Genomic DNA, 56,307 nt, shown 5'->3' with positions numbered 1-56,307 from the left:
CCCGGCCTCCTCGACCTCCTCGATGTGCGCCCACGCGGCGCGCGCCAGGTCGTGGGTCAGGCGCTCGATGTAGGCGCTGCCGCCCCACGGGTCGATGACCCGGGTCGTGCCGGACTCCTGCTGCAGGAAGAGCTGGGTGTTGCGGGCGATGCGCGCGCTGAAGTCGGTCGGGAGCGCGATCGCCTCGTCGAGGGCGTTGGTGTGCAACGACTGGGTATGCCCCTGGGTCGCGGCCATGGCCTCGACGCAGGTGCGGGTCACGTTGTTGTAGACGTCCTGCGCCGTCAGCGACCAGCCGGAGGTCTGGCTGTGCGTGCGCAGCGAGAGCGACTTCGGGTCCTGGGCGCCGAACCGCTGCACGAGCCGCGCCCACAGCAGCCGCGCCGCGCGCAGCTTGGCGACCTCCATCGCGAAGTTCATGCCGATGCCCCAGAAGAAGGACAGCCGCGGGGCGAAGGCGTCGACGTCGAGGCCGGCGGCCTGTCCGGCGCGGAGGTACTCCACCCCGTCCGCCAGGGTGTAGGCGAGCTCGAGGTCGGCCGTGGCCCCCGCCTCCTGGATGTGGTAGCCCGAGATGGAGATCGAGTTGAACCGCGGCATCCGCGCGCTGGTGAAGGCGAAGATGTCGGAGATGATCCGCATCGAGGGGCCCGGCGGGTAGATGTAGGTGTTGCGGACCATGAACTCCTTGAGGATGTCGTTCTGGATCGTCCCCGAGAGCTGCTCCGGCGCCACCCCCTGCTCTTCGGCGGCCACGACATACAGGGCCAGGACCGGCAGCACGGCACCGTTCATCGTCATCGAGACGGACATCTGGTCCAGCGGGATGCCGTCGAAGAGCTGGCGCATGTCGAGGATGGAGTCGATGGCCACCCCGGCCATGCCGACGTCACCCTCGACCCGCGGGTGGTCGGAGTCGTAGCCGCGGTGGGTGGCCAGGTCGAAGGCGACCGAGAGGCCCTTCTGCCCGGCCGCCAGGTTGCGGCGGTAGAACGCGTTGGACGCCTGCGCGGTCGAGAACCCGGCGTACTGCCGGATCGTCCACGGCTGGTTGACGTACATCGTCGGGTAGGGCCCGCGCAGGAACGGCGGCAGCCCCGGCCAGGTGTCGAGGAAGTCCAGCGGCGCCAGGTCGGTCTGGCCGTAGACCGGGGCGACGTCGATGTGCTCGGGGGTGTGCCACGGCTCGGGCAGGTCGGGGTATGCCGTGCCGCCCGGGTCGGAGGCGTCGCCAGCAACCACTGGCGGCGCTCGGTGGGGGTCGGGGGCAACCACTCGCGACGCTCGGTCGGGGTGGGGGTCGGGGTCGGGGGAGAGCGGGACCTGGCTGAAGTCGGGGATCGTCACCGGGCCACCCCCAGGGTGTCGAGCAGGTCGTCGAGGAAGGCGACCACGTCCATGCCGGCCCGTACCGCGCCGTCGACGAGGGACGCGTCGGGGTCGCCCAGCTCGCGCTCGGAGCCGGCGAGCAGCACCGTGCTCGCGCCGGCCCGCCTGAGCGCGCGGGCGAGGGCGGGGCCGTGCTCGGCGTACCGCTCGGCGCTGGAGGTGAGGACGGCGACCGGCGACCCCGTCTCGCGGAGGGCGGTCGCCAGGACCTCGGCGGTGTCAGCGGTCTGGGTGCCGGCGGTGTCAACGGTCTGCGTGCCGGCGGTGTCAGCGGTCTGCGTGTCGGCGTCCCCGTCGGGGAGCCCGGCGACCTCGACCAGCACGCCGCGGATGCCGCCCGCCGCGAGCAGGCTGGCGGTGAAGGTCTCGCGCGGCCCGAAGTCGCGTCGGGTGCCGATGCCGACGAGCAGGACCTGCGGGGGCTCGCCGTGCTCCTGCTCATGGGCGCGCGACCGGTCGCGCAGCGCCTCGAAGACCGCGGCGTCCCGCACCCTGGGCAGCCCGCCGGTGACCGGCGCCAGGCGCGGCACCCGGGCCAGCGGGGTCTCGTCGGTCGCGGGGAAGCTGCTGACCCCGGTGATGGGGGCGGTGCGGTCGGCGACGCGCCGGGCCCGCTCCTCCCGGCTCGCGGCGAGCAGGTCCTGCACGAGCGACGAGTGGTCCAGCGCCCGCACCAGGCCCCCTTCCGCCTCGACCCGCTGCACGAGCTCCCAGGCCCGGGCCGCGAGGTCGTCGGTGAGGGACTCGACGTAGCCCGAGCCCCCGGCCGGGTCGGTGACCCGCCCGATGCCCGCCTCCTCGGCCAGCACGACCTGGGCGTTGCGGGCGACCCGACGGGAGAAGGCGTCGGGGTAGCCGTGCACGTGGTCGAAGGGCAGCACGGTGACCGCCTCGGCGCCCCCGACCGCCGCGGCGAAGGTCGAGGTCGTGGCCCGCAGCATGTTGACCCAGGGGTCGTCGCGGGTGAGCATCCGCCACGAGGTGACCGCGTGCTGGCGGGCTCCTCGCTGCGCGGCCGGCACCCCGCACTCCTGCAGGACCCGGGACCACAGCACGCGCAGCGCCCGGAGCCGGGCGATGGTGAGGAACTGGTCGGCGCCCGCCGACACCCGGAAGTCCAGCTGGCCGGCCGCCTGCTCCGGCCCCACCCCGGCGGCCTCCAGGACCCGCAGGTGGGCGATGCCGGCGGCGACCGCGAGCCCCAGCTCGTCGACGTCGGAGCCGCCCGCGTCGTGGTAGACGCACGCGTCCACCGTGACGGCGCGCACCCCGGGATGGTCGGCCAGCACGTGGCGGGTGAGCTCGCCGACCCCGGCGACGTCGACGGGGGTGCCGGTCACCGCGGCGTGCGCCACCGGGTCGAGCCCGAGGTTGCTGCCGGGGGCGAGCGGCATACCTCGCTCGACGGAGACCGCCAGCAGCGCGCGGGCCGCGGTGCCCTGGTCGTCCTCGCTGGAGACGGCGACCGGCGCCAGGCCCAGCTCCACGCCGGAGAGCAGCCGGCCGAGGTCGGCCGGGGCGACCGCACCGGCGCCGACCCGCACCCACAGCGAGGTGACGCCGCGCTCGAGGTCGGTGAGCACCGCCTCCGCGCCGGCCGCGGTGTCCGGGTCGTCGTGCAGGGCGCGCACGTCCCACGCGCCGTCGCGGCGGACCGTGGTGCCCCGACGGAACGGGGCGACGCCGGGCTCGCCGAGGTCGCTCCCGGCCGGGGGGTAGAGCGGCTCGATCGTCAGCCCGTCGACGGTGCGGGTGCGCAGCGCGTCGAGGCACTGCTCGGCGGAGAGCTGCCGGTCCGCGGGGCGTCGCCGGTTGAGCACCCGGACGACCTGCTCCTCCCACTGCCCGCGGGTGGCCGCGGGGAAGGACGAGGCCAGCGCCAGCACCTCGGGCAGCGCGTCCACGACGTCCTCGGCCGGCTGGATGGTCTCCTCCATCGGTGGCGCTCTCCCTCGAGTGACGGACACGGCACCTGGATCGTAACGCCGCCGTGGCCCCGCCGGGCCGGGGGCCGACTACTGTGGAGGGACCGAAGGAGGCCCGATGTCACTCTCCCCCCACGGCTCCAGCGCCGTGGCCACCGGCTCCCTGCGCAAGGGCGTCCCGGTCATGCTGCTCGGCGGGATCCTCGCGTGGGTGGCCGGCCAGTCCTGGAGCGTGCAGCGCGGGTCCGGCGAGGTCTTCCAGGTCCTCATGGCCTACGGCAACCTCGCCGTCATGGCGGTCGCGGCCCAGCTCATCGCCGGGCCCCGGGGCCGCGGCTGGATGATGGCCACGGCCGGGGCGGTCGGGATGACGGTGCCGTGGTTCTTCGGCCTCGCCGTCGCGCAGCAGGGTCAGGGGGTGCTCGTGCCGACGCTCGTCGTGGCCGTCACGAGCTGGGCGATGACGTATGCCGTGGCGACGCTCACGCGGCGCACCCTCGGCAACCGGCACACCTGACGCCCACCTCCCCGGGGCAGGTGTCCCGAGGGGAGCGTCCCTTGTCCCCGAGGGAGCGTCCCTCAGCCCTGGGTCGAGAGCCACTCCCGCGCCACGTCGACCAGCCGGTCGTTGGCCTCGGTCTCGCCGATGGTGCACCGCACCCCGTCGCCGGCGAAGGGCCGCACCATGAGCCCGCGCGCCTGCGCCGCCTGGGCGAAGGCCACCGCGTCGTCGCCGAGCGGCAGCCAGCAGAAGTTGCCCTGCGCCTGGGGGACGTCCCAGCCCTGGTCGCGCAGCGCGGCGACCACCCGCTCGCGCTCGGCGACGAGCTCCTCCACCCGCGCGAGCAGCTCGTCGCGCGCCGCCAGGCTCGCGATCGCCGCCTGCTGCGCCAGGTCGGTCACACCGAAGGGGGTCGCCGCCTTGCGCAGCGCGGTCGCGATCTCGGGGTGCGCCACGGCATACCCCACCCGCAGCCCGGCCAGCCCGTAGGCCTTGGAGAAGGTGCGCAGCACGACGACGTTGGGCCGGTCGCGGGCGACCGCGAGCGCGTCCGGCACCGACTCCTCGGTGGTGAACTCGAGGTAGGCCTCGTCGATGACGACGAGCACGTCGTCGGGCACGCGGTCGAGGAAGGCATCCAGCTCGTCGGCGCGCACCGCCGGGCCCGTGGGGTTGTTGGGGGTGCACACGAGGACGAGCCGGGTCCGGTCGGTGATGGCGTCGGCCATCGCGTCCAGGTCGTGCCGGGCGTGCTCGTCCAGCGGGACCTGCACCGAGGCCGCGCCGGAGAGCGCCACGACGATCGGGTAGGCCTCGAAGCTGCGCCAGGCGTAGACGACCTCGTCGCCGGGGTCGCAGGTGATCGCGACGAGCTGGGTGAGGACGGCGACGCTGCCGGTGCCCGTGGCCACCTGCTCGACCGGCACCCCGAGGTCCGCGGCCAGCGCCTCGGTGAGCGCCACCACGCCCATGTCGGGGTAGCGGTTGACGCTCTGCGCGGCCTGCGAGATCGCGTCGAGCACCGAGGGCAGCGGCGGGTGCGGGTTCTCGTTGGAGGAGATCTTGTAGGCCGTGACCCCCTCGACCGGCGCCGGCGGCTTCCCGGGGACGTAGGCGGGCACGCCGCTCAGGGCGGACCGCAGACGGACGGGGCTGGGCTGCTCGGTCATGTCGTCAGCGTAACGACGCCGGTGCGTGGGATCATGCAGGTATGAAGCTCCTCGCCTCCGTCGTCGCCAACGGCGTCGCCCTGTGGGTCGCCTCCGCCCTCGTCTCCGGGATCGAGTTCGGCGGCCAGGGGGTGAGCCAGCTGCTCACCATCCTCGGCGTCGCGCTCGTCTTCGGCCTCGTCAACGCCGTCGTCCGGCCCCTGGTGCAGCTGCTCTCGCTGCCGCTCATCGTGCTCACCCTCGGGCTCTTCCTCATCGTCATCAACGCGCTCATGCTGCTGCTGACGTCCTGGCTCTCCGGTGTCCTCGGTCTCAACTTCAGCGTCGACGACCTCTTCTGGAGCGCGATCCTCGGGTCGATCATCATCTCGATCGTCTCGCTGTTCGTGAGCATGCTGCTCCCGGACGGGCGCGACCGCGCCTGACCCGCGGGCCCCGGTGGCCGCTGCCGGACGCGGCTGCCCGCGCCACCACCGCTGCCGCGACGTGCTCCGAGGTCAGGTTGACGTCTGCGGTAACGTTCCGGCCAGGTCAACGGCAGAAGGAGTTTTTGGGTGAGCGACGACGAGGTCGCGCCGGAGGGCGCCACCCCCACCAGCCACGAGCCGCCCGAGCGGGACATCACCGACGGCGGCCCGGACATGGTCCAGTTCCTCGCCGCGGACGGCACCCGGCTGGAGGTGACGCCGCAGACCGAGCCCTACGCGGCATACCTCGAGGACCTCGACGAGGACGACCTGCGCGGCCTGCTGCGCGACCTCATCCTCGTCCGCCGCGTCGACGCCGAGGGGTTCGCGCTGCAGCGCCAGGGCGAGCTCGGGCTGTGGCCCAGCCTGCTCGGCCAGGAGGCCGCCCAGGTCGGGGCGGGGCGGGCGATGCGGCCGCAGGACTACGCCTTCCCGGGCTACCGCGAGCACGGCGTGGCCTGGTGCAAGGGGGTGCCGCCGGAGAACCTGCTCGGCATGTTCCGGGGGGTCAACCACGGGGGCTGGGACTCCAACGACAACAACTTCCACCTCTACACCATCGTCATCGGCAACCAGATGCTGCACGCCGTCGGCTACGCCATGGGCGTGGACCGCGACGGGGCGGTCGGCACCGGGGACCCCGAGCGCGACACCGCGGTCATGGCGTTCACCGGTGACGGCGGCACCGCGCAGGGCGACTTCAACGAGTCGCTCGTCTTCGCCGCGGTGACCAACGCGCCGGTCGTGTTCTACGTCCAGAACAACCACTGGGCGATCTCCGAGCCCAACGACCGGCAGTTCACCATCCCGCCCTACCGCCGCGCCGACGGCTTCGGCTTCCCCGGCGTCCGGGTCGACGGCAACGACGTGCTCGCGAGCTACGCGGTGAGCCGCTACGCCCTCGACCGCGCGCGCAACGGCCAGGGGCCGACGCTCATCGAGGCGTTCACCTACCGGATGGGCGCGCACACGACCTCCGACGACCCGACCAAGTACCGCATCTCCGCCGAGGTCGACGCCTGGAAGGCGAAGGACCCGATCGACCGGATGACGGCATACCTGCGGGGCCGTGGCGTCGTCGACGACGCCTGGCTGGAGCGGACGCAGGAGGAGGCCGACGAGCTCGCCGCGCGGATCCGCAAGGCCTGCCAGACGATGCCCGACCCGCCGCACGAGGAGATGTTCGCGCACGTGTACGCCGAGCCGCACCGACTCATCGAGCGCGAGGCTCAGGCCTTCGCCGACTACCAGGCCGACTTCGAGGACTGAGGGGCAGCGATGAGCACGCAGAGCACGGCGACCCGGATGACGATCGCCAAGGCGCTCAACGCCGGGATGCGCGCGGCGATGGAGCGCGACCCCAAGGTCGTCCTCATGGGCGAGGACGTCGGCAAGCTGGGCGGGGTGTTCCGCATCACCGAGGGCCTGCAGAAGGACTTCGGTGAGGACCGGGTCGTCGACACCCCGCTGGCCGAGTCCGGGATCATGGGGGCCGCGGTCGGTATGGCGTTGCGCGGCTACCGCCCGGTCGTCGAGATCCAGTTCGACGGGTTCGTCTACCCCGCCTTCGACCAGATCGTCAGCCAGGTCGCCAAGATGCACAACCGCAGCCTGGGGGCGCTCAAGGTGCCGATGGTCATCCGCATCCCCTACGGCGGCGGCATCGGCGCGGTCGAGCACCACAGCGAGTCCAACGAGTCCTACTTCGCGCACACGGCCGGGCTGCGGGTGGTCACCTGCTCCGGCACCGAGGACGCCTACTGGATGATGCAGCAGGCGATCGCCAGCGACGACCCCGTCGTGTTCTACGAGCCCAAGCGCCGCTACCACGAGCGCGGGGTCCTCGACCTGGGCGAGGGGGGCGGCAGCTCGCTCGAGGACGCGCCGCACGCGCTGGAGGACGCCGTCGTCCGGGTGGAGGGCAGCGACGTCACCGTCCTCACCTACGGCCCGATGGTCAAGGTCGCGCACGCCGCGGCGCAGGCCGCCGAGCTCGAGGACGGCCCCTCGATCGAGGTCGTCGACCTGCGCTCGCTGTCGCCGCTGGACGTCGACGTCATCGAGGCGTCGGTGCGCAAGACCGGGCGGTGCGTCGCGCTGTCCGAGGCGCAGACCTTCGCCAGCATCACCTCCGAGCTGGCCGCGCACGTGCAGGAGCACTGCTTCTACCACCTCGAGGCGCCGGTCCTGCGGGTCGGCGGCTACAACATCCCCTACCCGCCGAGCCGGCACGAGGAGGTCTTCCTCCCCGACCTCGACCGCGTCCTGCACGCCGTCGAGACCGTGCTCGCCTACTGACCGCAGCCCGCCCGTCCCGACCACCCACGCCCAGACCAGCTCAGCCAGCCCACCCAGGAGGCGGCCCTCGTGCCCGAGTTCAAGCTCCCCGACCCCGGCGAAGGCCTCGTCGAGGCGACGATCATCCAGTGGAAGGTCGCCGAGGGCGACACCGTGAGGACCAACGACATCGTGGTCGAGGTGGAGACCGCGAAGTCGCTCGTGGAGCTGCCGATCCCGTGGGCCGGCACCGTCACCAAGATCCTGGCCGCCGAGGGTGACGAGGTCGAGGTCGGCACCCCGATCGTCGTCGTGGACGACGGCTCCGGCGAGGGCGGCGGGGGTGCCGCTGCCGCGGGCGGGGGCGCCGGCACCGACGTCGAGGACGTCACCGACGAGGCAGCCGCGGCCTCCGACGACCTGGTCCCCAGCCCGCCCGAGGACGGCGGGAGCAGCACCGGGAGCACCCGCGAGGCGATGCTCGTCGGCTACGGCGCCATCGAGGGGTCGACCACCCGCCGCAAGCGGCGCCGGGGGGCCTCCGGCGCCGAGGCGGAGGCGGCGTCCGCGCCCCAGCGCAAGGCCAAGGCCTCGCCCCCGGTGCGCAAGTACGCCAAGGACCGCGGCGTCGACATCAACGAGGTGGACGCCGCCGGGCCCACCGGCATCGTCCGGCGCTCCGACATCGACGCCTTCCTGGAGGGGGCCCCCGCAGGCGCGCCCGCGCCCCGCCCGACCCCACCGGGCGCCGCGAGTGGTTCCTCCTCGACCCCACCGGGCGCCGCGGGTGGTTCCTCCTCGACCCCACCGGGCGCCGCGGATGGTTCCCCCTCGACCGGGGCGACCGGTCGTGCGGGTGAGGCGGCCGGCGTCACCGGGCGGTCGGCATACCAGCGACCGGTGTTCGACCGCTCGGGTGAGCGCGAGGAGCGCACCGACGTCAAGGGCGTGCGCAAGATGACGGCGCAGGCGATGGTGGGCTCGGCGTTCACCGCGCCGCACGTCACCGAGTTCGTCACCGTCGACGTCACCCGGACGATGGAGCTCATCGACCGGCTCAAGGCGGACCGGGCGTTCCGGGACCTGCGGATCAACCCGCTGCTCGTGCTCGCCAAGGCGATGACCGTCGCGGTCCGGCGCAACCCGGGGATGAACGCCGTCTGGGACGAGGACGCGCAGCAGATCGTGCAGCGCAACTACGTCAACCTCGGCATCGCCGCCGCGACGCCGCGGGGCCTGGTCGTGCCCAACATCAAGGACGCCGACCTCATGGACCTGCGGCAGCTGGCCGAGGCGATGACCGACCTGGTGGCGACCGCCAAGGCGGGGCGCACCCAGCCGGCCGACATGTCCGGCGGCACCATCACCATCACCAACGTCGGGGTCTTCGGCATCGACACCGGCACCCCGATCATCAACCCGGGGGAGTCCGCGATCGTCTGCTTCGGCGCCGTCCGGCGGATGCCGTGGGTCGTCGGCGAGGGCGAGCAGGAGCGGATCGAGCCGCGCTGGGTCACCCAGCTCGCGGTGAGCTTCGACCACCGCCTCATCGACGGCGAGCTGGGCTCGATGTTCCTCGCCGACCTGGCCGCGCTGCTCGAGGACCCGGCCCGGGCGCTCGCCTGGGCCTGAGCCGGTCCTTCTCGTCGGCGCTGCCCTGCGCTGGCCCCTGGCTGGCCCCTGCTGACCTGAGCTTCTGGACATAGGTTTCTGGGCGACGGGTCCCAGAAACCTATGTCCAGATCGGTATGCCGCGGCGCTCGGGCGCCGGTTCCTGTCGCCTGGGCCTGAGTCAGTCCTGCTCGTCGGCGCTGCTGCTGCGGGCCTCGACGACCACGAGCACGGCGACCACCGCGGCACCCAGCAGGGCCAGGAGAACCGGTCCGAGCACGGGGGCGTAGGGCGCGACGAGCGCGCCGGGCCCGTGGTCCTCGCCGCCGGCCGACTCCTGCCACGGCCACAGCGCCCGCAGCGAGCCGACCATGAGCCCGGCCATGACGATGAGGGTCGAGCGGCGGTGGTGCTCCAGCAGCCAGCTGAGCAGCTGCACGAAGGACGCCAGGCCGGTGGCCGCGCCCAGCGCGAAGACGCCGATGTAGAGCAGGTCACGCGAGTCCACGGCGTCGAGGGTGGTGGTGTAGAGGCCGACGGCCAGCAGGAAGAAGGACCCGGACACCCCGGGGACCACCAGCGCGCAGATGGCCACGGCCGCCGCCCCGAAGACGAGGATCAGCGGGGGGTCGGCGACCGCCTGGCCGCCGGCGAACCCGATGAGCGTCCAGGCCAGCACCGCGGCACCGACGGCCAGCACGACCTCCAGCCACACGGGCCGGCGGCGCTCGGTGAGCATCCGCAGCGGCACCGCCACGCTGGTCGCGACCATGCCGAGGAAGAGCCCGCGGGCGTGCTCGGGGGCCTCGGTGACGAAGCGGCTCATCACCCCGGCCATGGTGAGGACGGCCAGCACCATGCCGACGAGGACGGGGACCAGCAGCCACCAGTTGGTGCGGCGCAGCTCGGTCAGCGCACCCTGGACCCGGCCGCGCTCGTCACCGACGACGAGCGCCTTGGCCGCGGACACGACGTGCGAGGCGCTGCCGATGAGCTGCTCGTAGAGCCCGGTGACGAGGGCGACGGTGCCCCCGGAGACCCCGGGGATGAGCTCGGCTATGCCGATGAGGAAGCCGCGCAGGAGGTCCAGCGGGAGCAGCTTCCGGCTGCGGGCGGCGTGCTGCGAGGCGGCGCGGGAGGTGTCGGTCACAGTCGTCCAGCGTACGGGAGCCACGGGGGCGCCGGACCGGTTCCGGGCGGGCGCGGCGCGCGCGAGGGGGTGGTGAGGGCACGGCATACCATCGGCCCATGCCCCGGCCCCGCCTCAAGGACCGCATCTTCACCGCGCTGACCACCCTCGCCGCGGTGGTCGTGCTCATCGTCGGGCTGTCCCGCGGCAACACCCGGGTGGCGGTGCTCGGGGCGGGCTTCTTCCTCGGGTATGCCGTGCTCCAGTCCGTGAGCCGGCGCCTGGAGCCGGCCGCCCGGCTGGTGACCGGGAGCGAGGCCGACCGTGCCGAGGCGCTGGCGCAGTTCCGGGCCACCCGGCTCGCCGCGCAGGGCGGGCTGGCCATCGCGCTCGTCGCGGTGATCCTCGACGTCACCCTCGGGTGGGCGCCCGGGCTGTGGGTGGCGGGGACGGTGCTGGCGGTGCTCGCGCTCTTCGTCGGCGGCCTGTGGTGGTTCAGCCGCGGGGCGCGCGGGCGCCGAGCCGGGGGGCGCTGAGCCGGGGGGCGCCGAGCCGGGGGGCGCCGAGCCTGGACGCGCGCGTCAGCGCGTCAGCGTCAGGGCGTCGAGCACGGCCCGGGCGAGCTCCTCGTCGCCCTGCACGTGGTAGGCCGTGTCCTCGGTGCTCGCGCGCCCGGCGGTGCGGCGGGCGAGGGCGTGGGTGGACAGGGAGATCGTGGTCACCGCCTCCTCGCCGCTGTCGGTGACCGGCACGTCGTCGCCCTCCTCGGCGGAGTGGCCGGTGAACAGCTCGTGGGCGACCGGTTCGCCGTCCTCGTCGACGTCGATCCGGACCCCGGCGCGCCCGGTCGCCGGGCCGGTGCTCTCGAGGATGACGACGGTGCCCGGCTCCGGCTGCACCTGGCGCAGGACGACCTGGGGGAGGGCCTCGAGGACCGTGGCGGTCCAGGTCGCCGCGCCGTCGCCGTCCAGCGACCCGGGCCGGCCGACCGCCTCCCGGATGTCCTGCTCGTGGGTCCAGACGTCGCACAGGCGCAGCCGGACGAGCCGCTCGAAGCTCGTCTCCTTGTCGCGGATGGAGCGGACCGTCGAGTCCAGGGCGAGGTCGCGGGCATACAGGTCGGCGCTGCGGATCTCGACCAGGCCGCGCAGCTCGGCCAGCAGCTGGTCGGGGGTGAGGGCTGCCCGCGAGCGGACCCCCTGCTCCATCCAGACGCCCCCCTCGTTGCGCACGTGCTCGGGGGAGCCGACCTCGATCCTCTCCTCGACCACGGGGTGCTCGGAGCCGGAGAGGTAGTCCTCGATGTGCACCGTGTGGGCCACGTGGTCGCGGACCCTCCAACCGGGGCAGTCGGTCGGCAGGTCCCACTCCGCCTCGCGCAGCCCGTCACAGGTGTTGACCATCGAGAGCAGCACCTGGCGGTAGGCCTCGACGTAGCCGGGCACGTCGGCGGGCGGGGAGGGATGAACGACCATGCCCGCCACCCTAACGACCACCGGTGCGCGGTGCCGGGTGTCGGTGGGGCTCCGTAGCATGGGGGTATGTCGCTGCGCACCCCCTCGCCTCCGGTCGCCCCGGAGGTGCACGGCGCGCGCCCCGCCCCGGCCCTGCGCTGGGCCGTGCCGGTGACGACCCTGGTGACCGCGCTCGTCGTGGCGGTCCCGGCGGCCCTGCTCAGCGGCGCCGTGGCCCCGTTGCTGCTGGGCGACGCCGGCCCGGTCGTGCGCTGGGGCATGGTCCTGCTCAAGGTCGTCCACCACCTGGCGGCCGCGCTGACTATCGGGCTGCTCGTCGCGGCGGCCTTCCTGGTGCGCGAGGGCCGGGGGACCGACCGGCGCGGTGCGGCCGCGCGGGTGGCGGCCCTGTCCGCGCTGGTGTGGGCGGTCGCGTCGGCGGCCATCCTCGTCGTCGGGTTCGGTGACCTGGCCGGCCTGCCGCTGGGCGCCCCCGGCTACCTGTCCGACCTGCTGGCCAACCTCTGGGGGCTGGAGGTCATGCGCCTGCGCCTCATCGAGACCGTGCTGGTGGCCCTCCTCGTGCCGCTCGCGGCCTCGGCGAGGACGCGCGGTGCCCTGGCGTGGGCCTCGGCGCTCGCGCTCGTGGCGCTGCTGCCGCTGGCCTACGGCGGTCACGCCAGCGGCACCGACGGTCACGAGACGGCCGTCACCGCCCTCGCGCTGCACCTGGTCGGGATGTGCGTCTGGGTGGGCGGCCTCATGGCGCTGGGGCTGCTGCTGCCCCTGCTCGGCCCGGCGCTGCCCGACACCCTGCGCCGCTACTCGCTGCTCGCGACCTGGTGCTACGCCGCCATCGCGCTCTCCGGCCTGCTCTTCGCCCTGCTCACCGCCGACGACCTCGCCGACCTGTCCAGCGTCTACTGGGTGCTCATCTGGGCCAAGGTCCTGCTGCTCGGCGTGCTCGGCGTCTTCGGCCTGGTGCAGCGCCGGGCCATCATCGCCCGCGGCGCCGACCGGCCCTGGCTGTTCGGGGCGCTGGCCGCCGGGGAGCTGGCCGTCATGGGGGCCGCGGTGGCGCTCGGCGCGGTGCTCTCACGCACGCCGCCACCGGTGGTGGAGTCCTCCGCCGACCTCGACACCGCGGTCTTCGCCCTCACCGGCTACCCTATGCCGCCGCCCTACAGCCCGGGCCGCCTGCTCGACGTGTGGGAGGTCAACTGGCTGTTCCTGCTCGTGGCGCTGGTGGCGGTCGGGCTCTACGCCGCCGCCTGCGTGAAGCTGTGGCGCCGCGGCGACCGCTGGCCGTGGTGGCGGCTGCTGGTGTGGGTCCTCGGGTGGGCGCTGTTCGTCTACGTCACCAGCGGGGCGCCGGCGGTCTACGGCCGGGTGATGTTCTCGCAGCACATGATGATGCACATGGCGCTCATGATGGGCGTGCCCATCCTGCTCGTGCCGGCGCAGGCGATCACCCTCGCCTACCGCACGCTGCCCGCACGCCGGGACAAGACGCTGGGCCCGCGCGAGCTCCTGCTGGCCGTCGTGCACTCGCGGTGGGCCACGATCGTCGTGAACCCGGTGGTCGCCGGCGTGGTCTTCTTCGGCAGTCTCGTCGCCTTCTACTGGACCGGGCTGCTGGAGCTCGCCATGACGACCCACGTCGGGCACGTGCTCATGGTCGTCCACTTCTCGCTGTCCGGCTACGCCTTCGTGTGGTCGCTCGTCGGCCAGGACCCCGGCCCGGAGAAGTGGCCGGCACCGCTGCGCATCATCGTGCTGCTCGGCACCCTCGCGACGCACGCCTTCTTCGGGCTCGCGCTCATGCAGGGCACCTGGCTGCTCGCGCCCGGCTTCTACAAGGCCATCGAGGTGCCCTGGGTGCCCGACCTGCTCGCCGACCAGCAGGTGGGCGGGGCCATCGCCTGGGGGGTCGGAGAGCTGCCCACGGTGGTGCTCGTGCTCATGGTCATGGTGGACTGGATACGCCGCGACGAGCGGGAGAGCGCGCGCTCGGACCGCCAGGCCGCGCGTGACGACGACGCCGAGCTCGCCGCCTACAACGCCCACCTGCAGAGCCTGGCGCAGAGGAGCAGCCGATGAAGGTCGCGATCATCCAGCTCGGGTATGCCGACGGCAGCGAGGAGGGCGTCGAGGCGCGGGCCGAGCGGGCGGCGGCGCTGGTGCGGCGCGCCGGAGCCGGCCACGACCTGGTGCTGCTGCCCGAGCTGTGGAGCGCGGGTGGCTTCGCGTCGAGGGAGTGGGAGGAGCGCAGCCAGGACCTCTCCGGGCTGGCGGACGGCCACCTGCCCCCCGCCCTCGTGCCCGTCGCGGAGGCGACGCGGGAGATCGGTGCGGTGGTGCATACCGGCTCCCACGTGGAGCGGACCGCCGAACCGGGGGAGGAGGGGCGGCACCTGTGGAACACCTCCGTCGTGCTCGACCCTCAGGGCTCGGTGTGCGCGACCTACCGCAAGATCCACCGGTTCGGCTTCGGTGGCGGCGAGCCGAAGCTCATGGAGGCCGGCACCGACCTCGTCGTGACCGAGCTCCCGGCGCCGGCGGACGGCGTGCAGGTCGCCCTGTCCACCTGCTACGACCTGCGCTTCCCCGAGCTCTACCGGCTGCAGCTGGACCAGGGCGCCGGGCTCTTCCTCATCCCCTCGGCCTGGCCCATGGCCCGCGTCGAGCACTGGCGGCTGCTGCTGCGGGCCCGGGCGGTCGAGAACCAGTGCTTCGTCGTCGCCGGCAACACCGCGGGCACCCACGCCGGGGTCGAGATGGGCGGCCGCAGCGCCGTCGTCGACCCGTCGGGGGTGGTGCTGGCCGAGGCGGGCAGCGGTGAGGAGACGCTCTCGGTCGAGCTCGACCTGGACGAGGTGGAGCGGGTGCGGGACGGCTTCCCGGTCCTGTCGGACCGCCGCCTGTGAGGGCCTGCGGCTAGGCTGTCACCGAGCCAACCGAAAGGATCTGTCATGGGCATCGGTCTCGGAATTTTCCTGCTCGTCGTGGGCGCCATCCTCACCTTCGCGGTCGAAGGCGTGGTGCAGGGGGTCAACCTCACGATGGTCGGCTACATCCTCATGGCCGCCGGCGTACTCTCGCTGCTGCTGAGCCTGGTCATGAACACCCAGCGCACCAACACCACCCACCGCGAGGTCGTCGACCGCCGGACCGACGCCGACGTGCGTCACCGCGACCAGTACTGAACGCCGCCGACGCCTTCGCCCGGGCCCGCGCCCGGGTGCACTCCCTACTCCCCGCGCCCCTCGCCAGGGTCGTCCCGGAGACCGCGGTCGGCTTCGCGGCCATCAGCGGCACGACCTACGCGATCGACCTGACCCTCCTCGCGCTCCTCTTCGACGTCGCCCGCTGGCCCTACCCGCTGGCGGTGACGACGGGCTACGTCGTCGCCTTCGGGCTGGCGTTCCTGCTCAACCGGTGGCTGAACTTCCAGAGCCACGGGCCGCTCGGCCGGCAGACCGGGCGCTACGTCGTCACGGTGCTCGCCAACTACGTGCTCTTCATCCTGGCCCTGTCGACCACGCTGGAGTGGCTCGGCGTCCAGTACCTCGCGGCCCGCCTCGTCGCCGGGGCCTGTGAGGCGGTCTTCATGTACGTCATGATGCGCACCTTCGTCTTCCGCCTCAAGCGCTACCCCTGACCTGCACCGGACGCGTGGTGAGGCGGCACCGGACGCGTGGTGAGGCGGCACCGGACGCGTGGTCAGGCGGCACCGGACGCGTGGTCACGCACGCGGCGACAGGTCTCGCCGCATCACCAGCCGCGGGAGCCGGCTCGCGGTCGCCTCCGTCCGGCCGGCGACCTCGAAGCCGACCTTCTCGAACATCACCCGGGTCCCCACGAACGCCATCGTCGTGTCCATCCGCCCCGGCGGGTCGACCGGGTATGCCTCCACGGCCGGGGCGTCGTGTGCTGCGGCATACCCGACGGCGCCTTCGATGACCCGCGACGTGTGACCGCGCTTCCGGTGCCCACCGCGCACGACCGTGCACACGATGCTCCAGACGGCGACGTCGTCCAGCGGACGGATCCTGCGGGAGTGCACGAGCGCGGGGATGTCCGAGCGGGGGCCGATGTTGCACCACGCCACCGGTGTGCCGTCGGCGTAGCCCACGACCCCGGGCGGCAGGTCCCGCTCGCACAGGGCGCGCATCGCTCGTTCGCGGTCCCCGCCGCCGAGCCCGTCGACCTCGGCGCTGCGGAGCCGGTGCGGGACGCACCAGCAGTGCGTCGCGCGCCGGTTCGGGTTGACGACGTCGGCGAAGTCCTCGAACCGGTCCGGAGTCATGGGGTGCACCTCGAACACCATCCGGCCAGTCTGGCACCCGGGGCGAAGGTATGCCGGTCGCTCGGCACGACCGCGCGTCCGGTGAGCCCTGACCGGGCGTCCGGTGTGGTCGGACGGCGCGTCCGGTGAGCCCTGACCGCGCGTCCGGTGAGCCCTGACCGCGCGTCCGGTGAGCCCTGACCGCGCGTCCGGTGAGCCCTGACCGGGCGTCCGGTGTGGTCGGACGGCGCGTCCGGTGAGCCCTGACCGCGCGTCCGGTGTGGTCGGACGGCGCGTCCGGTGCGGGAGGGCGGGTCAGAAGGCGGCGTCGGGGAGGTCCATGACCGCGGCGACGTGGTCGGCGTCGGCGGAGGTGACGGTGCGGCGGTCGGCGCCCAGACGCGGCAGCACCTCGGTCGCGAAGAAGCGCGCCGCGACGACCTTGCCCTGCAGGTACGCCCGCGCGTCCTCGTCGGCGGCCCGCAGCCCGCTGACACCGGTCTCGCCGGAGTCCAGCAGCCGCTGGGCCACCTCGGCCTGGCGCAGCAGCAGCCAGCCGACGAGCAGGTCCCCGGCCGCGAGGAGCAGCCGGGTGGTCCCCAGGCCGACGGCGTAGACCGCGCTCGGCCGCTCCCGCGACTCGGCGGCCCGCGCCGTCATGAACTGCACCATGGCGTCGACCTCGCCGAGCGCCCGCAGCACCGCACCGCGCACCTCGCCGAGCCCGTCGTCCGCCTGCGTGTCGGCGGTCTGGCGGACCTGCGCCGCGACATACCCCAGCGCCTGCCCGCGGTCCCGCAGGATCTTGCGGAAGAAGAAGTCCATGCCCTGGATGGCGGTGGTGCCCTCGTAGAGACTGTCGATCTTGCTGTCCCGCAGGTACTGCTCGATCGGGTAGTCCTGGAGGAAGCCGGACCCGCCGAGGGTCTGCAGCGACTCGGTCCCGAGCAGCATGAACGCGCGCTCGGAGCCGCAGCCCTTGACCAGCGGCAGCAGCAGGTCGTTGACCCGGGCCGCCATCGCGACCTCGTCGGCCCCCTCCAGCGCGTCGTCCCCGGCGAGGTCCTGCCGGGCGTGCACCTGGTCCTGGAAGGTCGCGGTCCACAGCATGAGCGCGCGCAGCCCCTCGGCGTAGGACTTCTGCAGCAGCAGCGAGCGTCGCACGTCCGGGTGCGCGGTGATCCTCACGCGCGGGGCGGTCTTGTCGGCCATCTGGGTGAGGTCGGCGCCCTGCACCCGCTCACGGGCATACCCCAGCGCCGCCTGGTAGCCGGCCGACAGCGTGGCGATCGCCTTGGTCCCGACGAGCATCCGGGCGTACTCGATGACCCGGAACATCTGCGCGATCCCGTCGTGCGTCTCCCCGAGGAGGTAGCCGACGGCCGGGCGCTCCTCGTCCTCGCCCAGGGCCACCTCGCAGGTCGTCGACACCTTGAGCCCCATCTTGTGCTCGATCGCGGTGACCTGGACGCCGTTGCGCTCCCCGAGCTCGCCGGTCTCGAGGTCGGTGACGTGCCGGTCTGGCACGACGAAGAGCGACAGCCCCTTGGTGCCGGGGCCGGCGCCCTCGGGGCGGGCGAGCACGAAGTGGAGGACGTTGTCGTAGAACGGCGCGATCCCGCTGGTGATGAAGCGCTTGGTGCCGGTGAGGTGCCAGGTGCCGTCGCCGGCCTTGACCGCTTTGGTGCGCCCGGCCCCGACGTCGGAGCCGGCCTCGGGCTCGGTGAGCATCATCGTCGCGCCCCACGCGTGGTCGACCATGAGCCGGGCGAGCTGCTGCTGCTCGGGGGTGCCGAGGCGGTGCAGCACGTTGGCGAAGGTGTAGCCGGCCGCGAACATCTTCACCGCCGGGTTGGCGCCCAGCACCAGCTCGGACATCGCCCAGGTCAGGCTCGGGGGAGCGGGGGTGCCGCCCAGCCCCTCCTCGATCTCCAGCCGCCACCACTCGTTCTCTACCCAGGTCCGGTATGACGCCACGAAGCTCTCCGGCATGCTCACCTCGCCGGTGGCCGGGTCGAGGACCGGCGGGGTGCGGTCGGACTCGGTGAAGGAGGCGGCGAGCGGCCCCTCGGCGAGGTCGGCGACCGCGCGCAGCGCCTCGCGGGCCACCTCCACGTCGACCTCGGCGTAGGGCTCTCGTCCTAGCACCTCCTGGCGCCCCAGCACGTCGAGGAGCATGAACTCGATGTCGCGGATGTTGCTGCGGTAGTGGCCCACGGTGGCCTCCTGAAGTATGCGGTACCGGCGGTACTTGGATCCTGGGGCCAGTCTATACCGGTCGGTAACCGCGTGGCTGCTCCTCGGCTGGACCGGCCGGCGCCGTCAGCCCAGCCCCCGCAGCTGCTCGGCGACGGCGCGCCCGATGCAGGCGGCCGTGTCGTTCCAGGACGCCGCGGCGCCGTAGGTGGCGGAGAGGTCGACGACGCGCAGGCCGGACAGCCGGGCGGCCGGGGCGTCCTCGCGCAGGACGCCGGCGACGACGACGACGGGGATGCCGTAGGGCTCGGCCGCGTCCACGACGCCGCCGACGACCTTGCCGTTGAACGACTCGGCGTCCAGCGCCCCCTCGCCGGTGACGATCGCGTCCGCGCGGCCGACGGCCTCCTCCAGGCCCACCTGGTCGGCCACCAGCCGCAGCCCCGGCACGAGCGCGCCGCCGAGGACGAGCACCCCGCCCCCCAGGCCACCGGCGGCGCCCGCCCCGGCGGTCTGCGACACGTCGACGCCGAAGCGCTCGACGTAGTCGCTCTGCAGCGCGAAGAGCCGGCCGGTGAGCTCGACGACCTGCCCGGCGTCCGCGCCCTTCTGCGGGCCGAAGACCTGTGCGGCGTCGACGAACGGGGTCTGCACGTCGCACGCCGCGAGCAGCTCGACGCCCCGGTCGACGGGCCGGTCGCCGTCCAGCGCGGCGAGGACCGCCTCGACCGCCCCGTGACCGCCGTCGCTCATGGCCGAGCCGCCCAGCCCCACGACCACCCGGCGGGCGCCGGCGAGCACGGCCTGCGCGACGAGCTCGCCGGTGCCGGCGCTGGTGGCGTGCACGGGGTCGTTGCCTTCCTTGCCCCCGGCGAGGACCAGCCCGCTCGCCGCCGCGGACTCGATGATCGCGAGACCGTCGTCGCCGAGCCGCCACTGCGCCTCGACCGGTGCGCCGAGCGGACCGGTGACGGTGGAGGTGCGGTTGGCCCCGCCGAAGGCGTCGAGCATGCCCTCGCCGCCGTCGGCCATCGGCATCCCGATGACGTCCCACCCCGCCTCCTGCGCCCCGGCGCGGGCGGCCTGCACGACCTCCGGCGCGGACAGCGAGCCCCGGAACTTGTCCGGCGCGACGAGGACGACCGGGCGGGCGGGGCTGGCGTCGGTGCTCACGTCACGAGACTAGACGAGCCGCGGTGGCGCGTCCGCGCACGCATACCCGATGATGGGGCGCATGAGGACGTCGACGACAACCCGCTCCCTGGTCGCCGCCGTGGCCGCGACCGCCCTGCTGGCCGGCTGCAACGCCGGGGCGGGCACCAGCGGCTCCGCGGGCGACGGGTCCGAGGAGGGCTCCGGGGGCGGGGGCTCGGAGGAGGGCGACGGCGACGCCGGGCAGACCGGTGGCTCGGCCTCCGGAGGCTCCGACGAGACCGTGCGGGTGGGCCTGGTCGCCGAGCCGGCGAGCCTGGACTTCACCACGACGGACGGGGCGGCGATCCCCCAGCTGCTGCTGGACAACGTCTACGAGACGCTGGTGACGGTCGACGTCGAGACCGGCGAGATCGTCCCGGCGCTCGCGACGGACTGGGAGGTCAGCGAGGACCGCCTCACCTACACCTTCACCCTGGAGGAGGGGGTCACCTTCTCCGACGGCAGCGAGTTCACCGCCGAGGACGCCGCCTTCTCCCTCGAGCGGGTGTCCTCCGACGCCTGGACGATCAGCCTCGCCGCCCAGCTGGACGTCGTGGAGTCCGTCGAGGCGGTCGACGACACCACCCTCGAGGTCACGCTGGCCCAGCCGTCCAACTCCTTCCTCTACGCCCTCACCACCCGGGTCGGCGCGATGTTCGACACCGAGGGCGTCGACGACCTCGCCGACGAGGCCATCGGCACCGGGCCCTACACCTTCGAGTCCTGGGACCGCGGCTCGATGGTCACCCTGGAGCGCAACCCGGACTACCACGGCGACGCGCCCTACTTCGCGACCGTCGAGATGCGCTACTTCCAGGACGCCAACGCGCTCAACAACGCCATGCTCACCGACGCGATCGACGTGGTGGGGACGGTCCAGGCGCCGGAGTCGTTGGCCGAGTTCGAGGAGGGCGACTTCCAGATCGTCGAGGGCACCACCAACGGTGAGGTCGTCCTGTCGATGAACCAGCAGGAGGGCAACCCGCTCGCCGACCCGGCCCTGCGCGAGGCGGTCCGGCACGCCATCGACCACCAGTCGCTCCTGGACACCTGCTGGGCCGGTCGCGGCGAGCTCATCGGCTCGATGGTCCCGCCGACCGACCCGTGGTACGAGGACCGCACCGGCGACTTCCCCTTCGACCCGGCCCGCGCCGAGGAGCTCATCGCCGAGGCCGGCGCGGAGGGCACCGAGCTGCGGCTGCGCATACCCACGCTGCCGTATGCCGTGTCCTGCGGCACCGTCGTCGAGTCCATGCTCGAGGACGTCGGGCTGGAGGTGACCATCGACGAGCTGGAGTTCCCCGCCGCCTGGCTGGAGACCGTCTTCACCAACAAGGACTTCGACATGTCGATCGTGGCGCACGTCGAGCCGCGCGACATGGCCAACGTCTTCGGCAGCCCGGACTACTACACGACCTACGGCACCGAGGAGATCCAGACCCTCTTCGAGGAGGCCGACACTGGGACCGAGGAGGAGCAGGTCACGAAGCTGCAGGAGGCGGCCGCGCTCATCAGCGAGGAGGCCGCCGCGGACTTCCTCTTCCTGCTGCCCAACCTCATGGTCGCCGACCCGGACATCACCGGCCTGCCGACCAACGCCATCAAGGAGTCCTTCGACCTCGGCGACCTCGCTCGGGGCTGACCTGCACTTCTGGACCTAGGAATCTGGGACCCGTTCCCCAGAATCGTATGTCCAGAACCAGGGACGATCGCTCTAGAGTGCTCGCATGGTCCTGCGACTGCTGCACCGCGCGATGGTCTTCGTGCTCAGCGTGCTCGCGGCCTCGGTGCTGGTCTTCGCCTTCATGCGGGTCCTGCCCGGCGACCCGGCCCGGGTGGCGCTGGGCATCAACGCGTCGGACGACGCGGTGGCGGCGCTGCGCGAGCAGTTCGGGCTGGACCGGCCGGTGGTGGTGCAGTACCTCGACTGGATGCGCGGCATGCTCACCCTCGACCCGGGCATCGAGTTCATCTCGAAGGCCGCCATCGGCCCGCAGATCGCCGACCGGCTGCAGGTCACCCTCATCCTCGTGACCACGTCGATGGTCCTCGCGGTGCTCGTCGCGGTCCCCGTGGGCATCTGGATGGCCGTGCGGCACCGGCACGTGGACGGGGTCGTCATGTCGGCGGCCTCGCAGGTCGGCGTCGCGATCCCGGCCTTCCTCGCCGGCATCGTGCTCATCTCGGTCTTCGCGGTGCGGCTGGGCTGGGTGCCCAGCGGGGGCTGGGCGGTCCCGGCGCAGGACCCGGTCGGCTTCCTGCAGCGGCTCGTGCTGCCCTCGGTCGCGCTCGCCGGGGTGCAGGCGGCGGTGCTCGCGAGGTATGTCCGTTCGGCCGTCCTCGACGTGCTCCGCGAGGACTACCTGCGCACGGCGCGGGCCAAGGGGCTGCGGCCGGTGCAGGCGCTCTGGCGGCACGGGCTGCGCAACGCGGCGGTGCCGGTCGTCACCGTCCTGGGGCTGCAGCTGGCGACCCTGCTCGTCGGTGCCGTGGTGATCGAGCGGGTGTTCGTCATCCCCGGCCTGGGGTCGCTGCTCCTGGACTCGGTCGCCCAGCGCGAGATCCTCACCGTGCAGACGGTGGTCATGGTGCTCGTCGTCGCGACGCTGCTCATCACCTTCCTCGTGGACGCCCTCTACCTCGTCATCGACCCGCGGCTGCGGACGGGCTCGCGGTGAGCGAGGTCCAGGGGGCGGCGGCCGACGCGGTGACCGACGCGGGGCAGGCACCGGCGGGCGGCTCCCGGGGGCGCCGGCTCAACCCCTCGCTGCTCGTCGGGGGCGCGATCGTGGCGCTCGTGGTCGGGCTCGCGCTGCTGTCCTACGTCTGGACCCCCTACGCACCCATGCGCGTCCTGCCGGTCGAGCCCTACCAGACCCCGAACGTCGAGCACTGGCTCGGGACCGACCGCCTGCGTCGCGACGTCCTCACCCAGATCCTCGTCGGCGCCCGCACGACCCTCTTCGTCGGGTTCGTCGCCGTCGGCGTCGCGGCGCTGGTCGGCGTGCCGCTGGGGATCCTCGCGGCCATGTCGCCGGGCTGGCTCGGGCAGCTGGTCATGCGCTCCAACGACGTGCTGCTGGCCTTCCCGGCGCTGCTGCTCGCGATCATGTTCGCCGCGCTCTACGGCGGCTCGACCCGGGTCGCGATGATCGCCATCGGCATCGCCACCATCCCGGCGTTCGCGCGGATCACGCGCTCGGGAGCGCTCGGGGTGATGCGGACGGAGTATGTCGTGGCCGCCCGGTCCGCCGGTCGATCGCCGCTGGGGATCGCGGTGCGCCACGTCATGCCCAACGTCGCGGGGCTCGTCATCGTCCAGGCCTCGGTGTCCTTCGCCATCGCCATCCTCGCCGAGGCGGCGCTCGCCTACCTGGGGCTGGGGACGCCCACGGGCCAGGCCAGCTGGGGCCGCATGCTCTACGAGGCGCAGACCACCCTGCGCTCCGCGCCCCACCTCGCGCTGATCCCGGGCGCGGCCATCGCGCTGTCGGTCCTCGGCTTCAACCTCTTCGGCGACGGCCTGCGCGACTGGCTGGACCCCCGGCTGGAGGACCGGTGAGCGGGGCCGGCGACCGCGCCGTGCTGGCGGTGGAGGGCCTCGACGTGGGGACGGGGCATACCCCGCTGCTGCACGACGTGAGCTTCGCGATCGGCCGCGGCGAGCGCGTCGGGCTCATCGGGGAGTCCGGGTCGGGCAAGTCGCTCACCGCGCTCGCCGTCATGGGCCTCCTCGGGGAGGGGCTGCACGCGCGCGGCGACGTCCGGCTCTCCGGGCGGACACCGGCGACCCGCAACCTGCTCGACGTGGGCGAGCGGGAGATGGCGCGGCTGCGCGGTGACGCGGTGTCGATGGTCTTCCAGGAGCCGATGACGGCGCTCAACCCGACCATGCGGGTGGGGGCCCAGGTCGCCGAGGTGATGCGGATCCACGGCACCCGCGACAAGGCCGGTGCCCGGGTTCGCGCGGTCGAGCTGCTGGACCAGGTCGGGCTACCCGACCCGGCGCACCTGGCCCGGTCCTACCCGCACGAGCTGTCCGGCGGGCAGCGGCAGCGCGTCGTGCTCGCGATCGCGCTGGCCAACGACCCGGCGCTGCTCATCTGCGACGAGCCGACGACGGCCCTCGACGTCACCGTGCAGGCGACCGTGCTCGACCTCGTCGTGCGCGGCGTGCAGGAGCGCGACGCTGCGATGCTCTTCATCACCCACGACCTGGCCGTGGTCGCGACCGTCTGCGAGCGGGTGCTGGTGATGTACGGCGGCCGCATCGTCGAGGCCGGTCCGGTCGGCGAGGTCTTCACCGACCCGCGCCACCGCTACACCCAGGGCCTCGTCGGCGCCTCCGACCTCGCGGGGGAGCAGGGACGGCGCGGTCGGGGGGCGCTGCCCACCATCCCGGGGACGGTGCCCCCGGCCGGGCGGTTCCCGGACGGCTGCGTCTTCCGGAGCCGGTGCGGGCATGCCACGGAGGAGTGCGCGACGCTGCCGGGGTGGACGGCGCGGGCCGGGGCCGAGGAGCAGCAGGGGTCTGTGCCGGGCGAGGCCGGGCGTGCTGCCGGCTACGCCTGCTTCCACCCCGCGGGGGACGCCGCATGATCGTGCCGCCCCCCACCGCCCTGCCACCGAGCGCCGCCTGTGGTTGCCTCTCGCCGCACCGGGCGTCGCGTGTGGTTGCCTCTCATCGCACCGGGCGTCGCGTGTGGTTGCCTCCCACCCACCGAGCCTCGCGAGGGGTGAGCTGACGTGACTGACACTCCAGCCATCGAGCTGCGGGAGGTATGCCGTGACTTCCGGCGCCCGCGCACGTCCCTGCGGGAGGCGCCGCCGGTGGTGCGCGCGGTCCGGGACGTGTCGCTGACGATCGGGCGGGGCGAGCGCTTCGGCATCGTGGGCGAGTCCGGATCGGGGAAGTCCACCCTGCTGCGACTCCTCTGCGGGCTGGACCGGCCGACCTCGGGAGAGATCCTCGTGGAGGGCCGCTCGATCGGCGACCAGCCGGCCCGGCGCCTGGGCTGGCTGCGCAGGAGGCTGCAGCTGGTCTTCCAGGACCCGATGAGCAGCCTGGACCCCCGCCTGCGGGTCCACGACATCATCGCCGAGCCGCTGGTCTCGCAGGGCATCGGCGGCGACCACGCGGACCGGGTCGGCGAGCTGCTGGAGCAGGTCGGGCTGGACCGGGAGGCGGCCCGGCGCTACCCGCACCAGTTCTCCGGGGGGCAGCGGCAGCGGATCTCGGTCGCCCGGGCGCTGGCCCCCGACCCGGACATCCTCGTCATGGACGAGCCGGTCTCGGCGCTGGACGTGTCGGTGCGGGCGCAGGTGCTCAACCTCGTCGACGAGATCGTCGACGGGCTCGACCTCACGCTGGTCTTCGTCAGCCACGACCTGTCCGTGGTGCGCCACGTCTGCGACCGGGTCGCGGTGATGCGGGCCGGGGAGGTCGTGGAGACCGGGGAGACCGAGCGGCTCTTCGCCGAGCCGCGCCACGACTACACGGCCTCGCTCGTCGCGGCCATCCCCGACCTGCACACCGCCCTCGCCGGCCGCACGGCCCAGGACCTCGCCCGTGGGGTGGGACCGACCTCCTGAGAGGTCGTCGCCGGTGTCGCGCGGCGGGTCCGCGGCCCCTGTGTCGGACGCCCCCGCTAGTGTCAGCAGCGCTGGACCACACTCGACGCAGAGAGGGGGGAGCGGCGTGCTGATCGGCATACCGCGCGAGCCCCGTGAGGCTCAGGCGATCGTCGCCGCCACGCCCACCACGGTGACGGCGCTGCGCAAGCGGGGTCACGAGGTGCTCGTCGAGCGCGGCGCGGGGGAGCGGGCGAGCTGTCCCGACGTGGCCTACGCCGAGGCCGGGGCCCGGCTCGCCGACCGTGCGGAGGTGCTCGCGGCCGACCTCGTGCTGCAGGTGGACGCCCCGACGACCGAGCAGCTCGACGCGATGCGTCCCGGTGGCGCCGTGGCCTCGCTCATGGCCCCGGCCCGGGCGCCGGAGCTGCTCACGGCGCTGGCCGCGCACGGGGTCACCGGTCTCGCGATGGACGCCGTGCCGCGGATCTCACGCGCCCAGAGCCTCGACGTCCTGAGCTCCATGGCCAACCTCGCTGGCTACCGCGCGGTCATCGAGGCCGCGCACGACTACGGCGGGATGCTGGCCGGGCAGGTCACCGCCGCCGGCACCACACCACCGGCCACGGTCTTCGTCGTCGGGGCGGGGGTCGCCGGGCTGGCCGCGATCGGCGCCGCGCAGTCCCTCGGCGCGCAGGTGCGCGCCTTCGACGTGCGGCCGGAGGTCGCCGAGCAGGTCGAGTCGATGGGCGCCACCTTCGTCAGCCTCGAGGTCGAGGTCGAGGTGGGCGGGGGCCGCTCCGACGGGTATGCCGGTGAGCTCACCGAGGACGCCGAGCGCGCCACCCAGGAGCTCTACGCCCAGGAGGCGATGACGGCCGACATCGTCGTCACCACGGCGCTCATCCCCGGCCGGCCGGCGCCGAGGCTCATCGACGCCGGCACGGTCGCGGCGATGCGCCCGGGCTCGGTCGTCGTCGACCTGGCCGCCGCCAACGGCGGCAACGTCGAGGGCACGATCGCCGACCAACGGGTCGTCACCGACGGCGGGGTCACGCTCCTCGGCTGGACCGACCTCGCCGGGCGGATGCCCGCGCAGGCGAGTCAGCTCTACGGCACCAACATGGTCAACCTGGTGGCCCTGCTCGCCGCTGACCCTCGCGCCGCCGACACCGCCCTCGACGACGCCGCCGGCCCCCCGCTCGTGCTCGATCTGGAGGACCAGGTGCTGCGGGCCATGACCGTGGCCCACGACGGCGAGGTCCTCTGGCCGCCGCCGCAGGTCGCGGTGAGCGCCGCGCCGGCCCCGGCCCCTGACCGGGGCGAGGCAGCCGGGGAGCCAGGCGCACGGCATACCCCGGACGACGTGGTGCGGGACCCGCGGCGTCGTCGGGCGGTCGTGCTCACCCTGGCGGTGCTCGCGGCGGTGGGTGCCGCGTTCGCGCCGGACGAGCTGCGGATGCACCTCACGGTGTTCGCGCTCGCCGTCATCGCGGGCTATTACGTCATCTCGCACGTGACCCACGCGCTGCACACGCCGCTCATGTCGGTGACCAACGCCATCAGCGGCATCATCTGCGTGGGGGCGATCCTGCAGGTCGGCAGCGACAACACCTGGGTCACCGCGCTCGCTCTGGTCGGCATCACCGTCGCGTCGATCAACATCTTCGGCGGGTTCACGGTGACCCATCGCATGCTGGGGATGTTCCGGAGGGCGGACTCGTGACACTGACCTCGGCGGTGGACGCCGCCTACCTGGTCGCCGCGCTGCTCTTCCTCGGTGCCCTGGCCGGGTTGTCGCGGCACGAGTCCGCCCGCCGGGGCAACCTGCTCGGCATCACCGGGATGGCGCTCGCGCTCCTCGCGAGCGTCGTGCTCGCGGTGAGCACCGCGGAGCGGGGTGCGCTGGCGACCCTGCTGCTCATCGCCGCGGCCATGTCGGTGGGGGCGGTCGTCGGCGTCTGGCGGGCCCGCGTCGTGGCCATGACCGGGATGCCGGAGCTGGTCGCGATCCTGCACAGCTTCGTCGGGGTCGCCGCGGTGCTCGTCGGCATCAACACCTTCCTCGGCGAGCGGCAGACCGGCGCGGCCGGCGTCAGCCAGCGGATCGAGATCGCGGCCGGCGTCCTCATCGGGGCCGTGACCTTCACCGGGTCGGTGGTCGCGTGGGCCAAGCTCTCCGCGCGGATGAGGAGCGCGCCGCTCGTGCTGCCGCGGCGCCACCTGATCAACCTCGTCGTGGTGCTCGCGAGCCTGGCGGTCTCGGTGTGGTTCGTCGTGGCGCCCAGCCTGGCGCCGTTGCTCGTCCTCACGCTGCTCGCGCTCGCCCTGGGCGCCCACCTGGTCGCCTCGATCGGCGGGGGCGACATGCCGGTCGTCGTCTCGATGCTCAACTCCTACAGCGGGTGGGCCGCCGCCGCGGCCGGGTTCATGCTCGGCAACGACCTGCTCATCATCACCGGCGCGCTCGTCGGCAGCTCCGGGGCGATCCTGTCCTGGATCATGTGCCGGGCCATGAACCGCTCGTTCGTCTCGGTCATCGCCGGCGGCTTCGGGGCCGACCCGGTGCCGGGCGCCGGCGGCGACGACGAGGTCGGCACCCACCGTGAGGTCGGGGCCGAGGGGGTGGCGGAGATGCTGCGGCAGGCCCGCACGGTGGTCATCACCCCGGGCTACGGCATGGCGGTCGCGCACGCCCAGCACCCGGTCGCCCGCCTGGTGGAGCGGCTGGGCGAGCTGGGTGCCGACGTGCGCTTCGGCATCCACCCCGTGGCGGGGCGGCTGCCGGGCCACATGAACGTCCTGCTGGCCGAGGCGCGGGTGCCCTACGACGTCGTCCTCGGCATGGACGAGATCAACGGCGACCTCGCCTCCACCGACGTCGTGCTCGTCATCGGCGCCAACGACACCGTCAACCCGGCCGCCATCGAGCAGCCGGGCAGCCCGATCGCAGGGATGCCCGTGCTGCAGGTATGGGAGGCCCGGGACGTCGTGGTGTTCAAGCGCTCGATGGCGACCGGTTACGCCGGGGTCCAGAACCCGTTGTTCTTCCGCGACAACACGCAGATGATCTTCGGGGACGCCAAGGCCAAGGTCGAGGAGATCCTGGCCGCGCTGAGCCCGTGACAAGGTAGGCGCATGCAGCCCACCGCCGGCCCGACGAACTCCCTGCTGGACGTGGCCGGCCTCGCGGTCGGACACCACCAGCGGGTCGGTGACGGGTGGCTCACCGGCACGACGGTCGTCCGCTGCCCGGCCGTGGGTGCCGTCGCCGGGGCGGACGTGCGCGGTGGGGCCCCGGGCACCCGGGAGACCGACCTGCTCGATCCGCGCAACCTCGTCGAGCGGGTGCACGCCCTCGTGCTCTCGGGAGGGTCGGCCTTCGGGCTCGCGGCCGCCGACGGGGTCATGCGCGAGCTGTATGCCCACGGCCGGGGCTTCCCCATGGGGGGACCGGGCGAGGTGGTGCCCATCGTGCCGGCCGCCGTGTGCTTCGACCTGGGGCGGGGCGGGAACTTCGGGGCCTTCCCCGACGCCGGGTTCGGGGTCGCCGCACTGCAGGCGGCGCAGGAGCACGGAGGTGCCGCGGACCAGGGCGGTGGGCCTGCGGGGGCGGGGGCGGGGCACGTGCCCCAGGGCAGCGTCGGCGCGGGCACAGGCGCCCAGGTGGGCGGGCTGCGGGGCGGGGTGGGCACCGCCAGCGGCGTGCTGCCCGACGGCACGACGATCGCCGCGCTCGTGGTGGTCAACGCCGTGGGCTCCGCGGTCGACCTCACGACCGGCGAGCTGTGGGGCGCCCGGCACCTGGTGGCCGAGGACCTCACCGGCCTCGGTGAGTGGCCCGACGGCCGGTGGCCGCAGCGCCCGCGCCCCGAGGAGCTGGCGGCGGCGCGCGCGGCCGCCGAGGAGGCGAACGCCACCAGCTCGGTGCCGCGGTCGCTGGCCACCACCATCGGGGTGGTCGCGACCGACGCCACGCTCGACCCGGCGCAATGCGCCCGGCTCGCCACCAGCGGGCACGACGGCATGGCCCGCGCCGTCAACCCGATCCACACGATGTTCGACGGCGACAGCCTCTTCGGCCTCGCGACCTGCGCCCGGGACGCCCCGGACCAGGCGGGCGTCCACGCGATGCTGCATACCTCGGGCGAGGTCGTCACCCGGGCCATGGTCCGGGCCGTGCTCGCGGCAACGACCATCACCACCCCGGCCGGCACCTGGCGCAGCTACCTCGACGCCTTCCCCTCCGCCGCCCGTCCCTGATCCCGCATCCTGGGTGCGGGATCAGGCCGGCGGAGTGGCTCTGGGGGCGCGCCGGTGACCCCCGGGACGTCCTAGACTGGGCGTCCGTGAGCCCCGAGACCAACCGCGACTTCGTGCTGACCCTGTCGTGTCCCGACCGCAAGGGCATCGTCTACGCGGTCTCGCGCACGCTGCTGGAGCACGACCTGTCCTTCACCGACAGTCAGCAGTTCGCCGACCCGAGCAGCGGTGAGTACCACCTCCGGATCGAGGCGCACGCGGACGGTGACCCCATCGGGGTCGAGGACCTGCGGGACGCGCTGGCACCGGTGGCTGCCGAGCTCGGCGGTCAGTGGCAGGTGCACGACCAGGCCGAACCGCAGCGGTTGCTCATCATGGTGAGCCGGATGGGGCACTGCCTCAACGACCTGCTCTTCCGCACCCGCACCGGGCAGCTGCCGGTGACCATCCCGGCCATCGTGTCCAACCACGAGGACTTCCGCGGCCTGGCGGAGTGGCACGGGATCCCCTTCCACCACGTGCCGATCACCGCGGAGACCAAGCCGGAGGCCGAGGCTCAGCTGCGGGCGATCGTCGACGACCACCGCGTCGACACCATCGCCCTGGCCCGCTACATGCAGGTCCTCTCGCCGGAGCTGTGCCGCGACTACTCCGGGCGGATCATCAACATCCACCACTCGCTGCTGCCCAGCTTCAAGGGTGCCAAGCCCTACACCCAGGCGCACGACCGTGGCGTGAAGGTCATCGGTGCGACCGCGCACTACGTCACCGCCGACCTGGACGAGGGCCCGATCATCGAGCAGGACTTCCGGCGGGTGGACCACCGGCTGACCCCGGCCCAGCTCGCGCAGCAGGGGCAGGAGGTCGAGGCGGCCGCCTTCTCGCGGGCCATCCGCTGGCACGCCGAGCACCGGGTCGTCCTGCGCTCGGGTCGCACCATCGTCTTCTCCTGAGCCGACCGCGGCCGGGCCGGCCGTCCCAGGGTGACCACGTGAGGGGATCGGCACCCCCTCGACCCCAGCCGCGCGCCTGGCGGCGACACGAAGGTCACCCGGGCGGGGTGAACCGCCCGTCGATCGCGGTCCAGCCGCCGTCGACCATCACCTGGCTGCCGGTGACGAAGCTCGCCGCGTCCGAGGCCAGCCACGCCACGGCCCCGACCATCTCCTCAGGCCGCGCCCACCGACCCAGGGCCGACTTCTCGGCATACGCCCGGTCCCAGTCCGCGTCATCGCGGATCTGCTGCGTCAGCGGCGTCGCCACGACCCCCGGCGCGACCGCGTTGATGCGCACCCCGGCCGGTCCGAGCTCCGCCGCCCACGTGCGCACCAGCTGCGTCACCCCGGCCTTGGTCGCGGCATACACCCCTTGCCCCGGCTCGACGGTGACCGCGCGGATCGAGGTCAGCGCGACGACGGACCCCCGCCCGCGCTCGACCATGCCGGGCGCGAAGGCGCGCACCGCCTGGAAGGTGCCCCGCAGGTTGAGGTCCACGACGCGGTCGAACTCCTCGGCCGTGTAGTCCAGCAGCCGCTTGCGGACGTTCATCGCGGCGGTGAGCACCAGCACGTCGACGTCACCGAGCTGCGCGGCACAGCGCGCCAGGGCGTCGGTGTCCAGCACGTCGACGGGGTATGCCGCTCCTCCCGGCGCGCGCTCCAGCGCCGCCCGGGCGACACCCGGGTCCTGGTCGAGGCAGCTCACCCGGGCGCCCTGGGCGGCCAGGCCGGCGACGATCTCGGCGCCGATCCCGCCGCACCCGAGCACCGCGGCGTGCCGGCCGTCCAGGCGGAACATCTGTGCGTAGTCCAGGCTCATGAGCCGATCTTGCCAGCAACCATGCGCGGCGCTCGGTGGGGCTGGGGGCAACCAGTGGCGGCGCTCGGTGGGGCTGGGGGGTCAGGGCTCCTGCAGCAGCTCGGCGCCGCGCTCGCGCAGCTCGACCTTGCGCACCTTGCCGGTGACCGTCATGGGGAACTCCTCGACGACCTGCACGTGGCGCGGGATCTTGTAGCGGGCCAGCGAGCCGGAGCAGAACTCCCGGACGGCCTCCGCGGTGAGCGGTGCGGCTCCCTCCCGCAGCCGCAGGAAGGCCATGAGCTCCTCGCCGTAGCGCTCGTCGGGCACCCCCACGACCTGGGCGTCGAGCACGTCCGGGTGCGCGTGCAGGACCTCCTCGACCTCCCGGGGGGAGATGTTCTCCCCACCGCGGATGACCAGGTCCTTGATGCGGCCGGTGATCTCGACGTACCCCTCGTCGTCCATCACCCCGAGGTCCCCGGTCGACATCCACCCGTCCCGCAGCACCTCGGCGGTCCGCTCCGGGTCCTCCCAGTAGCCGAGCATGACCGAGTAGCCCTGGGTGCAGAACTCCCCGGCCGCACCCCGGGGCAGCACCTCGCGCGTCGTCGGGTCGACGATCTGGATCTGCAGGTGCGGCCCCACCCGGCCGACGGTGCCGACCTTCTTCTCGAAGGGGTCGTCCGGGGCCGTCTGCGTGGACACCGGCGAGGTCTCGGTCATGCCGTAGCAGATGGTCATCTCCTCGACACCCGCCTCGATGAGCGAGCGCATGACCGACGCCGGGCACGGCGACCCGGCCATGATCCCGGTGCGGACCGTGGCCAGGTCCGCGGTCGTGAGCTCGTCGTCGGCGTCGAGGAGCTCCAGCATGGCGATGAACATCGTCGGTACGCCGTAGAGCGAGGTGCACTGCTCGTCCCGCACCGCGCGCAGGGTCGCTCCCGGGTCGAACGCCGGCCCCGGGATGACCGCGCATGCGCCGTGCGTGGTCGCCGCGAGCGTGCCCATGACCATGCCGAAGCAGTGGTAGAACGGCACGGGTATGCAGATGACGTCCTGCTCGGTGTAACGGCACCCCTCCCCGACGAAGTAGCCGTTGTTGAGGATGTTGCGGTGGGACAGCGTCGCGCCCTTGGGGAAGCCGGTGGTGCCGGAGGTGTACTGGATGTTGATGGGCTGGTCCGGGGTGAGCGTCGCCTGCAGCTCGGCGAGGCGTCCGGGGCTGACCTGGTGAGCCCCGGCCAGCGCCTCGTCCCACCCCTCGTCACCGATGACGAGCACCTGGGCGAGGTCGGGGCACCCGTCCCGGACCCGCTCGACCATCTCGGGGTAGGAGCGGCCCCGGAACTCCTGCGCGACGACGACCGTGCGGGTCCCCGACTGCCGCAGCACGTAGGCCAGCTCACGCTCGCTGTAGGCCGGGTTGATGGTGACGAGGATGGCCCCGACCTTGGCGGTCGCCAGCTGCACGAGGGTCCACTCGGCGCAGTTCGGCGCCCAGATGCCCACCCGGTCACCGGTGCGCACCCCGGAGGCGACCAGCGCGCGGGCGACGAGGTTGACGTCGCCGACGAGCTCGGCATACGTCCAGCGGCGCCCGGTGGCGACCTCGACCAGCGCCTCGCGGTCGGGGTGCTGGTGGGCGGTCTCGTCCAGGTTGTCCCCGATGGTCTGCTCGAGCAACGGCGGTTCGCCGACCCCGATGGTGTGCGCCAGCGCCTGTGCCATGCCCCCCATCCTGCCGTGCGTCCGCGACGGGCACCAGGGGTGCGGCTGGCCTAGAGTCGCTCCCATGACGACCGCTCCCGACCTCGCCCGCGACGTCCGGATCCGGGAGCTCTCCCGGGCCCATGTCATGACCTCCTGGTCGGCTCAGCGGGCCATCGACCCGGTGCCGCTGGCCGGGGGCGAGGGCGCCTACTTCTGGGACCACCAGGGCCGGCGCTTCCTCGACTTCTCCTCCCAGCTGGTCAATGTCAACATCGGCTACCAGCACCCGCGGCTGTCGGCCGCGATCGCCGAGGCCGCCGGGCGGCTGACCACGGTGGCCCCGGCGTTCGCGGAGGAGAGCCGCGCCGAGGCGGCCGCCCTCATCTCGGGGCTGGCGCCGGAGGGCATGAGCAAGGTCTTCTTCACCAACGGCGGGGCGGAGGCCAACGAGAACGCCCTGCGGATGGCCCGGGCGCACACCGGCCGGCACAAGGTCCTGGCGTCCTACCGCAGCTACCACGGGGGCACGGCCGGGGCCATCACCCTGACCGGCGAGGCCCGCCGGTGGGGTGGCGAGCCCGGCATCCCGGGGGTCGTGCACTTCTGGGGCCCGCACCTGTACCGCAGCGAGTTCCACGCCACGACGCAGGAGGAGGAGAGCGAGCGCGCCCTGCTGCACCTGCGGCACACCCTCGAGGCCGAGGGACCGGGCCAGGTCGCCGCGATCATCCTCGAGACGGTCGTCGGGTCGAACGGCATCCTCGTGCCGCCACCGGGCTACCTGCCCGGGGTGCGGGCGCTGTGCGACGAGTTCGGGATCCTGCTCATCCTCGACGAGGTGATGGCCGGCTTCGGGCGTACCGGAGCGTGGTTCGCCCTCGACCACTTCGGGGTGCGGCCCGACCTCATCACCTTCGCCAAGGGGGTCAACTCCGGGTACGTCCCGCTCGGCGGCGTGGTCATCGACGACCGGGTTGCCGCGACCTTCGACGAGCGCCCGTTCCCGGGCGGGCTGACCTACTCGGGGCACGCCCTGGCCACCGCCTCGGCCGTCGCCGCGATCACGATCATGCGCGAGGAGGGCGTCGTCGAGCACGCCGCTCAGGTGGGGAAGCACAGCCTCGGGCCGGCGGCGACGGCCCTCCTGGGCACGACCCCGCTGGTGGGGGATGTGCGCGGGCTCGGGGTGTTCTGGGTCGTCGAGCTCGTGGCCGACCACGCCTCGCGCGAACCCGCCTCTGCTGCCATGATGAAAGCGGTGCAGGCCGGTTGCCTGGAGCGGGGGATGTGGCCCCTCATCGTGGCCAACCGCGTGCACCTGGTGCCGCCGTGCGTGATCACCGACGAGGACGCCTCCCGTGGCGTGGCGATCCTCGCCGACGTGCTGGCGGGCGTGACGCCGTGACCGCTCGAGCAGGAAGCAGGGGCTATGACCGACCCGTCCCATCTGGTGGAGGTCCGCGTCAGCGTGCCCTCGATGGAGTCCGCCCGGCACATCGGTGAGGAGCTCGTCGCCCGGCGGGCGGCCGCCTGCGTGCAGGTTCTGGGGCCGATGACCTCGATCTACAGCTGGAGCGGGGAGGTGCACGAGAGCAAGGAGTGGTTGCTGCTGGCCAAGACCTCCAGGGAGGCCTTCGGCCGGCTCTGCGAGACCGTGCGGTCGCTGCATCCCTACGAGGTGCCCGAGATCATGGCCGTGCCCGTCGTCGACGCCCTCGACAGGTATGCCGCGTGGGTGACCCACCACCTGCGGGGGTCGGGGGCCGAGCAGCCCCGGGGGCCAGGCTACTGAGTCCGGCGCGTGGAGCGGGCGACGAGAATCGAACTCGCGTATTCAGCTTGGGAAGCTGATGTTCTACCATTGAACTACGCCCGCGCGGCCTCGGATCGAGGCGACAGTCATGATAACCACCCCGGGTGTCCACGACCAAAGTCACCCCCCGGCTAGGGTGTCGTCGTGCTGCTCTCCGACCGCGACATCCTCGCCTCGATCGACTCCGGGCGGGTCCGGCTGGACCCGTGGGACCCGACGATGGTCCAGCCCTCCAGCGTCGACATCCGGCTGGACCGCTACTTCCGGCTCTTCGACAACCACAAGTACCCCGTCATCGACCCGGCGCAGGAGCAGCCCGACCTGACCCGCCTGGTGGAGGTCGAGCCGGAGGAGAGCTTCGTGCTCCACCCGGGTGAGTTCGTGCTCGGGTCCACCTACGAGCAGGTGAGCCTCCCGGACGACATCGCTGCCCGCGTCGAGGGCAAGTCCTCGCTGGGGCGGCTGGGGCTGCTCACGCACGCGACGGCCGGGTTCGTCGACCCGGGCTTCACCGGTCACGTGACCCTGGAACTGTCCAACGTGGCCACCCTGCCCATCGTGCTGCACCCGGGGATGAAGATCGGTCAGCTCTGCTTCTTCCGGCTGAGCTCGGCCTCGCAGCACCCCTACGGCAGCTCGGAGAAGGGGAGCCACTACCAGGGCCAGCGGGGGCCCACCGCCAGCCGGTCCTGGTCGAACTTCTCCCGCAGCGACGTCGCCCGCTGAGCGCCCGCCGCGTCCGGACTGCGCCGGACACGCGTCCGGACTGCGCCGGACACGCGTCCGGTGCGGGCTCACCGCGCGTCCGGTGCGAGCCTAACGCGCGTCCGGTGCGGCGGCGGGGGCGTCGTCGTCCTGGCTCGGGTCGGGCTGGTCTGAGTCGGGCTGGTCCGGGGTGGTCTCGTCCTGCCCGGCGCGGCGGACGGCGGCGAGCAGCATCTGGGCGACGTCGACGACCTCGACCTCCTCGCGGGCGCCCTCGGCCTGCTTCTGCGTGAGGCCGTCGGAGAGCATGACCCGGCAGAACGGGCAGCCGATCGCGATGCGGTCGGCGCCGGTGGCCAGCGCCTCCTCGGTGCGGTTGAGGTTGATGCGGGTGCCGAGCTTCTCCTCCATCCACATCCTGGCGCCGCCGGCGCCGCAGCAGAAGGACTTCTCCCCGTGCCGGGGCATCTCGGTGAGCTGCACCCCCGGCAGCGCCCCGATGAGCTCGCGCGGCGGGGCGTAGACCTGGTTGTGCCGGCCGAGGTAGCACGGGTCGTGGTAGGTCACCGACCCCGCCGTCGAGGCCGCGCCCACCGTGTCCGCGGAGTCCGGACGGGAGACCGGGGTGAGGCGCTTCTCCCGCACCAGCCGGTTGAGCAGCTGGGTGTGGTGCACGACCTCGAACTGCCCGCCGACCTGCGGGTACTCGTTCTTCAGCGTGTTGAAGCAGTGGGCGCAGGTCACGACGATCTTGGTCGCACCCACCTCGTTGAGCACCTCGACGTTCTGCATCGCGAGCATCTGGAAGAGGAACTCGTTGCCGCTGCGCCGGGCCGGGTCGCCGGTGCAGCTCTCGCCGTCGCCGAGCACCGCGAAGCTCACCCCGGCGGTGTGCAGCAGCTCGGCCACCGCGCGGGTGGTCTTCTTGGCGCGGTCCTCGAACGCGCCGGCGCACCCGACCCAGAAGAGGTAGTCCATCTCCGCCAGGCTCTCGAGGTCCTCGCCCACGACGGGGATGTCGAAGTCGAGGTCCTTGGCCCAGTCCATCCGCAGCCGGGCGTTCATGCCCCACGGGTTGCCCTTGTTCTCGAGGTTCTTGAACAACCCGCCCAGCTCGGAGGGGAAGGCCGACTCGATGAGGTTCTGGTAGCGCCGCATGTCGACGATCGCGTCGACGTGCTCGATGTCGACCGGGCACTGCTCGACGCAGGCGCCGCAGGTGGTGCAGGACCACAGGACGTCCGGGTCGATGACGCCACCCCCGTCGGGCACCGTGGGGTCGCCCTCGGTCTCGCCGACCAGCGGGCGCTGGGCGGCGATGACCGCGGTCGTGGGGATGCCGTGCAGCTGCTCGGGCAGGCCCTCGGCCCCCGGCCCGCCGGCCGACTCCAGGGCCTGGGCGGCGGCCTCCCGGTGCTCCTCGCCCGCCTGCAGCCAGGGCGCCACGGCGTGGTGCTGGTCGCGCAGGTTCTTGACGAGCATCTTGGGCGAGAGCGGCTTGTCGGTGTGCCAGGCCGGGCACTGCTCCTGGCAGCGCCCGCACTCGGTGCAGGTGGAGAAGTCGAGCAGGCCCTTCCAGGTGAAGTCCTCGACCTTGCCGACGCCGAGCGCGGCGTCCTCGTCGAGCTCCTCGATGTTCTCGAAGTCCACCGGCTCGCCCGCGACCCGGATGGGCTGCACGGCACCGAGCGACGTCGCGCCCCCCGGGTGGCGACGGAACCAGATGTTGAAGAAGGCGAGGAAGCGGTGCCAGGCGACACCCATCGTGGGGGTACGGGCGATGACGATCATCCACGCCATGGAGATGAGGATCTTCAGCAGGGCGACCCCGATGATCCACCCCTCGAGGGTGGCGGCCGACGCCCCGGTCAGGGGCGCGCCGAGCCAGGCGGTGAGCGGGAAGTGCAGGGCGCTCGCCCACTCCTCGCCGGTGACCCGGCCCAGGGCGTACTCCAGCGCCCGGAGCGCCACGATGCAGACACCCACGCCGAGGATGACGAGCTCGACGACGTAGGCCTGCCAGAACGTCGACCCCCAGAACCGGGAGCGGCGGCCGTGGCCGCGGGGGTGCTCCCGCTGCCGCACCACGATCAACGCGACGATGCCGATGACGGCACCCCACCCGAAGAGCTCGGTCAGCCACTCGTAGGGCCAGAAGTGGCCGATGAGCGGCAGCACGAAGTGCGGGTCGACGAGCTGGCCGTAGGCGGTGACCAGGGTGAGGAAGAGCAGGCCGAAGGAGACCATGACCACCCAGTGGGCCACGGCAACCCAGCGCTTGCGCGCCATCCTGGTGTGCCCCACCACCTCCCGCACCAGCGTCGAGGTCCGCACCAGCGGCTCGTCGGTGCGGGTCTCGGGCTGCCCGAGACGGAACCGCTCGACGAAGGCCGCGAGGGTGCGGACGAAGAGGGCGACCGCGGCCAGGGTGACCAGGCCCGCGACGACGATGGCGAGGACCTGCAGCGCTGCGAAGGACATGGGGGCAGCGTAGTCGTCGCCGCCGACAGGACGCAGCGCGCACGGGCGGCCCGCGCGACGGCATCCGGGGAATAACAGGGTGTTGCATGATGTATAACGTGCTGAGAGCAGCATCCTGCTGACCCTGCGACGAAAGGCTTCTCCCGTGCGCGTCCACGACGACATCACCCAGGCCATCGGCGGCACCCCGCTGGTGCGCCTCAACCGCCTGAGCAAGGGCATCGCCGACGGTGCCCAGGTCCTGCTCAAGATGGAGTCGCAGAACCCCGCCGCCTCGGTCAAGGACCGCATCGGTGCGTCCATCATCGACGCCGCGGTCGAGGCCGGCGAGCTCCAGCCCGGCGGCACCATCGTCGAGGGCACCTCCGGCAACACCGGCATCGCCCTCGCCATGGTGGGGGCCGCGCGCGGCTACAAGGTCGTCCTGGCCATGCCCGAGACCATGAGCATGGAGCGCCGCGCGCTGTTGCGCGCCTACGGCGCCGAGCTCGTGCTCACCCCGGGGCCGGAGGGGATGAAGGGTGCCGTCGCCAAGGCCGACGAGATCGCCGAGGAGCGCGGCGCGGTCCGGGCCCGGCAGTTCGCCAACCCGGCCAACATCAAGGTGCACTACGAGACGACCGGCCCGGAGATCTGGGCCGACACCGACGGCCAGGTCGACATCTTCGTCGCGGGCGTCGGCACCGGGGGCACCATCACCGGCGCCGGCCGCTACCTGCGCGAGCAGAAGCCCGACGTCGGCCTGGTGGTCGTGGAGCCCGCCGACAGCCCCATCCTCACCGGCGGTCAGCCGGGCCCGCACAAGATCCAGGGCCTCGGTGCCAACTTCGTCCCCGAGATCCTCGACACCGAGCTCTACGACGAGGTCGTCGACGTCGCCCTCGACGACTCGCTGCGTACGGCCCGCTCCCTGGCCACCGAGGAGGGTGTCCTGGCGGGCATCTCCTCCGGGGCCAACGTGTGGGGCGCGCTCCAGGTGGCGAGGCGTCCGGAGAACGCGGGCAAGACGATCGTCGTCATCATCCCCTCCTTCGGAGAGCGCTACCTCTCGACCGTCCTCTTCGAGGACCTGAGGGACTGACCATGCCGACCTGGCTGACCCGGGGCGCGCGCCGTGGCGCGGAGATCGTGCGCCGTGCCACGGACGCGGTCCGGGAGGACCTCGACGCCGCCGTGGAGCGCGACCCCGCGACCAGCAGCCGGCTCGAGATGGCACTGGCCTCGCCGGGGCTGCACGCGCTCTGGGCCCACCGGGCGAGCCACGCCCTGTGGACCTCGGGCAGGCGCCTGCCGGCCCGGCTGCTCTCCCAGGCGGCACGGGCCGCGACCGGGGTCGAGATCCACCCCGGCGCCACCATCGGCCGCCGGTTCTTCGTCGACCACGGGATGGGGGTCGTCATCGGGGCGACCGCGGAGATCGGTGACGACGTCATGCTCTACCACGGCGTGACCCTCGGCGGGCGGTCCCTGGACCCCACCGTCAAGCGCCACCCCACCCTGGGCGACGGCGTCACCGTAGGCGCCGGCGCCAAGATCCTCGGGGACATCGTCGTGGGCCACGGCGCCCAGGTGGGCGCCAACGCGGTGGTCACCAAGGACGTCCCCTCCATGGCGGTCGCGACCGGCATCCCCGCCACGGTGCGCCGTCCGGATCCCGGTCGGGACCCGCAGGAGGCGCTCTACGACGAGCCCGCGCTCTGGATCTAGCCGTGGCACCGCATACCCGCTGAGCGCGACACCGCCGGCCCCGGCATGACGAAAGCCCACCCCCGCTGCGGGGGTGGGCCTTCGTCATGTACGGGGGTGGGTCAGGGGAGCTTCTCCCCGCCCGGGCCGAACCCGGTGGCGTCGATCGTGGCGTCGCCGTCGGCGTCGAGGCTGCCGGTGGCGTTCTCGTAGGTGCCGTCCTGGCCGGTGCTCTCGTGCCCGGTGACCTTGGACTTCACGCCGTCGGCGGTGACCTTGGCCTGCTCGCTGACCTTCTGGCCGAGCTCGGGCGCCTTGGCCTTGACCTGCTCCACGGTCTCCTGGACCTTGGGGTTGCCCCAGGCCTTGCTGGCCTGGTCGGCGATCTGGTCGTAGCGCTCGCGGCCGGCGCGGGCGCCGAGGACGTAGCCGGCGGCGGCGCCGACCAGCAGCAACAGCTTGTTGCGCATGTTGACTCCTTCTCGTGGGTCTGCGTTCGCTCCGACCCTACCGCGCAGTCGGCGGGACGTCCGCCGGGATCGCCTGCTGCGGGGCGGACGTGCGCGCGGAGGGTGTGGGATTCGAACCCACGGAGGTTTCCCTCGGGCGCTTTCAAGGCGCCTGCACTCGGCCACTATGCGAACCCTCCAGGCCTCGGTCGGCCCGCGTGCGGACCGCGCCTGGCGTGCTGCCCATCATCGCACGGCCCTCGGATGTCACCATCGGGCCTTCCGGCTGATAGCGTGGTGTCTCGGTTGGCGTTGTATCTTCTCGCGAGTGAGCTGGGGGGTTCACCACCACCACCGTTCGCACCCTGCGGTCGGTTGCACATGCACAGCACATCAGAAAGAAGATCGCCCATGGCACAGGGAACCGTGAAGTGGTTCAACGCGGAGAAGGGCTTCGGCTTCATCGCTCAGGATGGCGGTGGCCCCGACGTGTTCGTCCACTACTCGGCCATCGAGACCAACGGCTACCGGACGCTCGAGGAGGCCCAGCGGGTCGAGTTCGACGTCACCCAGAGCCCCAAGGGGCCGCAGGCGGACGCCGTTCGCCCCGTCTGAGGTAGGTCGTTCCACAACCTTCCGCGAAGGCCCCCGTCACCCTCGAGGTGGCGGGGGCCTTCGGCATACCGGGGGAACTCAGTCGCAGACGGCGCCGACGTCCTCGAGCTCGTCGCTGGGCTCCTCGGTCGTCGTCGGGGTGTCCGGCGCGGGCGGCTCCGTGGTCGGCGCGGCGTCGTCGCGGGCCGTGGGGGCCTCGCTCGGCTCCGGCGCCGGGGGCTCCGGCGCCGGGTTGAGCGCCTCGTAGACCCGGGCGCGGATCTGCGAGTAGTTCGGGTCCACGGTGTCGATGTTGGCGCCGGTGAACGGCAGGCTGCGCATGGTGCCGTCCTGGACCTGCAGCACCAGGCCGGCCCACTCGTCGAGGTCCTCCTGCGGCAGGTCGGTGAGCACGTTGTCGCCCACCGCGCCGATGATCTGGGGGTAGCGCTGCAGCATGGTCATGGGGTTGACCTGGTCCACGACCGCCGCCACCATGCACCGCTGCCGTCGCATGCGGGAGAAGTCGTCGGTCGTCACCCGGGAGCGGGAGTAGGCCAGGGCCTGCGGCCCGTCCAGCCGCTGCGGTCCCGGCTCCAGCCACTCGTAGTCGGAGGTGGGGTCCAGCTGCAGGGTGCCGTTGGCGTCCGTGTAGGTGGAGCCCCCGATCGGGATGCGCTCCTGCACGTTGACGAGCACGCCCCCCATCGCGTCGACGAGGTCGGCGAAGCCGCGCATGTTGACGATGACCGTGTGGTGGATGGGTATGCCGAGGATCCCGGAGAGCACCTCGCGCGTCGCGGTCTGACCCGGGTTAGGGTCGTCGGCGTACCACTCCGGGTGCTCCTGCGCGGTGAGCTCCGCCTCGGTCCAGATGCTGTTCATGAGGCACTGGTCGCCGCAGTCGTAGACCGGGCCGTAGACCTCGTGCAGCGGGTTGTCGCGGGGGAGGGGGACGTTCTGCAGGTTGCGCGGGACCGAGAAGAGCACGCTGTCGCCGGTCCGCGTGTCGATGCTGGCGACGATCATGGTGTCGGTGCGGGTGCCCTCCCGGGCCTCGGCGGCGTCCGAGCCCAGCAGCAGGACGTTGACCCGGGGCAGGTCCTTCCACGGGTCGTCCGGGTCGTCGCCGACGACCGAGGTGGGGGTCGCGCCGCTGCTGCTCCCGCCCCCGCCGACGGTGCCCCCGCCGGCCTCGAAGACCTTGTCCACCGCGTCGACGTGGGCGGAGATGTAGCGGACCCCGAGCACGGCGGGAGCGGTCACCGCGAGGCACAGCACGGCCGTCAGGGTGGTCAGGGCAGCCCGCTGGCCGCGGGAGAGACGCCGCGGCGCCGCAGCGAGCGCGGTGAGGGCGATGGCCGCGACCCACACCAGCGTCCCCAGCACGAGCACCACCGCGATGGTCCGCAGCCGCCCGGTGTCGGCAGCGGTCTGCAGGGCCGTGGTTGTGAGCCCGTTGGTGAGCGCGTATGCGGCCAGGACGACCAGGGCGAGCGCGGCCAGCCCCAGGATCACCAGACCCAGGCGCCGCCGTGACGTGCCCAGCAGCCCCGCCCCCGGCACGACCGCGCTGAGCGTGGTCAGCCCTGCCGCCCGACCGACCCCCTCGCCCTGCTCCGGCTGCTCGGCGCTCGACCGCGACCGCGGCGCGGGTGCGTCGGACCCGGGGTCGGACGAGCCACGGGAGTCAGTCATGCCGGAGGTGCCTTTCGGGTCGAGGACGAACCTTACTCTCCCTCCGGACCCTGGTGCCGGGCTGGGAAGGAGGGGTTTGGTCGCGCCCAGCATGACAGGTAACCTGATCCACGCCGTGGAGGTGTCGCCTAGTCTGGTCTATGGCGCCCGCCTGCTAAGCGGGTTTCGGGTTTATAGCCCGATCGAGGGTTCAAATCCCTCCACCTCCGCCCCGGTCGCCACGCGCGACGAGAACCCCCGAGCCCTGGTGGCCCGGGGGTTCTGCCGTGCACGACGCCTGCTCAGGAGACGTCGGGCGCGTCCTGCTCCGGGTCGTTGGGGTCCTGGCCCTCCTGGCCGGAGCCGTCCGCGTCGTCGGTGTTCTCGGCGTCCTCGTCGTCCTCCGGGGCCGGGTCCCCCTGGGTCTCCTTCGACTCCTGCGCCTGGGCGGCCTCGTCCGAGCCCTCCTCGCGCTCCTGCTGGGCGAGCGCGTCGACCGTCTCCTCGATGTCGTGCTCTCCCGGCGGCAGCGGCTCGTCGGCCAGCATGGGCCGGCTGCCCTCGGGGCGGGGCTCGGAGCCCGGGATGATGCTCATGGGTGGGTGACCTCCTGCAGTCGTTGCTCGAGGATGGCCAGCTCGTCCTCCATCGCCGCCGGGAGGGACCCGGGGTTGAAGGCGGCGAACCACTCCTTGATCAAGGGAAGCTCAGCCTCCCACTCGGCGGCGTCGAACTCCAGCGCTGCCGCCACGTCCTGCGTGGTGAGGTCCAGGCCGGACACGTCCAGGTCCTCCGGCAGGGGCTGGTAGCCGATGGGGGACTCCTGCGCCTCGACCTCGCCCTCCAGCCGTCGGACGATCCACGTCAGCACCCGGGAGTTCTCGCCGAAGCCGGGCCACAGGAACGAGCCGTCGGCGTCCCGGCGGAACCAGTTGACCAGGAAGATCTGGGGCAGCCGGGAGGCGTCGGCCTGCTTGCCGACCTCCAGCCAGTGGCCCAGGTAGTCGCCCGCGTCGTACCCGATGAAGGGCAGCATCGCCATCGGGTCGCGGCGGACGACCCCGACGGCGCCCTTGGCGGCGGCGGTGGTCTCCGAGGAGAGGGTGGCGCCGAGGAAGGTGCCGTGCTGCCAGTCGCGGGCCTGCGTCACCAGCGGCACCGTCGTCCTGCGGCGCCCGCCGAAGAGGATCGCCGAGATCGGCACCCCGTCCGGCCGGTGGTACTCCGGCGCCAGCGTCGGCACCTGGGTGATGGGGGTGCAGAAGCGGCTGTTGGGGTGCGCGGCCGTGCGGCCGCTGCCGGGGGACCAGGCCTGGCCGTGCCAGTCGGTGAGCTCGGGCGGCTCCTCCTCGGTCAGGTCCTCCCACCACACGCCGCCCTCCGGCGTGCGCGCCACGTTGGTGAAGATCGAGTTCCCGGCCTCGATCGTCTCCATCGCCACGGGGTTGGTGCGGGCGTTGGTGCCCGGGGCCACGCCGAACAGCCCGAACTCCGGGTTCACGGCATACAGGCGGCCGTCCTCGCCGAAGCGCATCCAGGCGATGTCGTCCCCCACGAGCTCGGCGGTCCACCCCGGCACCGTCGGGCGGATCATCGCCAGGTTGGTCTTGCCGCAGGCCGAGGGGAAGGCGCCGGCGACGTAGTGCACGGCCCCGTCCGGGCCGGTGAGCTTGAGGATGAGCATGTGCTCGGCCATCCAGCCCTCGTCGCGGGCGATGGCCGACGCGATCCGCAGGGCGTAGCACTTCTTGCCGAGCAGCGCGTTGCCGCCGTAGCCCGAGCCGTAGGACCAGATGGCCCGCTCCTCGGGGAAGTGCACGATGTACTTGTCCTCGTTGCAGGGCCAGGGCACGTCCTGCTCGCCCGGCTGCAGCGGCGCCCCGAGCGAGTGCAGTCCCTGGACGTAGGGGGCCTGGAACTGCTCCATGCGCTCCAGCACCGGGGTGCCGACCCGCGCCATGATGCGCATGGACGCGACGACGTAGGGGCTGTCGGTCAGCTCCACGCCGAACTTGGGGTCGTGGGCGTCGAGGTGGCCCATGACGAAGGGGATGACGTACATCGTCCGGCCGGCCATGGAGCCGGCGAACCGCGGCCACAGCTCGTCCTTCATCTGCTGCGGCGCCACCCAGTTGTTGGTGTGCCCCGCATCCTTCTCCTCGACCGAGCAGATGAAGGTGCGGTCCTCGACCCGGGCGACGTCGTCGGGGTCCGACAGCGCCAGGTAGGAGTGCGGGATCCGCTCCTCGGCGAGCGGGCTGGCGGTGCCCGCGGCCACGAGGATCTGCTCGATGGTGCGCCGTTCCTCGTCGGACCCGTCCACCCAGACGACACGGTCCGGGCGGGTGTGGGCGGCCACCTCCCTCACCCAGGCGTCCAGCGCGGCGTGGCGGGTGCCACCGGTGGTCGTGATGTCGGGCATGGCCGTCCTCCCTGGCCTCGTCGCCAGTCGCGGGTGACCGGGGCAGCGCCGCCCCGGTCCTCCCACGGTAGCGCCGGCCGGCGGCCCACGGCAGCCATCTGCCGGCCGTCCTCGTGCGGCGTTGGTCACAGCCGGGCGAGTGTCACTACATACCCCGGGGGGTATGTATGCTGAGTCCCGTGATCGTCCTCGTCGCCGCCCTCGCCGTCCTCGTCGGCCTGTCGCTCGGCCTGCTCGGGGGTGGGGGCTCGATCCTCACCGTCCCGGTGCTGGTCTACGTCGCCGGCATGGACGCCAAGGAGGCGATCGCCACGTCCCTGCTCGTCGTCGGCGTCACCAGCGCGGTCGCCACCCTCGCCCACGCCCGGGCCGGGCGGGTGCGGTGGCGGACCGGGCTGCTCTTCGGCGGCGTCGCCATGGTGGGTGCCTACCTCGGCGGGCGGGTGGCCGAGTTCCTCCCCGGCACCCTGCTGCTCCTCGCCTTCGCGGTGATGATGCTGGCGACGGCCTGGGCCATGCTGCGCCGCCGGTCCGGGCCCGAGCCTGGTGAGGGCCACGGCTCGGGGTCGTGGGTGCTCGTCGTCGCCGAGGGGTTGGTGGTCGGGTTCGTCACGGGCATCGTGGGGGCGGGCGGGGGCTTCCTCGTGGTGCCCGCGCTGGTGCTGCTCGGGGGACTGTCGATGCCGGTGGCCGTCGGCACCTCGCTGGTGGTCATCACGATGAAGTCCGGGGCGGGGCTCGCGGGCTACCTGTCCTCGGTGAGCATCGACTGGGGGACGGCGGGGGTCGTCACCCTGGCCGCCGTCGTCGGGGCGCTGGTCGGCGGCCGGCTCGTCGCGCGGGTCCACCCAGACCGGCTGCACACCGCCTTCGGCTGGTTCGTGCTCGTCATGGGGGTGCTCGTGCTGGCCCAGGAGATCCTGGCCCTGCTGTAGGACCGCGAGGCGGGCGGACGGCGATTAGGACGGGTGAGCGCCGATCCGTTAGAGTTGCTGATCGCCAGCGCCCGTAGCTCAACGGATAGAGCATCTGACTACGGATCAGAAGGTTAGGGGTTCGAATCCCTTCGGGCGCGCTCTGGTTGAGACAGATGACGACGGCCCCCACCGGATGCGGTGGGGGCCGTCGTCATGTCCGCAGACACGCCGGGGGCGAACGGCTCATCGACGCACGTGCGCGGATGAGCCGGTCGGGGCGGGCGTGTCCCCGGGACGTCGGGGGTCAGCTGCTGCTGGAGGGTGGCGGGTGCCCCTCGGAGGCCTGCACGACGACGACGCCCGAGCCGGTGAGCGCGAGCTGATAGGCCTCGCCCGAGCCCCGGCCGACGACGGCGCCGAGCCGGGCCGTCTTGCGGACCGAGGAGCGCAGGCCGCCGGACCACAGGACGGCCGACTGCATGTCGACGAAGGTCGGGGCGTCGACCTGCAGCACCACCGGGTCGCCGTGGGCCAGCACGGCGATCATCCCCGAGCCGCTGAAGGTCGTGTTGAACAAGCCACCCGTGAGCATCGAGGCGCCCTCGACGCGGTTGATGTCCCACCGCAGACTGCTCTCGAACGCCAGGACGTTCTTGCCGTTCACGGTGACCTGCTCGTCCTCCAGCTCCAGCACGAAGATCTCGTCGGCGTCCTTGGCGAGGAACACGTCCCCGCTGCCGGAGACCTTCATGAGCGACATGCCCTCGCCGGTGAAGGCCTTCTTGAAGAGCTTGGCGGCCCCGCCCGCGCCCTCGTAGGCGAAGTCGACGTCGCCCTGGTAGGCGACCATGGACCCCTGCATGGCGTAGAAGAACCCTCCCGTGCCGCCGAGGTCGACCTTGAGCATCCGGGGGTTCTGCAGGGTGAACCGCCCCGGCTCGCCGTGACGTTCGGCCTGCTCCAGCAGCTGTCCTCGCATGACGAGAGGCTACCGGCACCGGACCGCGAGGTGCACCCCCTGGCCCGGCTTCCGGGCCCGGTCAGCGGATGGGCGTGGGGGGCTCCTCGCCGGCGAGCACGGCGACGGCGTTGTCCGCGGCGAGCGTGGCCATGGCGGTCCGGGTCTCGATGGTCGCCGAGCCGAGGTGCGGCACGAGGACGGCGTTCTCGCACTCCAGCAGGTCGGGGTGGACCTGCGGCTCGTCCTCGAAGACGTCCAGCCCGGCCCCGGCGATCTGCCTCTCCTGCAGCGCCTTCGCCAGCGCCGCCTCGTCGATGACCGGTCCGCGGGCGGTGTTGACCACGTAGGCCGTGGGCTTCATGGCGGCGAACTGCTCGGGCCCCAGCAGGTGGTGCGTGGCGGGGGAGTAGGGGCAGTGCAGGGAGAGCACGTCGCTCTCCGCCAGCAGGGTGTCCAGGTCCACCCGGTGCGCCCCCAGCTCGAGCTCCAGCTCGCGCGGGGCCTGGGAGCGCGAGGAGTAGATGACGTTCATCCCGAAGGCCCGGGCACGTCGTGCCGTGGCCGCGCCGATGCCCCCGAGCCCGACGACCCCGAGCGTCTTGCGCTGCAGCCCCGACCCGAGCAGGTAGAACATGCCCCACTGCCACGGGGTGCCCGAGCGGATGATGCGCTCGCCCTCACCGAGCCGGCGGGTCGCCATGAGGATGAGGCCCATCGCGATGTCCGCGGTCGCCTCGGTGAGCACCCCGGGGGTGTTCGTCGCGACGACGCCGCGCTCACGGCATACCTCCACGTCGACGTTGTTGTAGCCCACCGCGACGTTGGCGACGACCTGCAGCTGGTCGCCGGCGGCGTCCAGCAGCTCGGCGTCGACCTGCTCGGTCAGCAGCGTCAGCAGCGCGTCGGCGCCGCGGACCTGCTCGAGCAGCTGCTCGCGCGGCTGCTGGTCCTCGCTGTCCCAGACGTCGACCTCGTGACCGGCGCGACGCAGGATGTCCAGCCCCGGCTTGGGGATCCGGCCGGTGACGACCACCCGGCTCATGCGTGGCTGCCGATCCAGTCGCGCAGCCCGCCCAGACCGCGCCGGATCTGCTCCTCCGGGAGGCCCGAGTAGGCGAACCGGATGTAGCTGCGGTCCTCCCCGGGCTGCGGGCGGCCGAAGTGGTTGCGGGTGCAGAAGCTCACCCCGGTCGCGTGCAGGGCCTGGGTGGCGAAGTCGCCGACGTCCCGCGCCCCCACGATCTGGATCGCCTCGGTGACGTCCGGGAAGAGGTAGAAGGTCGAGCGCGGGGTCTCGACGGACATACCCGGGGTGTCGCCCACGATCTCGCACGCGGCGTCCCGGCGCGCCTTCAGCGTGGCGAGCATGTCGGCCACCGGCTCCTGCGTGCCCGTCAGCGCGGCGATCCCCGCCCACTGGACGTAGTGCGTGGTGCACGACTCGTCGTTGGTGTTCATCGTGGAGAAGACCGTGCTCATCTGGGCCGGCGCGACCGCGCAGCCGAGGCGGGAGCCGGTCATCGCGAACTTCTTGGAGAAGGTGTAGAGGATGCAGGTGCGCTCACGCATGCCCGGCAGGCTCGCGATGGAGGTCGACGTGCCCTCGTAGCGCATCTCGAAGTAGGCCTCGTCCGAGAGCACCCACAGGTCGTGCTCGATGGCGAGCTGCGCGATCGCCTCCCGCTCGGCGTCCGTCGACTCGGCCGAGATGGGGTTCTGCAGGTCGTTGTAGATGATCGCGACCGTCTTGTCCGTGATGGCGTCGCGGACCTGGTCCAGGTCGATCCGGAAACCGTCGTCGGTCGGCAGGTAGCGGTAGGAGCGCCCGTGGCCGCCGAGGTACTCGATCTGGCTCTCGTAGATGGGGAAGCCGGGGTTGGGGTAGAGCACCTCGTCACCGGGGTTCATCACGGCCTGGAGGAACTTGGTGATGACCGGCTTGCCGCCGGTCATCACGGTCACCTCGTCCGGGCCGAACGACATCCCGCGGCGGGAGCCGATGTCGTCGGCGAGGGCGGCCCGCAGCTCTGGTATGCCGGGCCCCGGGCAGTAGCCGGTCTTGCCGTCCGCGATGGCGGCGTTCATGGCCTCGACGATGTGGCCGGCCAGCGGGACGTCGAGGTCGCCCAGGTGGAAGGGGAAGACCTCGTGGCCCTGCGCCTTCCAGTCGGCGGCGGCCGCGGCGACCGCGAACGCGGTCTCGGTGCCGAGGTTGTCGAGCCTGGAGGCCAGCTTCATACCCCACGTCCTTGTGTGTCGAGATCCGAGACGTGCTCACCGTATCGCGCGCCTGGTGGTGCGACCCCGCTCGGAGGTGCACACTGTGCGGTGTCGTTGCGTCAAGGATGACGACCGAAAGGGTGGTGGACATGAACGAGCGGTCACAGGTGCAGGTCGGGGAGCGGGACTACTATCTCGGGAAGGCGATCCTGCTGGCCTCGGTGGCCGCGCTGGGGGGCTTCCTCTTCGGCTTCGACACCGCGGTCATCAACGGCGCGGTGAACGCCATCCGGGACGAATTCGGGATGGGGGCCGGCCTCACCGGCTTCGTCGTCAGCTCTGCCCTGCTGGGGTGCATGCTCGGGGCGTATGCCGCCGGGCGCCTGGCCGAGCGCATCGGCCGCATCCGGGTCATGATGCTGGCCTCGGCGCTGTTCACCATCTCGGCCATCGGATCGGGCTTCGCCTTCGGGCCGGTCGACATGATCCTCTGGCGCGTCATCGGCGGCATCGGCGTGGGCGCCGCGTCGGTCATCGCGCCGGCCTACATCGCCGAGATCGCCCCCGCCTCGATCCGCGGGCGGCTGGGGTCGCTGCAGCAGCTGGCCATCGTCTCCGGCATCTTCATCGCCCTGCTCTCCGACTACTTCCTCGCGGGCGTGGCCGGCGGCTCCAGCGAGGCGCTCTGGGGCAGCACCGCGTGGCGCTGGATGTTCTGGGCCGAGATCATCCCGGCGGTCGCCTACGGCGTGCTGGCCACGACGATCCCCGAGTCACCGCGTTACCTCGTCACCCTGGGTCGGGTGGACGAGGCCCGCGAGGTCCTGGGGCGGGTGATGATGCGCGGCATCGCCGACCGCATCACCGAGATCCAGCGCACCGTGCGGCGTGAGGCCAAGGCGTCGCTGACCGACCTCATGAAGTCCGGCGGCGGGCTGCTCCCGATCGTCTGGATCGGCATCGGGCTCTCGGTCTTCCAGCAGTTCGTCGGGATCAACGTCATCTTCTACTACTCCTCGACGCTGTGGCAGGCGGTCGGCTTCACCGAGGAGGACGCGCTCACCCAGACCGTCATCACCTCGGTGACCAACATCGTCGTGACGATCGTGGCCATCGCGCTCATCGACAAGATCGGTCGGCGGGTGCTGCTCATGGTGGGCTCGGCGGGGATGTTCGTCTCGCTCGGGACGATGGCGTGGATCTTCGCCAACGCGCCGGTGGTCAACGGGTCTCCCGAGCTGGGGGACAGCACCGGGCTCATCGCCCTCATCGCGGCCAACGGCTTCGTCGTCTTCTTCGGTATGTCGTGGGGACCGGGCGTCTGGGTGCTGCTCGGCGAGATGTTCAACAACAAGATCCGCGCGACGGCGCTCGGTGTCGCGGCGGCCGCGCAGTGGCTGGCGAACTTCGCCATCTCCACGAGCTTCCCGCGCATGGCCGAGCTGGGGCTGGGCTTCGCCTACGGCTTCTACACCCTGTGCGCCCTGCTCAGCTTCCTGTTCGTCATGAAGTTCGTGCCGGAGACCAACGGCCGGGAGCTGGAGGACATGGAGTAGGCATGGGCGAGTCGCGCGTCTCGACCGGGCGTCGCGGATGGTTGCTCTCTTCCCTCCCGTATGGCGCCGCGCCGGCGGGGGCGTGACTGCTAGCTCAGCGGCGGGCTGATGCCGTCGAGGATCTCGACGACCCGCTCCCACGCGCTGGTGGTGACGTCGATGAGGTCGAAGTGCCCGCCGGTGACCTCGACCAGCTCGGCCCGGGTGCCGGACCCGCGGGCGGCCGCGACGTAGTCCTCCGACTGCTGGATCGGCACCTGCTGGTCGTCCGGGGCGTGCAGCGCCCAGACGCTCGCCTCGATGGGCAGCTGCTGTGCGGGGTCGACGGAGGCGAAGCGGGGGTCCTCCGGGCCGAACCCGAGCAGGTCGTCGACGGCGCCCGACCCGAGGCGCTCACGGTAGGCCGATCGCAGGTCGAGCACGCCCGCCTGGGAGAGCACGTGGGTGACCTCGACCCGGCCCGGCCACGCGCTGCCGCGCAGGCGCCCGGCCGCCCAGGCGGCCAGGTGACCACCCGCCGAGTGCCCGAGGGTCACCACGGGCCCGGCGGTGTCGACGAGCTCGAGGGCGGAGTGCACGTCGTCGAAGGTCTGGGGGAGCCCGCCGCCGTTGCCGACCCGGCGGTACTCCATGTTGAGCGTGGTCCACCCGCGCTCCACGAGGTCGGCGGCCAGCGGCTCACCGAGCTCGGCGCCGTAGGCCTCGCGCCAGAAGCCGCCGTGGATGACGACAACCGTGCCCCGGGTCTCACCCTCAGGCCGCCGGAGCTCGGCCCACTGCGACGGGTCGTCGCCGTAGGAGACCTTTCCGACCGCGCTCGCGTCGACCGAGCCGGTCGCGCTGTCCTGATCCGGGGTGCGTGGCGAGCCGACCTCGGTGTCGCGTGGGGTGGAGGCGGATCCGGCACACGCGGCCAGCGGCACGGTTCCGGTCATCGCGAGCAGGGTTCGCCGCCCGATGCGACTGCGCACGTCCATGGCGCCACCCTAGGTCGACGCGGGATACCCCGCGCGCGGTCCGTGTCACAGGACGGGTATGCGGTAACCCCGCTTGACCACCGTCCGCACCAGGCCGGGAGTCGGCAGCGCGCGTCGGACACGGCTCACAGCCATGTCCACCGCCGGGGCATCCAGCGGCTCCGGGAGGGCGGCCCCGATCTCGGCGCGGGAGAGCGTGCGGCCGTCGGCTTCGATCAGCACCCGGACGAGCGCTCGCTGATGGGGGGTCAGGGTGACGTACCGGCCATCCACCTGGATCTGCTGACCACGCAGCTCAACAGGGCCTACCTCGGTGTCGAGGCGCAGCACCTGTGTCGACTCCAGGTGGTCGCTCAGCAGCTTGATCAGCGCTCCGGTCCGGAAGCGGTCTGGCACGAGCGGAGTCACCCCGGCCTCGAGCAGGGGCGCGGCGGTGACCGGCCCGACAGAGGCGGCGACGACGTCGGATCGCAGGGCTTCCTGCACCTGCTCCCCCAACCCCGCCCGGGCAGCGGCCGCGAAGAAGGCCTCGACCGCCGGCGCGCTGGTGAAGGTCAGGGCGTCCACCGTGCGGCTGCACACGGCGTCGGCGAGACGGACGACCGCCGCGGTGTCGGGGTGGGGCTTCCACCGGTACGGCGAGATCGGCAGGACCGTGGCTCCTGCGGCGCGCAATCGCTGCGTCGCCTCCTCGTCCAGGTAGCCAGGATGCTGCACCGCCACGACAGCCCCTGTCACCGTCCGTTCCAGCACGCGGTCCACCAGGGACGCCATCGTCTCGGTCTCGCCCATGCCCTGGTCCTCCAACCCCACCGCGCGCAGCGCACCGCGAGCCTTGGGACCGCGCACCCAGATCTGGCTACGGGCGAGCGCGTGCGTCAGGTCCTCCTGGAGCCCTTCCTCGTCGGCCAGCTCCCACCACCGGCGAATGCCGTAGCCGGTGTTCGCGAGCACGATGTCGGGTCCGGCGGCGATGATGGCCCTCGTCTCGGCCACGACCCCGCCGTCGTCACCGGTGCCGGTCTGGATCGTCGGAGCGTGCACCACCTCCGCCCCGCGGCGCTCGAACGCGGCGATGTACTCCGCGGCCCGTCGGTCATTGGTCAGCCCCACCCGGAAGCCGGCCAGCTGGGCGACGCGCGCGACCGTCGGGGTCATGCGGCCCCCTCGACGGTGCGGGCAAGGTCCTCCCAGACGGAGCTCTCGGCGAGAGCGACCACGGCGCCGATGACGACGACCGCAGGGGAGGTCGCGTGCTGCATACCACCGCGGCGGACCACCTCGGCCACCGTCGTGACGGTGGTGCGCTGGCCGGGCAGGAAGCCGCGCTCGACCAGCGCCAGCGGGACGTCCGGTGGCATCCCGGCGCGGAGCAGGCCGGTGCACACCTGGATCAGGGTGTTGACGCCCATGAGGATGACGAGCGTGCCGCCGACCCCATGGAGGTGGGCATACTCCTGCGGCTCGAAGGGCACGTGACCCGACACGATCGTGAGGCTTCGGCTGAGGCCGCGGTGGGTGACCGGGATCCCCGCAGCCCCGGGGACGGCGATAGCGCTGCTCACCCCTGGGACCACGGTCACGGGAACGCCGGCGCGCGCGCAGGCACGGACCTCCTCCGAGCCGCGACCGAACACGAAGGGGTCGCCGCCCTTGAGCCGCACGACGTGAGCACCCGCGCGGGCGTGCTCGATCAGCATCGCCTCGATCTCGGGCTGGGGGATCGGGTGGTGCCCCGGTGCCTTGCCGACGTCGATCAGCCTCGCCCCGGGCGCGAGGTCGGCCAACGACTCCTGAGGGCCCAGCCGGTCGAAGAGCACGACGTCGGCGTCGGCCAGCGCGGCCTGGCCGGCGAGGGTGAGCAGGTCGGTGCGCCCCGGGCCGCCACCGACCAGGGTGACGGTGCCCGTGGTGGTGGCCGCCGGTGCGCAGGTGACGGGGAGTCGCCGGATGCGGGCGAGGGCTCGCCCCTCGGCGCGGGCCGACTCAGGTCCCTCGACCCAGACGACCAGGCCGACCGCCCGATCCGAGGCGGACAGCAACTCGAGCGCCTGCGCCGCGCCGACCAGCATCACGCGGCCACCGGCGTGTTCGACGCGGGCACGCACCCTGCGGGTCCCCTGGGCGCTTCCCACCACGAGCACGTCGAGACCGTCGAGCTCAAGGTCTGCCCACATCAGCCCATACCCCCAGGAGGCTGCGACGTGCGAACGGGCAACCGCGCGCCCGCGATGAGCAGGGCCCGCTCCTCCTGGGTCGCCGGGCGCTGCTGGCCGCGCTCGCCGACCATGAGCACCTCCGGGTCGGGCTGGCCGGGAGCATTGACGAACGAGCGGAACCGGCCCAGTCGCACCGGGTCCTCGAGGGTGGCCGCCCACTCGTCGCGATACGCCTCGACGTGGCGGGCCATCGACTCCTCCAGCTCGGCGGCCAGCCCGAGCGAGTCCTCGCAGACTACGTCGCGGACGTGATCCAGCCCGCCCTCCAGCTCCTCCTGCCAGCGCGCCGTCCGCTGGAGCCGATCGGCTGTGCGCACGTAGAACATGAGGTAGCGGTCGATGAAACGCACCAGGGTGTCGTCGTCGAGGTCGGCGGCGAGGAGCTGCGCGTGGGCCGGCTGGAAGCCACCGTTGCCCCCGACGTAGAGGTTCCACCCCTGCTCGGTGGCGATCACGCCGACGTCCTTCGAGCGCGCCTCCGCGCACTCGCGGGCACAGCCGGAGACGCCGAGCTTGAGCTTGTGCGGCGAGCGCAGCCCGCGATAACGCTCCTCGAGGAAGATCGCCATCGCCACCGAGTCCTGCACGCCGTAGCGGCACCAGGTGGACCCGACGCACGACTTCACCGTCCGCAGGCTCTTGCCGTAGGCGTGGCCCGACTCCATCCCCGCGTCGACCAACCGTCGCCAGATCAGCGGCAGCTGCTCGAGCCGGGCACCGAAGAGGTCGATCCGCTGGCCGCCGGTGATCTTGGTGTAGAGCCCGAAGTCCTCTGCCACCTCGGCGATCACCTTGAGCCGTGCCGGGGTGATCTCGCCGGCCGGGATGCGCGGGACGACGGAGTAGGTGCCGTCCTTCTGCATGTTGGCCAGAGCCCGGTCGTTGGTGTCCTGCAGCGGGCCGGACCCGCCGTCGAGGATGTATTCGCCGGTCTGGGTGGCCAGGATCGAGGCGATCACGGGCTTGCAGATGTCGCACCCGAGCCCCGTCGCGAAGCGGGCCAGCACCTCCTCTGCCGTGCGCAGACCCAGGATCCGGACAGACTCGAACAGCTCTGCACGGCTGATCGAGACGTGCTCGCACAGGGCGCGCGACACCTCGACCCCGGCCCGGGTGAGCTCGGCCTCCAGGATCTTCTTGACCAGTGGGGTGCACGAGCCGCACTGCGTCCCGGCGCGTGAGCAGGCCTTGAGGCGCGTCAGGTCGGTGCACGGCTCGTCCCGTTCCCCACAGATCAGTTCCTTGATGGCACCGGCGCTCACGTTGTTGCACGAGCAGACCACGGCGTCGTCCGGCAGGTCGGTGGTCGGTGCCCCCTCACCTCCGCTCGCACTCAGGTATGCCGCCGGTTCGGCTCCGAGCTCGCGCCCGAGCAGGGGGCGCAGCGCGGTGTAGGGCGAGGCGTCCCCGACGAACATCCCGCCCAGCAGGGTGCGGGCATCCCCACTGACCACGATCTTCTGGTAGAGGCCCCGGGCGGGATCGGCATACACGATCTCCAAAGAGCCATCGGCCCGACCGAAGGCATCACCGAAGCTCGCGACCTCGATGCCGGCCAGTTTGAGCTTGGTCGCGTCGTCGACTCCGGGGAAGATCGCCTCGCCGCCCCAGATCCGGTCGGCGGCCACCTCAGCCATCGCGTTCGCGGGAGCCACCAGGCCGATGCAGCGGCCCCCGATCGCCGCCACCTCCCCGATCGCCCAGACGTGGTCGGCGCTGGCGGCGCACCGGTCGTCCACCGCCACGCCGCCGCGCTCACCCAGGGCCAGGCCCGCAGCCCGGGCCAGCTCGTCGCGGGGCCGGATGCCGACCGAGAAGACGACGATATCGGCGGGCAGGGCCCGGCCGTCGACCAGGCGGACACCGACGACCCGCCCTTCCTCGAGCAGCACCTCCTCAGGGGCCGTGCCCAGGTGGAGCTCGATGCCGGTGTCACCGATCAGGCGACCCAGGGCCTGCCCTGCACCCTCGTCCAGCTGGGTGCCCATCAGCCACCCACCGAGGTCGACCACCGCCACCTGCGCACCCAGCCGCGCCGCGCCGCCGGCAGCCTCCAGCCCGAGCAGACCACCCCCGATGACCAGCACCTTGGCCGGTCGACCGTGCGTCGCCGCCACCGCGGCGATCTCCGCGACGAGCCCGTCGACGTCCTCGACCGTGCGGTACACGCGCGCCGCCTCGTGATGGATCACCGGCGGGACGAACGGGGTGGACCCGGTCGCCAGCACCAGCTCGTCGTAGCCCAGCTGCTCCCGCGCCCCGGCGACCTCGAGCGTGAGCGTCCGGGTCGCCGGGTCGAGAGCGACGACGCGGGCACCGGTGCGCAGGTGGACCGCCGGGTGGTCCCACACCTGCGGGGCCAGGGTGAGGTCGGCCCGGCCGTCGAGGCGTCGCGAGAGCGCGACCCGGTCGTAGGGCCGGTGGACCTCCTCGGCGAGGACGGTCACCCGCAGCGGGCTCGGTGCACCGCCGTGGCGGGCGGTGAGGGACTCGGTGACGCGGTGTGCGGCGGGGCCGCCTCCGACGACCACCACGTGCCGGGGTCGGGTGTGCGGCGCTGTGGTCATGGCTGCTCCTCTAGGTGAGCTCGAGCTGACCACATGGACGCTAGCTAGCCGAGGTGTCCACGATGTTTCCGCGGTGTAACGCCAGGTGACCGGATCCTCACCCGGCGCGGAGCGT

At 72.7% G+C, this 56,307-nt stretch carries 49 protein-coding genes and 4 tRNA genes (1 of these 53 running past the window's edge); 29 read left to right on the top strand and 24 right to left on the bottom strand.

What is annotated here, in order from left to right:
- A protein-coding gene (gene scpA, locus AVL62_RS02710; protein WP_153011609.1) for a methylmalonyl-CoA mutase crosses the window boundary here: on the bottom strand, window positions 1-1,347 show its 5' portion. Its footprint begins 1,074 nt before the window's first position; only the first 1,347 of its 2,421 coding nucleotides appear in the window; the start codon lies at window positions 1,345-1,347; the stop codon falls past the left edge of the window.
- Entirely contained in the window at window positions 1,344-3,326 is a 1,983-nt protein-coding gene (locus AVL62_RS02705) for a methylmalonyl-CoA mutase family protein (protein ID WP_058890134.1), read from the bottom strand. The genes scpA and AVL62_RS02705 overlap by 4 nt, the downstream gene beginning before the upstream one ends.
- A 106-nt stretch (window positions 3,327-3,432) precedes the next feature.
- Between AVL62_RS02705 and AVL62_RS02700 the strand changes: the two genes are divergently transcribed.
- Window positions 3,433-3,831, top strand: coding sequence for a hypothetical protein (locus AVL62_RS02700; RefSeq protein ID WP_058890133.1), 399 nt, complete (start codon window positions 3,433-3,435; stop codon window positions 3,829-3,831).
- 62 nt (window positions 3,832-3,893) lie between these two features.
- Here the strand turns inward: AVL62_RS02700 and hisC are convergent, their stop codons facing one another.
- The gene (gene hisC / locus AVL62_RS02695; protein ID WP_058890132.1) at window positions 3,894-4,985 is read right to left on the bottom strand and encodes a histidinol-phosphate transaminase; all 1,092 of its coding nucleotides are present in this window, start codon (window positions 4,983-4,985) and stop codon (window positions 3,894-3,896) included.
- A gap of 41 nt (window positions 4,986-5,026) precedes the next feature.
- On the opposite strand from hisC, the gene AVL62_RS02690 reads away from it, so the two are divergent.
- From AVL62_RS02690 to AVL62_RS02675, 4 genes are all read left to right on the top strand, one after another.
- A complete protein-coding gene (locus tag AVL62_RS02690) occupies window positions 5,027-5,410 on the top strand; it encodes a phage holin family protein (RefSeq protein ID WP_058890131.1) in 384 nt (127 codons plus the stop codon).
- Window positions 5,411-5,539: 129 nt separating this feature from the next.
- Window positions 5,540-6,721 carry a pyruvate dehydrogenase (acetyl-transferring) E1 component subunit alpha gene (gene pdhA / locus AVL62_RS02685; protein WP_058890130.1) on the top strand — a complete coding sequence of 394 codons (1,182 nt, stop codon included), beginning with the start codon at window positions 5,540-5,542 and terminating at the stop codon, window positions 6,719-6,721.
- Window positions 6,722-6,730: 9 nt separating this feature from the next.
- On the top strand, window positions 6,731-7,750 hold the full coding sequence (locus AVL62_RS02680) for an alpha-ketoacid dehydrogenase subunit beta (protein WP_058890129.1): 1,020 nt from the start codon (window positions 6,731-6,733) through the stop codon (window positions 7,748-7,750).
- A 69-nt stretch (window positions 7,751-7,819) separates the two neighbouring features.
- Window positions 7,820-9,361, top strand: coding sequence for a dihydrolipoamide acetyltransferase family protein (locus tag AVL62_RS02675; protein WP_058890128.1), 1,542 nt, complete (start codon window positions 7,820-7,822; stop codon window positions 9,359-9,361).
- A gap of 160 nt (window positions 9,362-9,521) precedes the next feature.
- On the opposite strand, the gene AVL62_RS02670 is transcribed toward AVL62_RS02675, so the two are convergent.
- Window positions 9,522-10,490: a DUF368 domain-containing protein gene (locus tag AVL62_RS02670; protein WP_058890127.1), complete on the bottom strand. Its 969-nt coding sequence runs from the start codon at window positions 10,488-10,490 to the stop codon at window positions 9,522-9,524.
- A 98-nt stretch (window positions 10,491-10,588) separates the two neighbouring features.
- Here AVL62_RS02670 and AVL62_RS02665 point away from each other — a divergent pair, with 98 nt between their 5' ends.
- Window positions 10,589-11,005 (top strand): hypothetical protein, encoded by a 417-nt coding sequence (locus AVL62_RS02665; RefSeq protein WP_058890126.1) that lies wholly within the window; start codon window positions 10,589-10,591, stop codon window positions 11,003-11,005.
- A gap of 45 nt (window positions 11,006-11,050) precedes the next feature.
- Here the strand turns inward: AVL62_RS02665 and AVL62_RS02660 are convergent, their stop codons facing one another.
- Entirely contained in the window at window positions 11,051-11,944 is an 894-nt protein-coding gene (locus AVL62_RS02660; protein ID WP_161937819.1) for a maleylpyruvate isomerase family mycothiol-dependent enzyme, read from the bottom strand.
- Between the two features lie 66 nt (window positions 11,945-12,010).
- Between AVL62_RS02660 and AVL62_RS02655 the strand changes: the two genes are divergently transcribed.
- From AVL62_RS02655 to AVL62_RS02640, 4 genes are read left to right on the top strand one after another with little or no spacing between them, the layout of a single operon-like run.
- Window positions 12,011-14,023 (top strand): cytochrome c oxidase assembly protein, encoded by a 2,013-nt coding sequence (locus tag AVL62_RS02655; RefSeq protein WP_083518604.1) that lies wholly within the window; start codon window positions 12,011-12,013, stop codon window positions 14,021-14,023.
- Window positions 14,020-14,850 carry a carbon-nitrogen family hydrolase gene (locus tag AVL62_RS02650; RefSeq protein ID WP_058890124.1) on the top strand — a complete coding sequence of 277 codons (831 nt, stop codon included), beginning with the start codon at window positions 14,020-14,022 and terminating at the stop codon, window positions 14,848-14,850. Before AVL62_RS02655 ends, AVL62_RS02650 begins: the two co-directional genes overlap by 4 nt.
- Before the next feature lie 45 nt (window positions 14,851-14,895).
- Entirely contained in the window at window positions 14,896-15,129 is a 234-nt protein-coding gene (locus AVL62_RS02645; protein WP_058890123.1) for a DUF6458 family protein, read from the top strand.
- A 35-nt stretch (window positions 15,130-15,164) separates the two neighbouring features.
- Window positions 15,165-15,584, top strand: coding sequence for a GtrA family protein (locus AVL62_RS02640; protein ID WP_058890122.1), 420 nt, complete (start codon window positions 15,165-15,167; stop codon window positions 15,582-15,584).
- An 84-nt stretch (window positions 15,585-15,668) separates the two neighbouring features.
- Here the strand turns inward: AVL62_RS02640 and AVL62_RS02635 are convergent, their stop codons facing one another.
- From AVL62_RS02635 to AVL62_RS02625, 3 genes are all read right to left on the bottom strand, one after another.
- Window positions 15,669-16,232 (bottom strand): GNAT family N-acetyltransferase, encoded by a 564-nt coding sequence (locus AVL62_RS02635; RefSeq protein WP_235585469.1) that lies wholly within the window; start codon window positions 16,230-16,232, stop codon window positions 15,669-15,671.
- Between the two features lie 294 nt (window positions 16,233-16,526).
- Window positions 16,527-18,428, bottom strand: coding sequence for an acyl-CoA dehydrogenase (locus AVL62_RS02630; RefSeq protein WP_058890120.1), 1,902 nt, complete (start codon window positions 18,426-18,428; stop codon window positions 16,527-16,529).
- A gap of 105 nt (window positions 18,429-18,533) precedes the next feature.
- Entirely contained in the window at window positions 18,534-19,580 is a 1,047-nt protein-coding gene (locus tag AVL62_RS02625) for a glycerate kinase (protein WP_058890119.1), read from the bottom strand.
- A 61-nt stretch (window positions 19,581-19,641) separates the two neighbouring features.
- On the opposite strand from AVL62_RS02625, the gene AVL62_RS02620 reads away from it, so the two are divergent.
- The 9 genes from AVL62_RS02620 (at window position 19,642) to purU (ending at window position 30,388) form a co-directional block, all read left to right on the top strand.
- Window positions 19,642-21,243 (top strand): ABC transporter substrate-binding protein, encoded by a 1,602-nt coding sequence (locus tag AVL62_RS02620; protein WP_058890118.1) that lies wholly within the window; start codon window positions 19,642-19,644, stop codon window positions 21,241-21,243.
- 85 nt (window positions 21,244-21,328) lie between these two features.
- Window positions 21,329-22,279, top strand: coding sequence for an ABC transporter permease (locus AVL62_RS02615; RefSeq protein ID WP_058890117.1), 951 nt, complete (start codon window positions 21,329-21,331; stop codon window positions 22,277-22,279).
- The gene (locus AVL62_RS02610; protein WP_083518603.1) at window positions 22,276-23,163 is read left to right on the top strand and encodes an ABC transporter permease; all 888 of its coding nucleotides are present in this window, start codon (window positions 22,276-22,278) and stop codon (window positions 23,161-23,163) included. Before AVL62_RS02615 ends, AVL62_RS02610 begins: the two co-directional genes overlap by 4 nt.
- Complete coding sequence (locus AVL62_RS02605; protein ID WP_058890116.1) at window positions 23,160-24,200, top strand: ABC transporter ATP-binding protein; 1,041 nt, start codon at window positions 23,160-23,162, stop codon at window positions 24,198-24,200. Before AVL62_RS02610 ends, AVL62_RS02605 begins: the two co-directional genes overlap by 4 nt.
- Before the next feature lie 147 nt (window positions 24,201-24,347).
- Window positions 24,348-25,193, top strand: a complete 846-nt coding sequence (locus tag AVL62_RS02600) for an ATP-binding cassette domain-containing protein (protein ID WP_058890115.1) — start codon at window positions 24,348-24,350, stop codon at window positions 25,191-25,193.
- A 106-nt stretch (window positions 25,194-25,299) separates the two neighbouring features.
- On the top strand, window positions 25,300-26,898 hold the full coding sequence (locus tag AVL62_RS02595) for a Re/Si-specific NAD(P)(+) transhydrogenase subunit alpha (protein WP_058890114.1): 1,599 nt from the start codon (window positions 25,300-25,302) through the stop codon (window positions 26,896-26,898).
- On the top strand, window positions 26,895-28,298 hold the full coding sequence (gene pntB / locus AVL62_RS02590) for a Re/Si-specific NAD(P)(+) transhydrogenase subunit beta (protein WP_058890113.1): 1,404 nt from the start codon (window positions 26,895-26,897) through the stop codon (window positions 28,296-28,298). Before AVL62_RS02595 ends, pntB begins: the two co-directional genes overlap by 4 nt.
- Before the next feature lie 12 nt (window positions 28,299-28,310).
- A complete protein-coding gene (locus AVL62_RS02585) occupies window positions 28,311-29,435 on the top strand; it encodes a P1 family peptidase (RefSeq protein WP_058890112.1) in 1,125 nt (374 codons plus the stop codon).
- Window positions 29,436-29,521: 86 nt separating this feature from the next.
- Complete coding sequence (gene purU, locus AVL62_RS02580; RefSeq protein WP_058890111.1) at window positions 29,522-30,388, top strand: formyltetrahydrofolate deformylase; 867 nt, start codon at window positions 29,522-29,524, stop codon at window positions 30,386-30,388.
- Between the two features lie 94 nt (window positions 30,389-30,482).
- Here purU and AVL62_RS02575 read toward each other — a convergent pair whose 3' ends face one another.
- On the bottom strand, window positions 30,483-31,253 hold the full coding sequence (locus AVL62_RS02575; protein WP_201023175.1) for an SDR family NAD(P)-dependent oxidoreductase: 771 nt from the start codon (window positions 31,251-31,253) through the stop codon (window positions 30,483-30,485).
- 81 nt (window positions 31,254-31,334) lie between these two features.
- Window positions 31,335-32,966, bottom strand: a complete 1,632-nt coding sequence (locus AVL62_RS02570) for an AMP-binding protein (protein ID WP_083518602.1) — start codon at window positions 32,964-32,966, stop codon at window positions 31,335-31,337.
- Between the two features lie 64 nt (window positions 32,967-33,030).
- On the opposite strand from AVL62_RS02570, the gene AVL62_RS02565 reads away from it, so the two are divergent.
- Window positions 33,031-34,353, top strand: a complete 1,323-nt coding sequence (locus AVL62_RS02565) for an aminotransferase class III-fold pyridoxal phosphate-dependent enzyme (protein WP_058890109.1) — start codon at window positions 33,031-33,033, stop codon at window positions 34,351-34,353.
- Between the two features lie 24 nt (window positions 34,354-34,377).
- Entirely contained in the window at window positions 34,378-34,740 is a 363-nt protein-coding gene (cutA, locus tag AVL62_RS02560) for a divalent-cation tolerance protein CutA (protein WP_058890108.1), read from the top strand.
- A gap of 10 nt (window positions 34,741-34,750) precedes the next feature.
- Here cutA and AVL62_RS02555 read toward each other — a convergent pair.
- Window positions 34,751-34,824: transfer RNA gene (locus tag AVL62_RS02555), tRNA-Gly, on the bottom strand.
- Between the two features lie 81 nt (window positions 34,825-34,905).
- Here AVL62_RS02555 and dcd point away from each other — a divergent pair.
- Window positions 34,906-35,487, top strand: a complete 582-nt coding sequence (gene dcd / locus AVL62_RS02550) for a dCTP deaminase (RefSeq protein ID WP_058890107.1) — start codon at window positions 34,906-34,908, stop codon at window positions 35,485-35,487.
- Window positions 35,488-35,577: 90 nt separating this feature from the next.
- Here dcd and AVL62_RS02545 read toward each other — a convergent pair whose 3' ends face one another.
- Window positions 35,578-37,947 (bottom strand): (Fe-S)-binding protein, encoded by a 2,370-nt coding sequence (locus AVL62_RS02545; RefSeq protein ID WP_058890106.1) that lies wholly within the window; start codon window positions 37,945-37,947, stop codon window positions 35,578-35,580.
- A gap of 145 nt (window positions 37,948-38,092) precedes the next feature.
- Here AVL62_RS02545 and cysK point away from each other — a divergent pair, with 145 nt between their 5' ends.
- Both cysK and epsC read left to right on the top strand, forming a co-directional pair.
- Complete coding sequence (gene cysK, locus AVL62_RS02540) at window positions 38,093-39,028, top strand: cysteine synthase A (RefSeq protein ID WP_058890105.1); 936 nt, start codon at window positions 38,093-38,095, stop codon at window positions 39,026-39,028.
- Window positions 39,029-39,030: 2 nt separating this feature from the next.
- Window positions 39,031-39,654, top strand: coding sequence for a serine O-acetyltransferase EpsC (gene epsC, locus AVL62_RS02535; RefSeq protein ID WP_058890104.1), 624 nt, complete (start codon window positions 39,031-39,033; stop codon window positions 39,652-39,654).
- Between the two features lie 101 nt (window positions 39,655-39,755).
- Here the strand turns inward: epsC and AVL62_RS02530 are convergent, their stop codons facing one another.
- Both AVL62_RS02530 and AVL62_RS02525 read right to left on the bottom strand, forming a co-directional pair.
- Window positions 39,756-40,103, bottom strand: a complete 348-nt coding sequence (locus tag AVL62_RS02530; protein WP_058890103.1) for a YtxH domain-containing protein — start codon at window positions 40,101-40,103, stop codon at window positions 39,756-39,758.
- A 96-nt stretch (window positions 40,104-40,199) separates the two neighbouring features.
- Window positions 40,200-40,282, bottom strand: a tRNA-Ser gene (locus tag AVL62_RS02525).
- Between the two features lie 211 nt (window positions 40,283-40,493).
- Between AVL62_RS02525 and AVL62_RS02520 the strand changes: the two genes are divergently transcribed.
- Complete coding sequence (locus AVL62_RS02520) at window positions 40,494-40,697, top strand: cold-shock protein (RefSeq protein ID WP_022926015.1); 204 nt, start codon at window positions 40,494-40,496, stop codon at window positions 40,695-40,697.
- Window positions 40,698-40,775: 78 nt separating this feature from the next.
- Here the strand turns inward: AVL62_RS02520 and AVL62_RS02515 are convergent, their stop codons facing one another.
- Window positions 40,776-42,374: an LCP family protein gene (locus tag AVL62_RS02515; RefSeq protein ID WP_058890102.1), complete on the bottom strand. Its 1,599-nt coding sequence runs from the start codon at window positions 42,372-42,374 to the stop codon at window positions 40,776-40,778.
- Window positions 42,375-42,491: 117 nt separating this feature from the next.
- On the opposite strand from AVL62_RS02515, the gene AVL62_RS02510 reads away from it, so the two are divergent.
- Window positions 42,492-42,583 (top strand) — tRNA-Ser (locus tag AVL62_RS02510).
- 72 nt (window positions 42,584-42,655) lie between these two features.
- Here the strand turns inward: AVL62_RS02510 and AVL62_RS02505 are convergent.
- Both AVL62_RS02505 and AVL62_RS02500 read right to left on the bottom strand, forming a co-directional pair.
- Window positions 42,656-42,949: a hypothetical protein gene (locus AVL62_RS02505; RefSeq protein ID WP_058890101.1), complete on the bottom strand. Its 294-nt coding sequence runs from the start codon at window positions 42,947-42,949 to the stop codon at window positions 42,656-42,658.
- Complete coding sequence (locus tag AVL62_RS02500) at window positions 42,946-44,775, bottom strand: phosphoenolpyruvate carboxykinase (GTP) (RefSeq protein WP_058890100.1); 1,830 nt, start codon at window positions 44,773-44,775, stop codon at window positions 42,946-42,948. The genes AVL62_RS02505 and AVL62_RS02500 overlap by 4 nt, the downstream gene beginning before the upstream one ends.
- Before the next feature lie 170 nt (window positions 44,776-44,945).
- Here AVL62_RS02500 and AVL62_RS02495 point away from each other — a divergent pair, with 170 nt between their 5' ends.
- Window positions 44,946-45,710: a sulfite exporter TauE/SafE family protein gene (locus AVL62_RS02495; RefSeq protein WP_201023178.1), complete on the top strand. Its 765-nt coding sequence runs from the start codon at window positions 44,946-44,948 to the stop codon at window positions 45,708-45,710.
- A 67-nt stretch (window positions 45,711-45,777) separates the two neighbouring features.
- Window positions 45,778-45,850 (top strand) — tRNA-Arg (locus tag AVL62_RS02490).
- Between the two features lie 146 nt (window positions 45,851-45,996).
- On the opposite strand, the gene AVL62_RS02485 is transcribed toward AVL62_RS02490, so the two are convergent.
- From AVL62_RS02485 to AVL62_RS02475, 3 genes are all read right to left on the bottom strand, one after another.
- Window positions 45,997-46,671, bottom strand: a complete 675-nt coding sequence (locus AVL62_RS02485) for an AIM24 family protein (protein ID WP_058890098.1) — start codon at window positions 46,669-46,671, stop codon at window positions 45,997-45,999.
- 61 nt (window positions 46,672-46,732) lie between these two features.
- Window positions 46,733-47,695, bottom strand: coding sequence for a 2-hydroxyacid dehydrogenase (locus AVL62_RS02480; protein ID WP_058890097.1), 963 nt, complete (start codon window positions 47,693-47,695; stop codon window positions 46,733-46,735).
- Window positions 47,692-48,891 (bottom strand): pyridoxal phosphate-dependent aminotransferase, encoded by a 1,200-nt coding sequence (locus AVL62_RS02475; protein ID WP_058890096.1) that lies wholly within the window; start codon window positions 48,889-48,891, stop codon window positions 47,692-47,694. The genes AVL62_RS02480 and AVL62_RS02475 overlap by 4 nt, the downstream gene beginning before the upstream one ends.
- A gap of 131 nt (window positions 48,892-49,022) precedes the next feature.
- Here AVL62_RS02475 and AVL62_RS02470 point away from each other — a divergent pair, with 131 nt between their 5' ends.
- Window positions 49,023-50,429, top strand: coding sequence for a sugar porter family MFS transporter (locus AVL62_RS02470; protein WP_058890179.1), 1,407 nt, complete (start codon window positions 49,023-49,025; stop codon window positions 50,427-50,429).
- Window positions 50,430-50,518: 89 nt separating this feature from the next.
- Here the strand turns inward: AVL62_RS02470 and AVL62_RS02465 are convergent, their stop codons facing one another.
- The 4 genes from AVL62_RS02465 to nirB are packed head-to-tail and all read right to left on the bottom strand — an operon-like array spanning window position 50,519 to window position 56,192.
- Window positions 50,519-51,406: an alpha/beta hydrolase family protein gene (locus AVL62_RS02465; protein ID WP_058890095.1), complete on the bottom strand. Its 888-nt coding sequence runs from the start codon at window positions 51,404-51,406 to the stop codon at window positions 50,519-50,521.
- A 45-nt stretch (window positions 51,407-51,451) separates the two neighbouring features.
- Entirely contained in the window at window positions 51,452-52,564 is a 1,113-nt protein-coding gene (locus AVL62_RS02460) for a uroporphyrinogen-III synthase (protein ID WP_058890094.1), read from the bottom strand.
- The gene (gene cobA / locus AVL62_RS02455; protein WP_058890093.1) at window positions 52,561-53,583 is read right to left on the bottom strand and encodes a uroporphyrinogen-III C-methyltransferase; all 1,023 of its coding nucleotides are present in this window, start codon (window positions 53,581-53,583) and stop codon (window positions 52,561-52,563) included. The genes AVL62_RS02460 and cobA overlap by 4 nt, the downstream gene beginning before the upstream one ends.
- A complete protein-coding gene (gene nirB / locus AVL62_RS02450) occupies window positions 53,583-56,192 on the bottom strand; it encodes a nitrite reductase large subunit NirB (protein WP_058890092.1) in 2,610 nt (869 codons plus the stop codon). The genes cobA and nirB overlap by 1 nt, the downstream gene beginning before the upstream one ends.
- Between the last annotated feature and the right edge of the window lie 115 nt (window positions 56,193-56,307).

The organism is Serinicoccus chungangensis, assembly GCF_001483745.1.
Lineage (GTDB): Bacteria > Actinomycetota > Actinomycetes > Actinomycetales > Dermatophilaceae > Ornithinicoccus > Ornithinicoccus chungangensis_A.
The sequence above is the reverse complement of the archived record's forward strand: the minus strand, read 5'-3'. Positions and strand labels throughout refer to the sequence as shown.

Bases quoted from the DNA above. Each gene is read 5' to 3' on its own strand.
- AVL62_RS02705 (WP_058890134.1), bottom strand. From the start codon at position 3,326: ATGGAGGAGACCATCCAGCCGGCCGAGGACGTCGTGGACGCGCTGCCC.
- AVL62_RS02700 (WP_058890133.1), top strand. From the start codon at position 3,433: ATGTCACTCTCCCCCCACGGCTCCAGCGCCGTGGCCACCGGCTCCCTG.
- hisC (WP_058890132.1), bottom strand. From the start codon at position 4,985: ATGACCGAGCAGCCCAGCCCCGTCCGTCTGCGGTCCGCCCTGAGCGGC.
- AVL62_RS02690 (WP_058890131.1), top strand. From the start codon at position 5,027: ATGAAGCTCCTCGCCTCCGTCGTCGCCAACGGCGTCGCCCTGTGGGTC.
- AVL62_RS02680 (WP_058890129.1), top strand. From the start codon at position 6,731: ATGAGCACGCAGAGCACGGCGACCCGGATGACGATCGCCAAGGCGCTC.
- AVL62_RS02665 (WP_058890126.1), top strand. From the start codon at position 10,589: ATGCCCCGGCCCCGCCTCAAGGACCGCATCTTCACCGCGCTGACCACC.
- AVL62_RS02660 (WP_161937819.1), bottom strand. From the start codon at position 11,944: ATGGTCGTTCATCCCTCCCCGCCCGCCGACGTGCCCGGCTACGTCGAG.
- AVL62_RS02655 (WP_083518604.1), top strand. From the start codon at position 12,011: ATGTCGCTGCGCACCCCCTCGCCTCCGGTCGCCCCGGAGGTGCACGGC.
- AVL62_RS02650 (WP_058890124.1), top strand. From the start codon at position 14,020: ATGAAGGTCGCGATCATCCAGCTCGGGTATGCCGACGGCAGCGAGGAG.
- AVL62_RS02645 (WP_058890123.1), top strand. From the start codon at position 14,896: ATGGGCATCGGTCTCGGAATTTTCCTGCTCGTCGTGGGCGCCATCCTC.
- AVL62_RS02635 (WP_235585469.1), bottom strand. From the start codon at position 16,232: ATGACTCCGGACCGGTTCGAGGACTTCGCCGACGTCGTCAACCCGAAC.
- AVL62_RS02620 (WP_058890118.1), top strand. From the start codon at position 19,642: ATGAGGACGTCGACGACAACCCGCTCCCTGGTCGCCGCCGTGGCCGCG.
- AVL62_RS02615 (WP_058890117.1), top strand. From the start codon at position 21,329: ATGGTCCTGCGACTGCTGCACCGCGCGATGGTCTTCGTGCTCAGCGTG.
- AVL62_RS02585 (WP_058890112.1), top strand. From the start codon at position 28,311: ATGCAGCCCACCGCCGGCCCGACGAACTCCCTGCTGGACGTGGCCGGC.
- AVL62_RS02575 (WP_201023175.1), bottom strand. From the start codon at position 31,253: ATGAGCCTGGACTACGCACAGATGTTCCGCCTGGACGGCCGGCACGCC.
- AVL62_RS02570 (WP_083518602.1), bottom strand. From the start codon at position 32,966: ATGGCACAGGCGCTGGCGCACACCATCGGGGTCGGCGAACCGCCGTTG.
- AVL62_RS02565 (WP_058890109.1), top strand. From the start codon at position 33,031: ATGACGACCGCTCCCGACCTCGCCCGCGACGTCCGGATCCGGGAGCTC.
- cutA (WP_058890108.1), top strand. From the start codon at position 34,378: ATGACCGACCCGTCCCATCTGGTGGAGGTCCGCGTCAGCGTGCCCTCG.
- AVL62_RS02545 (WP_058890106.1), bottom strand. From the start codon at position 37,947: ATGTCCTTCGCAGCGCTGCAGGTCCTCGCCATCGTCGTCGCGGGCCTG.
- epsC (WP_058890104.1), top strand. From the start codon at position 39,031: ATGCCGACCTGGCTGACCCGGGGCGCGCGCCGTGGCGCGGAGATCGTG.
- AVL62_RS02530 (WP_058890103.1), bottom strand. From the start codon at position 40,103: ATGCGCAACAAGCTGTTGCTGCTGGTCGGCGCCGCCGCCGGCTACGTC.
- AVL62_RS02520 (WP_022926015.1), top strand. From the start codon at position 40,494: ATGGCACAGGGAACCGTGAAGTGGTTCAACGCGGAGAAGGGCTTCGGC.
- AVL62_RS02515 (WP_058890102.1), bottom strand. From the start codon at position 42,374: ATGACTGACTCCCGTGGCTCGTCCGACCCCGGGTCCGACGCACCCGCG.
- AVL62_RS02505 (WP_058890101.1), bottom strand. From the start codon at position 42,949: ATGAGCATCATCCCGGGCTCCGAGCCCCGCCCCGAGGGCAGCCGGCCC.
- AVL62_RS02500 (WP_058890100.1), bottom strand. From the start codon at position 44,775: ATGCCCGACATCACGACCACCGGTGGCACCCGCCACGCCGCGCTGGAC.
- AVL62_RS02485 (WP_058890098.1), bottom strand. From the start codon at position 46,671: ATGCGAGGACAGCTGCTGGAGCAGGCCGAACGTCACGGCGAGCCGGGG.
- AVL62_RS02480 (WP_058890097.1), bottom strand. From the start codon at position 47,695: ATGAGCCGGGTGGTCGTCACCGGCCGGATCCCCAAGCCGGGGCTGGAC.
- AVL62_RS02475 (WP_058890096.1), bottom strand. From the start codon at position 48,891: ATGAAGCTGGCCTCCAGGCTCGACAACCTCGGCACCGAGACCGCGTTC.
- AVL62_RS02470 (WP_058890179.1), top strand. From the start codon at position 49,023: ATGAACGAGCGGTCACAGGTGCAGGTCGGGGAGCGGGACTACTATCTC.
- AVL62_RS02465 (WP_058890095.1), bottom strand. From the start codon at position 51,406: ATGGACGTGCGCAGTCGCATCGGGCGGCGAACCCTGCTCGCGATGACC.
- AVL62_RS02460 (WP_058890094.1), bottom strand. From the start codon at position 52,564: ATGACCCCGACGGTCGCGCGCGTCGCCCAGCTGGCCGGCTTCCGGGTG.
- cobA (WP_058890093.1), bottom strand. From the start codon at position 53,583: ATGTGGGCAGACCTTGAGCTCGACGGTCTCGACGTGCTCGTGGTGGGA.
- nirB (WP_058890092.1), bottom strand. From the start codon at position 56,192: ATGACCACAGCGCCGCACACCCGACCCCGGCACGTGGTGGTCGTCGGA.